A 57,205-nucleotide genomic window follows, 5' to 3' on the forward strand; every position below is an offset into this window, starting at 1 on the left:
GCGGGAGCCGCTAATGCCAAAGACTAGATGGCGCGGCGATAGAATACCGGGATATTAGGTGTAGCGCCGCGGACATAGAGCGGATGCGAGGCTACATAGAGCGGGTAACTTGGAACTATGAGCCGTTGTGGATCGCGATTGAGCGGATAACGCTACGCATAGAGCGCTTACCGCGGCATATAGAGCGGATTGCGGGATTCATTGAGCGGAAACCGCTAATGCCAAAGACTAGATGGCGCGGCGATAGAATACCGGGATATTAGGTGTAGCGCCGCGGACATAGAGCGGATGCGAGGCTACATAGAGCGGGCAACGTGGAACTATGAGCGGTTGCGGATCGCGATTGAGCGGATAACGCTACGCATAGAGCGCTTGCCGCGGCATATAGAGCGGATTGCGGGATTCATTGAGCGGAAGTCGCTAATGCCAGAGATTGGATGGCGCGGCGATAGAATGCCAGGATATTAGGTGTAGCACCGCGGACATAGAGCGGATGCGAGGCTATATAGAGCGGATTGCGTGGAACTATGAGCCGTTGCGGATCGCGATTGAGCGGATAACGCTACACATAGAGCGCTTACCGCGACATATAGAGCGGATTGCGGGATTCATTGAGCGGAAGCCGCTAATGCCAAAAACTAGATGGCGCGGCGATAGAATACCGGGATACCAGGTGTAGCGCCGCGGGCATAGAGCGGATGCGAAGCTACATAGAGCGGACAACGTGGAACTATGAGCGGTTGCGGATCGCGATTGAGCGAATAACGCTACGCATAGTGCGCTTGCCGCGGCATATAGAGCGGATTGCGGGATTCATTGAGCGGAAGCTGCTAATGCCAAAGACTAAATCGTGTCGCGGGCAAAAAGCCGATGCGTAACTCCATTACACCACAAAAAAAGTGACGATAACTCACCAATCGAGTCATCGTCACTTTCTGCGAAACAAGCTATTACCAACTTCGTCCTGCTCCGCCACCACCACCGGAACCACCGCCTCCGAAGCCACCAAAGCCTCCGCCGCCGCTACTTCCACCTCCGAAGCCGCCACCGCCGGAACCAGGGAAGAATATCGGTCCGACGCTAGATCGACCACGTGGACCGCCTCCACCGCCTCTTCCTCCGCCGCCGAAAAAGACGCGGAAGATAATGTAGAGAACGATGATCACAATAACAAACGATGGAATGCCGACGTCTTCTTCACCTTGTTCGGGGTATACGACTGGCAACTCATCGCCTTCGAGTCCGTATTCCGCGGCTATTTCATTATAGAATGCTTTGTACGCTTCCATAATCGCGAGGTCTGGTTGTTGTTGCCTTAAATATGGCATCGCGAGTTCATCAATATAACGTCCTACTTTGCCGTCAGGAAGTGCTCCTTCCAAACCGTAGCCAGTTGTTAAATAGAACTTACGCTCAATACCTGCCGCTTCATTTTTTTCTGTGGACACGACAAGCAATGCACCATTATTCATTTCTTTATCGCCTAATTGCAATTCACGAAGCAAGCGCAGTGCATACTCCTCAACGGGCTCGCCTTCGAGGGAATACACTGTACGAACAGCAAGTTCTGCTTTCGTGGCCGCTTGCAAGCGCATGCCATACTCTTCTATTTCCGCTTCTTGAGCGGGTGTTAAAATATCTGCATCATCCACTACCACATCTGTAATCGCATGAACGGTCGTCGTACCAGTTAGGGCTACTAGTAGCGCTACGAAGAACATGCAGACGCGGTGCATCACTTCACGTCATCCCCAAAATCGACTGATGGCGGTTGTTGCGCCCCTTCGACCGCTTTGAAGTATTCTTTTTCATCGAATCCAAAGATCGAAGCTACGATTTTACCAGGGAATCGTTTAACGGTTCTATTGAAGATAGATACGACGTCGTTATAATCTTTACGTGCAACTGCGATACGATTTTCTGTCCCAGCTAATTCATCCATTAGTTGTTGGAAGTTTTGGTTTGCTTTTAAATCCGGATAATTTTCTACCACTACTAATAAACGACTCAATGCGCTCGATAGTTCTGAATCTGCTGCTGCTTGTTCTTCAGGACCTTGTGCACCGGCCATTTTACTTCGTGCGTTCGCAATGTTTTCAAGCACCTCTTTTTCATGTGAGGCATATCCTTTCACGGTATTGACTAAGTTCGGGATTAAATCTACTCTACGTTGTAATTGCGTTTCAATCTGTGCATACGACTGGTTGACGTCTTCATCCAAGTTCACTAACTTGTTGTAGGAAGGAACGATCATAATCGCTGCGATGATTACTAACACTATAATGGCTATAAGCGGGCCAGCTAATTTCTTCATACATCACTACTCCTCTCATCATTTCATTAGTATGTACTTACCCTACTTCTTTCACTCGCCAAACTTCCTGAAGCAATATTTTAAAAGTGAATGGTTGGGTCTATCCCCCATTTACTTCCTATGTATAAGCATAAACTACATACAATATGATGCATTTATTCAATTACAGGTGCTCGTAGATAAAATTTACAGGATTTTTTCAAGAACTACTTTACAGATAATTTTGAGTACGCTATACTGATAAAAGTTGCACGAAGGAAACAATATAGTACCAATCATGCATTAGAGTTGCATAAGGGAAACTATTGTTTTATATTATTACTTATAAAAAACTATACTGCTTCTTGACTAAAATAAAAGTTGTATTCCTTTTATCTGAAAGTTGCACTAGGGAAAGAAAAGAGGAGGAAACTAGATGATAGATCCGATATCAGTCAATAATATAACGGTTTCGTATGACGGCCATGAAGTGGTAAAAGATGTTTCTTTTTCATTTGGGGCTGGTAGTTTGATTGGTGTTCTCGGGCCCAATGGTGCGGGTAAATCTACATTAATGAAAGCGATGCTTGGCTTAATCCATAAAGATCATGGAGATGTAAAAATCGGTAGCAAGACGGTGGATTCCATGCGTAAGCAAATTGCTTATGTTCCGCAACGTTCCAATATCGACTGGAACTTCCCTATCATCGTAAAAGATACGGTTTTGCTTGGAACCTATCCGAAAATTGGCTTGCTAAGACGTCCGCGTAAAGCAGATAAAGAATGGGCAATGGAGTGTTTAAAGCAAGTAGGAATGGAAAGCTTTGCAAATCGCCAAATCGGTGAGTTATCAGGCGGCCAGCAGCAGCGAGTATTCCTCGCACGTGCATTAGCGCAAAAGGCGGATTACTTCTTCCTTGATGAGCCATTTGTAGGAATTGACGTATCTAGTGAAGAAATCATTATTGGGATATTGCGTGAAATGCAAGCTACTGGCAAAGTGATTTTCGTTGTTCACCATGACTTATCAAAAGTGAAAAAATATTTTGACGGGCTAATCCTTATTAATAAAGAGTTAATTGATGCAGGTCCCACGAATAAAGTATTCCAGTCAAGCAATATGGCAAAAGCATATAACCGTGAATTTATGATCGACGGCTTGGAGGTTTCTATGTAATGGAATTCATTCAAGACTTAATGACGTACAACTTCTTACAGAAAGCATTGATTACGTCGATCATGGTCGGCATCATTTGTGGAGTGATTGGAAGTTTCATTGTCCTTCGGGGTATGGCTTTGATGGGCGATGCGATTTCCCACGCGGTTCTACCAGGTGTTGCCATTTCTTATATGCTTGGAATTAGTTATTTCTATGGCGCAGTGTTTACGGGTGTTCTTACAGCATTCAGTATCGGTGCCATATCTCAAAATAGTCGAATCAAAAATGACTCCTCTATCGGCATTGTCTTCTCAGCGTTTTTCGCTCTCGGTATTATTTTAATCACACAAGCGAAAAGTGCGACAGATTTGACGCAGATTTTATTCGGTAACGTGTTGTCTGTTCGCAGTTCCGACATGTGGCTGACATTGATCATCGGTGCCATTGTGATTTTAGTAGTCGTTTTGTTCTTTAAAGAACTACTCGTTTCCAGTTTCGATGAGACGATGGCTGCGGCATACGGTTTGAAAACACGTTTGATTCACTACACGATTATGTTCTTACTGACATTGGTGACAGTCGCTTCACTACAGACTGTCGGTGTGATTCTTGTTGTATCTTTATTGATTACACCCGCTTCGACAGCGTATCTGTTAACGAATCGACTATCGGTCATGGTCGCACTGGCAGCATTTTTCGGTGCTGTGTCTTCCATCACTGGACTGTATTTCAGTTTCTTGTACAATATGCCTTCGGGACCCGTGATCGCCTTGGCAGCAACAGCCATTTTCGTCTTGGCATTTTTATTCTCACCTAAGCAAGGTGTTATTGTGGGGATGTTCCGTAAAAAGTTCAAACGTAAATCGATTACAGGCGCAACCAATTAAACGTTTAACCGCCTCGGCAAAAATAAAAATTTAGTATTCGTAAAGGAGTAGAATGTATTACATGAAGAACATAGCAAAATGGCTTACACTATCATTGCTCGCTGTATTGATGTTAGCAGCATGTGGTAATGATGAAGGTAAGAAGACAGAAAGTACGGATGATGATAAAACGGCGGAAACAGGCGACAAGCTGAAAGTCGTTACATCATTTACCATCATTGCGGATATGGCACGCGAAATCGGTGGGGACTATGTGGATGTATATAACTTAGTACCAACTGGAACGGACCCTCATGAATATGAGCCTTTGCCAAATGATATTAAAGCCGCAACCGATGCAGATGTATTATTCTACAACGGTTTAAACCTTGAAGGCGGAGAAAAAGGCTGGTTCTTCAAAATGATGGATTCGGTTGGTCAGAAAGATGAAAACATATATAGCTTGACTGAAGAAGTAGAACCAAAGTATATCGGCGGAGAAGACGGCAGTGATGAGGAAATCAACCCACACGCGTTTATCGATCCAGCTGTTGGTGTGAAGATGGCAGAAGCTATGCGCGATGCATTGATCGAAAGACACCCGACAGAGAGTGAAAAGATTCAACAACAAGGTGACGAGTACGTACAACGTCTACAAGAATTAGACGATGAATTCGCAGAACGCATATCAACGATACCTGAAGAAAACCGTGTGCTCGTCACAAGTGAACGTGCATTCCAATACTTGAATGACCACTATGGTTTGAAAGAAGCGTTTATCTGGGAAATCGATACCGAAGAGAATGGTTCCCCAAAACAAATCAAAGAACTCATTCACTATATCCAAGAACACAAAGTTCCTGTTTTATTCGTAGAATCTAATGTAGATACTCGCCCAATGGAAACTGTTTCCGCAGAGACCGGTGTTCCAATTGCTGAAAAACCCATCTACTCTGATGAAATTGGTAACCCTGGTGACGCGATCGATACGTATATAAAATACTTGAACTACAATATGAATCTCATCCATGATGAGTTAAGCAAAGAACGATAATCCGCTCGATCAACCAACTTGAGACAAAAAGGAAGCCACACTCCCCTGTGGCTTCTTTTTTGTTTGTCTACATGTATTGAATATATAAGTCTGAACTTATATGATATAGATACTAAAAATAAAGGAGAATTTTATGAACCCTAAGCAAATGGAACGTTACTTAAAAACAATTGGGGATCAATCACGATTACAATTGTTGAAAGCATTGGAGCAAAAGCCTTTATGCATTTGTGATTTAAATACTCTACTAGATGTATCACAACCTGCAATTAGTCAGCATATGTACAGACTAAAAAGTGATGAAATCGTACTGAATGAACGACGCGGACGCTGGGTATATTGGTCACTTAATAGCTCCCATCCCCACTATTTGTTATTACTGGAATTATTGAAACTATTACCGGTTCCTACTATTGAATGTAGCAAGGAGGAGAACCCATGCAAATAATACTAGCTTCTCTTATATTTCTACTCACACTAGTCTTTGTTATTTGGCAGCCACGCAACCTATCGATCGGCTGGTCTGCCATCGCTGGGGCAGTTCTCGCTCTACTTGCGGGCGTTGTCAGTTTTACTGATGTCATCGACGTAACATCTATCGTATGGAATGCTACATTGACATTCGTCGCGCTGATCATCATTTCATTGATCCTCGATGAAATTGGATTTTTCGAGTGGTCTGCATTACATATGGCGCGCTTTGCAAAAGGAAGCGGCGTGCGAATGTTTTTACTAGTCATCCTACTTGGCGCCGGTGTGTCGGCTTTCTTTGCTAATGATGGGGCCGCATTAATACTCACTCCCATTGTCCTCGCAATGGTGCGTGCACTTGATTTCAAAGAAAAGATGATCTTACCCTTTGTCATGGCGTCGGGATTCATTGCGGATACTACTTCCCTGCCACTTGTCGTTAGTAATCTCGTGAACATCGTCTCTGCCGATTTCTTCGGTATCGGTTTCGCTGAATACGCAAGCCGGATGATTGTCCCGAACTTCTTCAGTCTCGGCGCAAGTATTCTCGTATTGTATATGTATTTTCGTAAATCTATACCGAAACGTTTTGATGAAAAGTTGTTGCGAACACCCGCCAGCGCGATACGGGATCATAAAATGTTCCGCATTTCCTGGGTAGTACTCGGCGTATTACTGTTCGGTTACTTCATAAGCGAATCACTAGGTTTACCCGTCTCCTTCATCGCGGGTTCCATTGCGATCGTATTCTTGCTGATCGCGAGGACGAGCGAAGCGGTGCAGACTAAAACGGTCATCAAAGGAGCACCATGGGCTATTGTGTTCTTTTCCATCGGGATGTACGTAGTCGTCTATGGATTGCGCAATGCAGGATTGACGTCTATATTGACAGGCTTGATCGAGTGGACATCAAGTCATGGCTTGTATGTTGCAACGATTAGCATGGGCTTTATCGCAGCCATCCTGTCGTCGATCATGAATAACATGCCGACTGTGATGATTGATGCGTTAGCGATCCAGGATGCCTCGGTTCCGCCTAATGTTCGGGAAGCTTTGATTTATGCGAATGTGATCGGGTCTGATTTAGGTCCGAAGATGACACCGATCGGCTCGCTTGCGACGTTGCTTTGGTTGCATGTGCTATCGTTAAAAGGTGTGCGCATTTCATGGGGGTATTATTTTAAAGTAGGTGTTGTATTGACCGTGCCTACACTTCTCATTACGCTGACGGGGTTATGGTGGTGGCTTTCGGTTTCTTAAAATGATTGTCAGTTAGACAAAGAAAGCCTGTTTGTCTCCCCTCATTTTACGCAAGAGAAAGAACATTTTCTGACTGTGGAATACCCATACGAGACTAAAGACTGCCAAGAGATATTAAACAATGAAGTTTAAAAGAAGGTCTATGCGGGGAAAATGTAGAATAGAAAGTCGTGAGCAATAGAAATCCGAACATAAAAAAGCGTTTGAACATGATCGCAAAATGCGAACTGTTCAAACGCTTCACTATGATGCCCTCGGCGGGAGTCGAACCCACATTTCAAGCTTCGGAGGCTTGCGTGCTATCCATTGCACCACGAGGACTAAACGTGTAGTATCAAGCTTTAACTATAATTTACTCGACTACAGAAAAAAGCTTTTCTTCTGTAAGAGACATCTTCCATTATATCGTAGAATATAATGAAAAGCAATGTGTATTTTTAAGGCAAATGATTTGACCTTTGTTGACCTTAATAGGTAAAATACAGTTATAGTTGAAATACGAAATGATTTCAACGGAACGAATATTATGAAGTGATTAAAGGAGGAAGTCTAATTGAATCTAATTCCTACAGTTATTGAACAAACAAACCGTGGTGAGCGAGCGTACGACATCTACTCTCGTCTATTGAAAGATCGTATTATCATGCTCGGGAGCGGCATTGACGACAACGTGGCAAACTCCATCGTTGCACAACTGCTATTCTTGGAAGCTGAAGATCCAGAAAAAGATATCTCCATTTACATTAACAGCCCAGGTGGAAGTATCACAGCAGGTATGGCAATCTACGATACAATGCAATATATCAAACCAGACATCCGCACAATCTGTGTAGGGATGGCAGCATCTATGGGTGCATTTTTGCTGACAGCTGGTACAGAAGGTAAACGTTACGCTTTGCCAAACGCAGAAGTAATGATTCACCAACCACTAGGTGGCGCACAAGGTCAGGCAACTGAGATCGAAATTGCTGCAAAACGCATCTTGCACCTACGTGAAAAACTAAACCAAATCCTTTCAGATCGCACAGGTCAGCCAATCGACGTCATCGCAAAAGATACAGACCGCGATAACTTCATGACTGCCGAACGCGCTAAAGAATACGGCCTAATCGACCACGTTCTAGAACGCAACGAAATCGAAAAGAAATAATAACCATAGGTTGTCCGGAATGCCAAACGGCCTTCCGTGACAACCTTTTTATTTTGTATTCTTATATGGATTTGGGTTTAGGATTAATCTTTACCAAACAAATGTACCGGCTTTCTAACTCCAGAAAGAAACGTAAACTAGGTGATCTGTGTTTTAGGCGGCGACTCCCGCGGGAAAAGCATGAGCCTTGAGACCCCGCAGGAACGCAGTGACGAGGAGGCTCAAGCCATGCCCGCAGGAAAGCGTCCGCCTAAAACACAGATCAACGGCTTCTCCACGTCTCCCCCTCACTAAGCCAAAAACAAAAAAAGATGACGAAACCCCACAAGGTCATCGCCACCCCTATTCAACTTACTGCTCATCTTCCACAATCTCAGCCAAATTCTGAAGAGCCAAATCTTCATCAATCCCGTCTGTAATCAACGTGATCTCCGTCCCCTTCGCAATCGCCAAACTCATAATCCCCATGATACTCTTCGCATTCACCTGACGATTATCCTTCTTCAAATAAATATCAGCCGTATACTTATTGGCCTCCTGTACAAATAATGCCGCCTGCCTCGCTTGCAAACCAGGTTTAATTCCTACTTTCACTGTTTTTTCTACCATATTGTGTGCTCCTTTTCTTCCTCTTCTTAAGAAGGATCTACTAATAATTTACCGTAATCGATCTGCGATTTCTTCAATCTTACGCAAACGATGATTGACACCCGATTTACTAACCGGAGTACCCGTTACCAGCTCGCCTAGCTCTTTTAGCGTCACATCTTGATGAGTAACACGTAATTGAGCAATCTCTTGCAGACGTTCCGGTAATTGATCTAACCCAATCGTGCGCTCAATCAACTTAATATTTTCTACTTGCCTTTGTGCCGCACCGATCGTTTTATTCAGATTCGCGGTTTCACAATTCACTAACCGATTCACACTGTTGCGCATATCCCGCATGATCCGCACATCCTCAAACTTCATAAGGGATACATGTGCACCGATGATGCCTAAGAAATCGGATATTTTTTCTGCTTCTTTCAGATACGCGATAAATCCTTTTTTACGTTCAATAGATTTTGCGTTCAAATGAAAATGGTTCATCAACTCAACAAGTGATTGACTATGTTCTTGATAGCTCGAGAAGACTTCCAAGTGATAAGAAGACGTCTCCGGGTTATTAACGGAACCTCCTGCCAGGAAAGCTCCCCGTAAGTATGCGCGTGCACAGCAGTCTTTTTCAATGAGCTGTGGATCGATCGTATTAATCATTTGGAAGTCATGCGTCATGATGGATAGTTCTTCCAACAAGTGCTTGGCTCCATCACGAATCCGGCAAATATAGACATTATTTTTCTTTAAACGCATTTTTTTGCGTACAAGCAATTCCACTTTATATGGATATAACGCCTTCACATTTGAATACAGACGACGCGCAATAGAGGCATTTTCCGTTTGAACATCAAGACTAAGTTGTTTATTTGAAAAAGACATAACACCATTCATCCGTATGAATGCCGCAATTTCTGCTTTCGTACAGCAATCATCCGTCTCAATCTGCGTCAGTTCTTTTTTCGTTTTAGATGCAAAAGACATGATATTCCCCCTCTTCGGCGATTTTCATATCTATCCGCCTTCTACGTTCTCTCTATATAACGCATCAACATATCTGACACTTCCATCGTTTTATGCATAATCGTCCCATCGTTAATGGTCGCGATCTCTTGTACAAATACCTCAGGCACTAGTGCTTGTAGCATCTCCAAATCATTCTCCACAAGCCAAGGCTCTTCATTTTCACTGAGGTTATGCACACGTCTGAACGCTTCTGCATTATTCACTAGAACTGCATCGAGAAATGGTTCTCCCGCATGATCATAGAGCGCCTGAACATGCTCAGAAGCAGTATAGCGATACGTTTCGCCACGTTGTGTAGTTAAATTTCCGACATAAACCTTTTTTGCAGCACTTTCAAGGATTGCTTCGCGGATATCCTGCACTAAAAGTGTTGGCAAAGTACTAGTATACAAGCTTCCCGGTCCAAATACGATTAAATCTGCATTTTTTATCGTATCGGCTGTTTCCGGTAATGGTTTTACATCTTGAGGCGTGATGAAAACGTTACGGATTTTCCTTCCATAGAGAGGAATTTTCGATTCGCCTGTAATGATTGAACCATCTTCAAGCTCGGCATGCAAGGTAATTCGCTGATTTGCTGCAGGTAATACTGTTCCTTTAATATTCAGAACAACGCCCATCTGCTCGACTGCACGAGCGAAATCGCCTGTAATAGTTGTTAAGGCCGTAAGCATCAAATTCCCAAGAGAATGTCCCTTCAATCCATCAGATCCTTCAAAGCGATGCTGAAACATCTTCTCGATCATTGGCTCAACATCTGAAAGCGCTGCCATAACCTGTCTTATATCTCCAGGCGGCGGGACGTTATACTGATCGAATAAACGACCTGAACTTCCTCCATCATCCGCCACCGTCACAATAGCTGTCAATTCGATCGGATACCGTTTTAACCCCCGAAGGATATTAGATAACCCTGTGCCGCCTCCAAATACAACAACACTTTTCATCGTAGTGGATTGCATATTCATGTCAACCCTTTCTTTTTTCAACATCCCGGTGCGATACATGTGTTGGATAATCGCCTTTAAAAACGCCTGTAAAGTACTCAGCCAGTGTAACAGAACGATGTTGCCCACCTGTACACCCGAACGCTATAACTGCCTGACCTTTTCCCTCTTGTTTATATTGTGGAATTAAGAATTTGAATAAGTCCGTTAGTTTTTCAATTAATTCTTTCGTATCCGCCCATTTCAATACGTAATCCGATACTTCATGATTCAAACCTGTCAACGGGCGCAATTCTTCCAGATAAAACGGATTTGGTAAAAACCGAACGTCAAATACTACATCTGCATCAATCGGCATACCATGCTTGAATCCAAATGATACAAAGTTCAAAGTGAAGTTCGGTTCACCTGCTTCAGAAAACTCACGTGTGATTTTTTCCCGTAATTGCTTGGGCTTTAATTTCGATGTATCAATAATAGAACGTGAAAGTCCTTTTATTTCAGTCAGCAAATGACGTTCTTTTCGAATCCCTTCGAGTAACACGCCACCTTCAGATAACGGGTGTGATCTACGTGTTTCTTTATAACGTTTCACTAGTGCTTCGTCATCTGAATCTAGGAATAACAAACTTGTTTTGACATCTTCCATCTTGAATAATCCTTCGAGTGCGGTAATCATAGAATCAAATAAACTTCCTCCGCGCGTATCCATCACTGCGGCAATACGTCTCATTTGATTATCCGACTTCATCATCAAATCGAGGAATGTTACAAATAGTTCGGGCGGCAAGTTGTCGATGCAATAGAATCCCATGTCTTCAAAGCATTGCATAGCGACGGTCTTGCCTGCACCTGACATCCCCGTAATAATTACCACTTCATATTCATTTACCACTTGTGGTTGATCCATAAATGTTATTCACCTTCCATTGATTGTTGAAGTGATTCCCGCAAGAAGCGGAATTGCTCTGTATAATAGAATGTTCCATACTGCATACCTTTCTGACTCACCGCAAAGAGCAGATTCTTGCGATCACCTTCCGCCATGGGTAGTGTATGCAAACTTTCTAGCGGATGCCATTCTAGTTCACCTTCAATGGTGGTCTTCATCAATTCTCCGGAATAATCATGTGCGACAAATGTGAAGAGTAACCATTCGTCTACTAATTCTTTTCCCTCATCATCCATAATCATCATCGTATATATGCCTTTTATATGTGGCGCAATCGCCTGCGCACCGGTTTCTTCGAGAAATTCACGAGTAGCCGCTTCATAGACTGACTCACCTTCGTCGATTTTTCCTCCCGGCGCCACATACCATCCACGCCTCGGCTTTTTTAGTAATAGGACTTGACCGTCTTTCACCATGAGCAAGTTAGCAATTTTTTGCATATGTTGTTCCCCACTTTTCAAGTATGTATGTATAGTATACAATGCTTTCATTGAAAACGAAAAAAAAAGACGGCTATTCACGGAAGTTTATACCGTAAATAGCCACAAAGTTGCTATATTATGAAAGGGGTGTCTTTCTTCTACCTATTATCCCCCTTTTATATTGCAGAACGTTTACAGACACATTACAAGTTCATCACCTGTTTACGCCTTTGCTTCTACTTCTTCCATCAACTCTTCGATATACTTCTGAGCTGCTTGAGCTGCAATACTTCCGTCTCCTGTAGCCGTCACGACTTGGCGTAATAATTTCTCACGCACATCGCCCGCAGCAAAAATACCCGGAATTTTTGTTTCCATAATATCATTCGTTTCAATATAGCCGTTTTCATCCAAAATGCCAAGATCTTTGAAAGGCTCTGTTATAGGATCTAGTCCGATATAAACGAACATACCTTCCGTTTCCATTTCGCGTTCTGAACCGTCTTCAGTAGAGACTAGCGTTATAGAACCGATCTTGCCGTCTTTTTCATTCACTTGCTTAACTGTTGAATTCCAAATGAAATCAATCTTCTCATTTGCGAATGCACGCTCTTGTACGATTTTTTGCGCACGCAATGTATCGCGACGGTGGATGATTGTCACTTTGTTAGCAAAACGTGTTAAGTATGAACCTTCTTCTACTGCAGAGTCACCGCCGCCAATTACGACGATCTCTTTATTACGGAAGAATGCGCCGTCACATACCGCACAATAACTCACGCCACGACCAGTCAATTCTTCCTCACCTGGCACGCCCATCTTGCGGTATTCTGCACCCGTTGCCAAGATGATTGCACGTGCTTTATATTGTTTCTCGCCTACATAAATTGTTTTGAATTCGCGGCCGTCTTCGATTTTCGTTACGTCACCGTAAGCATATTCAGCTCCGAAACGTTTCGCATGATCGAACATTTTTGTCGAGATGTCCGGACCTAAAATACTTTCAAATCCAGGATAGTTCTCTATTTCTTCTGTGTTGGCCATTTGACCGCCTGGTACGCCTCTTTCTAACATCAGTGTAGACATATTTCCACGTGATGTATAAACAGCCGCTGTCATCCCTGCCGGCCCTGCTCCAACGATGATTACATCATAAACCTTTTCTTCCGTCGTCATTGTAGTTTTCCTCCTTCAAAATATGCACCCTTTGGTGTCATTCACTTCACCAAAGATTTCATCTGACTGGCAGATAAAACTATCGCTATATAAAATCGTACGAGAATTACACTCGAATTTCAACTTAAATGCAACATCTACAAGTAGTTATTCTTTTGTATAAGGCAGAAATTGAAGCAGTTCCTGAATATACTTGGATAGCGTTGTAACGGATACACTATAGTTTTCAGCTATAGACTTCTTTGTCACTTTTTCGTCATGTGAAGATTGGAACATATAATCTGCAGCAGCAGCAATTGCTTGCACATTACTGAACATATATTTCTGTTCAAGCGCATTTTCACATAGCGTGAACCACATTTGAAAGAATTGTACACTTCGCTCATCAAGCGGTTTATATTCTTCATACAATAGATCACAAATAGCCAGCGCTTTTTTCAAAGCTTTTTCAAATGGATTAGTCACTTTGAATGAATAGTTCAGGCTGTGTGCTAAAAACAATTGTTCCGCAGCAGTCAATTTTTCAACATCTATATAGCCGGGATGTGAAAGGATTTCCTGTAAGTGTGACGACTTTCCTACTAAATACAAACCGAACATTCGCTCACTGCGATAAGGGTTCGAAATCTTTTCGATCAAGAACGGAACATCCTCTTCGTAAGAATCTATGTCCAATTCTTCATCCAATGACTTCCAAGGTTCGAATCCTTCTTTGGTAGGGTCCAATTTCAACAAGGCTTCATTTGCCTGTTCCGCGACTTTTCGGTGACCCGTAAAATATGCAGCATTAGCTAGCCAGAAGTAGTATCCGACATCTCCTTCAAATCCGCGTTTTTGCAGACTACGAAGCCAGTGGTACGCTTCTTCATAACGACCTGTCAACGCAAATGTCGCACCTAATTTATAGCGCTGTTCGAATTGATAGGGTTTGATCTTCGACAACAGCTCCATCATACTATTCAGACGCTTTTCATCCCGATTGTAATAAAAGAACACCGCCAAGTTACACAGCGCATGGATATTGCCTTTTTCTTCACGTAAGACATTGTACAGAATATCTTCCGCATGTTTCTCTTTACCAATATAAAAATACGCAAGAGCCAAATTATTATGAACCGCCCACGTTTTTGGATAATCCACTAATAAATCCTCAAGCACTTCAATGGCGTCTTCAAAATCCCCTTGCTCCATCATGCGACGCGCTTTTTCTTGCCGAAATATGACTTCCCCATCGAGCTGTTCGCCTTCTTCAACGAACATTTCTTCTTGATCCGCGAATTCAGAGATTTCATGGGCTTCTTCCACAAATACGCCATCTGGTGCTATAGCAACATATTTCAATGCATACTGCTTCGCTTCACGCAGTAGACCGAGATGTGCATGAACTTCCGCTAAATAGAAAGTCGTCTCTTCATTGTTTGGATCCAGGTCATCAGCTGTTTGTAGAAGTTCATAGGCATCTTCAAAGCGGCCGACTTCCATTATAAACACACCGTATTCCATATGTGTCAGTGCGTCATCTGGATTCAAATCCAATGCACGTTTATAATATTTTTCCGCATCCGAAAATTGTTCACGCTGCATAGCTTGCATCGCGCGTTTACGATAAAAATCACCGTCAGGAAGGAATGATATAATTTTATCTTTTATAAAACGTTGGTTGTTTTTCAATCGAACTCCTCCGAAAAAGTAAGAGGAACGTACTTGACGTCCCCCTGCAATGTATCCTCTAGTATATCACAACTACATGATCCGTCATTCATTTGCTTTCACGTGCTGCACGTTCCACCATTTGTTCGGCTGTATATATGATACGCACTGGATTACCGCCAGCAAATGTACCTGCCGGAATATCCTTATTGACGAGTGATGCAGCAGAAACAATGGCACCATCACCAATTTTAACACCCGGTAAAATTGTTGTATTGGCTCCAATCAGTACATTATTACCTATATCCACGTCTCCAATACGGTATTCATCTATCAAATATTCATGCGCTAAAATCGTCGTATTAAACCCAATTATGGAGTTTTCACCAACGGAGATTCGTTCCGGAAACATGACATCCGGTACAACCATCAGCGCAAAAGCGGTATGTTTTCCGACTTTCATCCGCAAGAACGTTCGATAAAGAACGTTTTTCCATGAAACAAACGGCGTATATCGCGCAATTTGGATGACGATAAAATTCTTAGCTACTTTAAAAATCGAGACCGTACGGTAAATATGCCAAAGTGAATTTGCATCTCCTTTGGAAGGATGCCGCTCTGTGCGTCTCATAGCTTAATTCCCGCAGTGATTTTAAGTAAGTCGGACATATGTTGCAACATGAAGTCAGGTTTGAATGTCTGCAAATATTCTTCCCCTTTTAACGCCCATGCAACTGCCGCAGTTCGTGTTCCCGCATTTTGTCCACCGAGTATATCGTGGAAGTTATCCCCGATCATGAGTGACTCTTCAGCTGTCCGATCAAGACGGCTCAATGCTAGTAAAATCGGCTCTGGATCCGGTTTAGGATTCGTTATATCATCCAGTCCAATCACCGTCTCAAAATAAGGTGCGATACCTAGAAGGTTGATCCCTCTTTCTACCATATCGCGCTTCTTTGTAGAAACGACTGCCATCTTCAAACCTAGATCATATAATTTACGAAGCGTATCTGTCACACCTTCGAATTCAGTTACATAATCGTCGTGATGAGCCAAATTCCATTCACGGTATTCTTCTACCAATTGGTCTGTCATATCAGGTGCAATCGAAGAAAATGTATCATGTAATGTAGGTCCGATAAACGGTAGCATCTCTTCTCGTTGGAAACGTCCAGGGAAATGTTTTTCCAATACATACTCGAAAGAAGAGAGTATTAACTCATTTGTATCTGCAAGCGTTCCGTCAAAATCAAATAGTAGTGTAGTAATCGGTTGATTAGTCAATAACGGCTTCCCCCTTCTCTCTCGGCTGCTTCCATAAAATACTCACTGTAATCGTCAGTACAATGGCGGTCACAAGCCGTATTATCAATAATGGCCAAATCGGTATACCGAGTGGCAGAAATAACAGTGTATCCTCAATCACCGCATGACATGCCATCAAGAAAATAAAGGCTAATGTAATATCTCGTTTTGACACACCATCTTCTCGCACTGCCTGAATCATGACGCCTGCACCGTATGCCAAACCAATTAATAATCCCGCAACGAGTGTCATCGACGCATTGGGTTTCACACCAATCATTTTTGTGAACGGTGCCAAGCCAGTAGAAAAACGCTCTAAATAATTACGGTCTTTCACATACTGCACAAACAACATTAATGGAATGACGATCAATGCCAGCTGCAAGACACCAAATGCTGCCTTTTCAAGTCCAAGCAAGAAAATCTGCACAAAGCCTTCCGGTACCACTTCCGCTTGTGGCGTTAGACCATATTGCGCGATTTCATTGCCGCCCGTCCAGAATAAATTGATCAGCACTCCAGCCAACACAGCCAATCCAAGTCGCACGACAAGTACTGTCCATAGTTTGACGCCTACTTTTATAGCGACGGCCGTTTCAATGAACAGATTATGCGCAAAACTGATCATAACAGCAATGATGAACACTTCTTTAACCGTTAATTCTAATGAAATGATACCGGCAATTCCAGCGTATAAGTTTAATGCATTGCCAAGCACGATGGGCACAGCTGCTTCACCACGCAAGCCAAAAAGATGCATAATCGGTTCAACCAATTGCACAAGCCAAGGCAAGATAGGCGTAAACTGCAAAATGGTTACAAGCAAAGTAATAGGAAAGATGATCTTACCGAGTGACCATGTCGTTTTGAATCCAACTTGCAAACCATTTTTCAACGTATTGGATAATGCGATTTTATTTTGATTTGTCATCATAGTTCTCTTTCACTTTCATTACATATCTACGATACAACAAGATGATAATACCTACGATAATTCCCGTTACAGATACTAACTGTGCTGCACGCAAACTTCCGATGACATAGAGACTATCCGTCCGCATCCCTTCGATGAAGAATCTGCCGATCGAATACCAGATGATGTAAAACAAGAATACTTCACCGCGTTTTATCTTCACCATTCTTCGGATAATTAAAATCAAAATGAGTCCGACCACATTCCATAACGACTCATATAAGAATGTCGGGTGATACGTTATACCCTCAATCGTCATTTGATTCATAATCCAATCAGGAATCACCGTATTTTCTTTGAACGCTTCTGAAACTGGTCCTCCATGAGCTTCCTGATTCATGAAGTTCCCCCAACGTCCGATAATTTGCCCAATCAATAAACCAGGTGCTGTAATATCTGCAACTTTCCAGAAAGATACCCCACGCTTCCTACAGAAAATCACTGCTGTAATGACCGCACCGATCAACGCACCGTGGATGGCAATTCCACCATTCCAAATTTGAATGATTTGTTCTGGATGATCACGATAATAATCCCATGTGAAAATAACATAGTAAATTCGTGCACTGATAATTGAAATGGGAATCGCCCAAATAAGCATGTCCGTTAGTAAGTCAGGGTGCATTCCCCGCTTCAGCATTTCTCGTTGAACTACCATAAACCCTAAAATAATTCCAAGCGCGATCAAAATACCGTACCAGCGAACTTCTAAGCTGCCAATACTGATCGCGACTGGGTTAATCGCTAGCATAGATACATTCACTTAGTCGCGCTCCTCTTCTTCTAATAGTTCCGCATTGTCTGCGATTGCTTGATCCAAACGCTTGGTAAATTCCTCTGCCGCATTAATTCCAAGACGTTTCATTCGATAATCCATCGCCGCTACTTCAATGATAACCGCGATATTCCGCCCTGGTCTAACGGGAACGGATAGTTTCGTAATTTGCGAATCCAGTATTTCTACCTTCTCTTCATCGATACCAAGACGATCATAATGCTTATTATCGTCCCAAATCTCTAAGTCGACCGCTAACAGTACACGCTTATCGTCTTTCACGGAACTCGCACCAAACAACGTCATCAAATCGATAATACCGACACCGCGAATTTCTAGCATATGCTTCAACAGTTTCGGTGACGTTCCGATTAAGATGTTATCGGATACTTGACGAATCTCAACAGAGTCATCCGCTACTAGTCTATGCCCTTTTTTAATAAGCTCTAACGCCGTTTCACTTTTTCCTACTCCACTACCTCCTGTTATTAAAACACCTACACCATACACATCGACTAGCACACCATGAACCGTCGTCATCGGAGCGAGTTGTCCGACCAAGTAATTCGTCAGCATTCCGGAAAACTGTGTAGTCTTATAATCCGTCCGGAGAACAGGAATGTTTTTCTCTTCTGCTAATTGGCTCAATTCTTTTGGACCTTCTTCGCCATGAGCAATAATGAATGCCGGCGTATCACCCGAACAAAGTCGCTCTAAACGCTTTCTTCGCGTAATGGCTGACAATGTTTCAAGGAAGGACATCTCCTTACGCCCGATCAACTGCACACGTTCGGCAGGATAATAATCAAAATAGCCAGCCATCTCAAGCCCCGGCCGTGAAATATCACTCATTAGGATCTGCTTATGAATGCCCGCGTGTCCAGCGATCAATTCCAATCCAAATCGGTTCATAATATCTTCTACTGTTAATTCACCCATGAAGTTCCTCACTTTCTGCTACGATGTACGTATACCGGCAGTCTTTTGCCGAATCATCGTTTCTTGCGCTTATGTACACATCATTCAAACCTATTTTACCATGAAGGAATTGAAAAGAAATGGATTACTTCTTGATCTACATTCTCTTTTTGTATCCTTTTCAAAAGTCTTCTCTATATAGAGGATAAAGGAGAGTGGACAGAATTGACACTAATCATTCTTGATGCGGGTCACGGACCAGATACACCCGGCAAAAGAACGCCTGATGGAAAACTTCGTGAATACGATTTTAATGCAGCTGTAGCTGTACTTGTCGGAGAGTTTTTAACGAAAGAGGGCATAACAGTAAAATATACACATGCGTCTACACGCGACGTACCACTAGGCGAACGAACGGCTTCAGCTAACCGTATGAGAGCGAATGCGTTTGTCTCGATTCACGCAAATGCTTTCGGCAATGGTTGGAATACGGCACAAGGGATTGAAACGTATATTTATCCGCAAGCAAGCAAAAGTTCCGCAGTGCTTGCCTCTGCAGTGCAAAAAGCTTTAATATCTGCTTGCCAGCGTCCCGACCGCGGCGTGAAGAAAGCAGATTTCGCGGTCCTGCGTGACACAAATATGCCGGCGATTTTAGTAGAGTGTGGTTTCATGTCGAACCAGACAGAGGCTACTCTATTGCAAAGTAAAACGTATCAACTCCAATGCGCACGAGCTATAGCTTTTGGGGTGTTGTGTTGGGAGTATGGGAGATGAATTGTGGGGGTGAGGGTGACGTGGGGCAATGAGCGGATATGGGGTATGATAGAGCGGTTACCGCGTAAGTATGAGCGGGTACGGATCAGGATTGAGCGGGTAGCTGTCTTGATAGAGCGCTTACGCAAGAACAATGAGCACTTAGACCAATATAATGAGCGCACGAGCGATTGTCTTCTCGACGAGGGGCAATGAGCGGATATGGGGTATGATAGAGCGGATATCGCGTAAGTATGAGCGGGTACAGAACAGGATTGAGCGGGTAGCTGTCTTCATAGAGCGCTTAGACCAATATAATGAGCGCACGAGCTATTGTCTTCTCTATGAGGAGGCAATGAGCGGATAGGAGTTATGATAGAGCGGTTATCGCGTAAGTATGAGCGGGTAAAGAACAGGATTGAGCGGGTAGTTGTCTTCATAGAGCGCTTACGCAAGAACAATGAGCGCTTAGACCAATATAATGAGCGCACGAGCTATTGCCTTCTCGATGAGGGGGCCATGAGCGGATATGGGGTATGATAGAGCGGTTATCGCGTAAGTATGAGCGAGTACAGAACAGGATTGAGCGAGTAGTTGTCTTCATAGAGCGCTTACGCAAGAACATAGAGCGCTTAGACCAATATAATGAGCGCACGAGCTATTATCCACTTTACATGCAAACCAAACACACAAAAACACCTGCACCGCCAAAAATGGCAATGCAGGTGTTTCATTAAGCTATCAATCCATATCGACCGTGTTATAGCGAACCATCACAGTTCCCGTCTTGGACTCACCAGTAACGTGCAACGGTTCTTTCATTGCATCCTCAACATTCTTGCTGAAGCGGATCGTACGGTGCAAGAATTGTTCCTGTTCTTCCACACGTGATACGTCCTTCAACTGTAAGTCTAGCTTACCCATGTTGGATGAAATCTCTCCCTTTAGACCTACAGTGGATGGGAAGTAAATTTCAACCGTACCGCTGATAGACTTGGCTTCTAATCTTCTTGCATCAGCAGATGACGTCGTCAATGTCACGTTTCCGTTTAGAGATTTTGCATCTACATCATTTACCGCGCCATCTACATAAACTCGACCATTTAATGTTTCGGCTTCTAGCTTTTCGCCAGTAACTTTTAACAAACGTACCAGACCGTTTGCGGTTTCTAGCTCTGCTTCATCGAATTTGATATCTGCACATTCAATTTTGCCATTTGCCGTTCTAATACGTAGATCTTTAAAATCCACGCCTTCTACTGAACATCCACCGTTCAACAAACGTACAGAGAGTTTACTATACGGTGTTGAAGTCGGTACGTATAGATCGACATTCACTTGTAACATCTTCAAGTCGCTTCCGATGCGCAACTTATTACCGTCTTTTACGAACAATAACTTTTCAAGGAACTGGCTAAGTGCACCTTCTTCAGAATCATGATTAAAATGCTTTACAGAGAACTTCGCCATGATCTCATCATTGTCTGAAGGATGAACTTCTACAGTACCATGATCGATATGGATGATGATTTCTTCAACATCTTCTACCGATTTACTTTCAGTATGTGTAAAGGAGACAGATTTGCTGAATGGTGCTTCGAAATCGAATTCTTTCACGCGGTGTACTGCCGTATCCATAAATCGCATGAAACGGTCACCTGCCGTGACGAATTCTTTGCGGATATCTTCGAAGAAAGCATCAGCTGATGAGCTCTCTTCTGCTGTTGCTTTTTCAGATTCTTTACCCATGGCTTCCAGTAACTTCAATGCTTCATCTGCTGTGATTTTACCTTCTTCAAGCATCGTTAGTATTCGTATGCGTTCATTTTGCATTTCCTGATTCCTCCTCGTTTTGACCAATCTTTTCAGTAGCTATCTATTTATACGGTTCTGCGGAACAAAAGTTTCATTTTCTATTTCTTTACTACTTTTTTTATTTGTTCTTTCATCCGATTTCGATCTCTTTCTAAGATGGTCTTCAAATATTTACCCGTGTAGGACTCTTTGACTTCTGCTATCGCTTCGGGTGTCCCCGTTGCCACAATTTCTCCGCCTTTGTCTCCGCCTTCCGGACCGATATCAATTATATAATCGACTGTCTTAATGACATCTAAATTATGTTCAATAACGAGAACTGTGTTCCCCCCATCAACTAGACGTTGAAGAACTTCAAGTAACTTGGCAATGTCATGTACATGCAAACCTGTTGTCGGCTCGTCCAAAATATAAAACGATTTACCTGTGGAACGTTTATGCAGTTCGGAAGCCAATTTCACACGTTGGGCTTCCCCACCCGACAATGTCGTTGCAGGTTGACCTAATTGAACATAACCTAAACCTACATCAACAATCGTCTGCAATTTACGATGAATTTTCGGGATATTCTCGAAAAACACCACTGCATATTCCACTGTCATCGCCAATACATCCGCAATATTCTTTCCTTTATACTTTACTTCCAGTGTTTCCCGGTTATATCGTTTGCCGTGACATACTTCGCACGGTACATATACATCCGGAAGGAAATGCATTTCGATTTTGATGATTCCATCTCCGCGGCATGCTTCACACCGTCCACCCTTGACATTGAAACTAAAGCGACCTTTTTTATAGCCACGGACTTTCGCTTCATTCGTCATTGCAAAAACATCACGTATATCGTCAAAGACGCCTGTATACGTAGCGGGATTGGACCGTGGTGTACGACCGATTGGTGATTGATCGATATCGATAATCTTCTCCAAATGTTCCACACCACTGATACTATCGAATTTTCCAGGTCGTTGTTTGGATCGATTCAATTTCTGAGCCAAAGTTTTATGCAAAATATCATTGACCAACGTACTCTTACCTGAACCGGATACTCCAGTGACTGCGATAAATTGGCCGAGAGGAAATTCTGCATCAATATGCTTCAAGTTGTTCTCTGAAGCACCTTTGACGATAATGCTTCGCTCATCACGTGATCTTCGTTCAATCGGAAGTGGAATAAATTTCTTTCCGCTTAAATATTGTCCAGTCAGCGATTTCTTGTTTTTCATAACTTTCGCGGGAGTACCTGCAGCTACCACTTCTCCTCCTGCTACACCAGCGCCAGGACCGATATCAATTAAATAGTCTGCAGCCATCATCGTGTCTTCATCATGTTCTACGACAATCAACGTATTTCCGATATCTCGCATACTTTGGAGCGTGCCAATCAATCTGTCATTATCACGCTGGTGAAGCCCAATGGAAGGTTCATCCAGTATATATAGAACACCCGTCAAACGTGATCCAATTTGTGTAGCTAAACGAATTCGTTGTGCCTCTCCGCCAGATAATGTTCCCGCTGAACGAGATAGATTCAGATAGTCAAGACCGACGTTTACCAAGAAACCTAAACGCTCTTGGATTTCTTTTAGGATCATATCTGCGATTTGCGTGTCTTTTTCAGAAAGAATTAGTTCCTCGAAAAATTTGGTTGTTTCAACAATCGAGCGTTCTGTTATTTTCCCGATATGCTGTCCATTCACTAACACCGATAGTGATTCAGGCTTTAAGCGGTAGCCTGTACAAGTAGGACATGACTTTTCCGTCATATATTTACCCATCTGCTCGCGGATATAGTCTGATGATGTCTCATGATAACGACGTTCAACGTTGCGCAAAACACCTTCGAAATAAATATCACTATCGCGGGTATTACCGAATTCATTTGTATAGCGGAAGCGAATCTTCTCTTTTTTCGATCCTAACATCAGTTTTTCAATGTCCGAGTCAGCTAATTCACTAACCGGTACATCCATCGGGATTTTGTAGTGCTTCGCAATCGTCTTAAGAAGTTCTGGATAATATTGTGAACTCGTTGGCTCCCATGGTGCAATAGCATGTTCTTTTAGCGTTAGGTCACTATTTGGGATGACTAAGTCTGGATCGACTTCAAGTTTCATACCAAGTCCGTCACATTCGGGACAAGCGCCAAATGGACTGTTGAATGAAAACATGCGCGGCTCCAGTTCGCCAATAGAGAATCCACAAATAGGACACGCGTGGTGTTCACTGAAAAACAGTTCTTCTTCACCGATTACATCGACCAGAACATTACCGTCGGCTAATCGCAAGGCAGATTCCAATGAGTCACTTAAACGTGTTTCAACGCCTTCTTTCATGACAATTCGATCGATGACGATTTCAATCGTATGTTTTTTATTTTTATCTAGCTCTATATTATCATCTAAATCAATCGTTTCACCGTTGACCCGAACACGCACATACCCTTGTCTTTTGATATCTTCAAATAATTTAGCATGCGTCCCTTTACGTTCTGAAATAATAGGAGCCAAAATTTGAATTCGCGTACGCTCAGGCAACTGAACTACACGATCCACCATCTGTTGAATCGTCTGCGTAGAAATTTCAATGCCATGGTACGGACAATGTGGCTTCCCAACTCTCGCATATAATAAACGCAAGTAGTCATAGATTTCTGTCACCGTTCCTACAGTAGACCGCGGATTTTTACTCGTTGTCTTTTGATCAATGGAAATAGCGGGCGACAGTCCTTCTATTGAATCCACGTCTGGTTTATCCATTTGTCCAAGGAACTGACGCGCATATGCGGATAATGATTCCACATAGCGGCGCTGTCCTTCCGCGTAGATCGTATCAAAAGCCAATGAGGATTTTCCAGACCCCGATAGACCCGTAAGCACTACTAGTTTATCGCGTGGTATCTTCACGGTAATGTCCCTCAGGTTGTTTGCTCTCGCTCCCTGTATTACAAGTTCTTTATTTTTCATGCGGACTCTACCTTTCTGCTTTCAGTTCTAGTACGGTATCGCGTAACTCTGCAGCTCTTTCGAAGTCCAAAGCTTTTGCTGCATCTTTCATTTCCTTTTCCAATTTGGTTAGCAATAAGCCTTTCTCGTCTTTCGATAACTTCTTGCCGTTCGTCACCTTTTGCAAATACGATTCCGTTTCTTCAGCCACTTGAGTGGCACGAATCAATTCACGTATCGGTTTGACAATTGTCGTTGGCGTTATACCATGTTTTTCATTATAAGCTATCTGAATTTCACGACGACGTTCCGTTTCATCAATAGCTTTCCTCATAGAATCTGTTATTTTATCCGCGTACATAATGACGCGTCCTTCTGAGTTACGTGCTGCACGACCAATTGTCTGGATCAACGCACGTTCCGAACGCAAGAATCCTTCTTTATCCGCATCCAAAATCGTGACTAATGAAACTTCTGGGATATCGATGCCTTCACGCAGCAAGTTGATTCCGATCAGTACGTCATACGTTCCGACACGCAACTCACGAATAATTTCTGTCCGTTCCAATGTCTTGACGTCCGAATGGAGATACTGCACTTTAATCCCAATATCTTTTAAATAATCCGTCAAATCTTCTGACATTTTTTTCGTGAGAGTTGTAATCAAGACACGTTCATTTCGCTCGATTCGAAGATGTATTTCATCCAATAAGTTATCAATTTGTCCCTCAATTGGACGCACTTCAATGATTGGATCGAGTAATCCTGTAGGACGTATAATCTGTTCTACCATCACGTCTGTATGCTCAATTTCATAAGGGCCTGGAGTGGCTGAAATATACATCGCCTGTCGAATATGTTTTTCAAATTCTTCGAACATTAATGGACGGTTGTCCAATGCGGACGGCAAGCGGAAACCATGCTCCACCAATACCTTTTTACGCGCTTGGTCTCCATTGTACATACCGCGAATCTGTGGCAACGATACGTGACTCTCATCTACGACAATCAAAAAGTCGTCAGGGAAATAATCCAGCAACGTATAGGGAGTTGCACCTGCTTCACGCAACGTCAAATGCCTAGAATAGTTCTCAATACCGGAACAGAAGCCCATCTCCCGCATCATTTCTAAATCATAGCGCGTCCGTTGTTCCAAGCGTTGCGCTTCCAATAACTTATCGTTATCACGTAAATATTTCAGCTGTTCTTCCAATTCTATTTCAATATTCTCAATCGCTTTTAATAGCTTTTCTTCGCGTGTAACGAAGTGAGATCCAGGGAAAATAGCTACGTGATCACGATCACCGATGACTTCACCCGTTAAGGCATCCACTTCACGGATTCGTTCAATTTCATCTCCGAAAAACTCGAGACGTATACAACGCTCGTCACGTGCCACCGGGAAGACTTCGACTACATCGCCTCTCACACGGAACGTCCCACGTGTGAAATTAATATCATTGCGTTCGTACTGAATATCCACTAGCGTACGCAAAAGTTGATTACGCGGTATTTCCATTCCCTTGCGCAATGAAAAAACCATGTCATTATATTCTTCTGGTGAACCCAGACCGTAAATACACGAAACGGATGCCACAATTAATACATCATTTCGTTCGAATAAAGCACTCGTTGCGGAGTGGCGAAGTTTATCGATTTCATCATTGATCGATGAATCTTTTTCAATGAAAGTATCGGTTTGCGGTACATACGCTTCCGGTTGATAAAAGTCATAGAAGCTGACAAAGTATTCTACTGCATTATCTGGGAAAAACTCTTTGAACTCGCTATATAATTGACCAGCCAACGTTTTATTGTGGGCGATGACCAGTGTAGGTTTATTGATCTCCGTCAGTACATTAGAAACAGTAAATGTTTTACCCGTTCCCGTTGCACCAAGTAATGTTTGATGTTTCTTGCCTTCTTTTATGCCGTTAACAAGGCTGTTGATCGCTTTTGGCTGATCTCCTTGCGGCGTATATGGTGCTTGCAATTGAAATGTTTCGTTCAAATGGTTCCACTCCTCTTCTTAAACACCTGTCCTTCTATTTTACCACAACTACTGTTTTTTCTAAAGAAATAACGAACGTACGTTTTAAGCTAACTCTCTATGTACTTTATTGTACCCTTGTACTTTGGGAAAGAAACTTACAGCTAGGACATTCTATACAATAAAAAACACTGCCAGGATTTTTCCCTAGCAGTGTCTATGAATAAATTAAATTAGTTGGTTTTAAGTTCATATCCATGTTCTTGTGACATGTCGAGTAATTGTTGTGTATACAGGTCGAATGCTTCTTTGTCATTTTGATCTAGCGCATCGTCAATCAATAGCATGATTCGCGATTGTGTTTGTTCCCAATGAATGTGTTGTAGAAACAGATCCCAATAGATTTCGTTCAGCAGCTTTTCTGCTTGGAGAGAAGTGCTATTACTACCTACCGCTTTCAAAAATTCAGCATATGAGTTGTTATTATTCATCTCTCTCACCCCTGATACCTTTTAGTAATTATATATGCAATGGAATACAAATTGCAACCATCAATCTAACTATTCGAACTTTTGAATTATCTTAAAGTAGTTAGAAGAATATTTACTAGGTACATATATTCAGCCAACATGGAGACAAAAATTAAATTACTGACTTAAGTACAACTTCACTATTGCGTATTATCATATTTCTTTCATTTGCTCTTTGGTCAATCGAATCGTCGCTTCACCTACAATGAGTGCTATAGCCGCGATTAGGAGTGGTGTGACACTTAGTCCATACAACGGTAATGCCGCCAGTAATAGAATAATTGCTTGTAGCCAAATTAACTTTCGGACTAATGAACGGACTGCTTTGATTTGAGATTTTTCATGTTCTTCAGGATACAGCTGATCCATAGTGAACTCGTCGCCACCTTCAAGTGCCAATATTAACTGAACAGCAGTCGCAAACGCCAATGCCCCTACAAAGATGAACGATACAATCGGTAACGGTATTAAGAACGCACCCAATGCAGCCAACGCCGTTAATCTAACCCACAACCAAAACGTATCATCTGTACGAATGAATGTCCTGACGATTAAGTATTTTTGTACATCTTTGCGCTTGAACGTAGAACGTTTCATAGCCATCTTTAACCAGCTACGCTTACTCACTGATCCAACCAGATGCGGAACTTCCGTGAAGTAATTCGCAAATCGATAGAAACGCATCATACGATTTTGTTCCAATTCAATAAACTGCTCATACGGAAACGGATAATGTGTAGCTTGTTTTTCCCAAAACTTCGCATAGAGCATGGCGATAAGAATTCCGATAAAGATTGTCACTGTACTCCATGTAAGCGCAAATTGAATCGTGAGAAATGTTAAAACCAGTCGCAGAACACGATCCGGCCAAACGAAAGCATGATTCGCAATACGGACGTTGTATTCAGTCCCTACAAACAAGCCTTTAAAGGCAACGATCATCAACATAATGAGTATATAATCAGTGCCCGTCCCCACTTCTGTTGCCTTCAACAATGGCAATGCAATGACCATAGCAATCAACGGCAAAGGGAGTTGTGAAAACGACGACCAAGTGATGGAGCGTCTCATATAGCTCGGCAATTGATTTTCTAATGGTAGAAAAAAAACAATATCTGCCGGCTTTAGTAACGTGGTCGGTGCAGCTTTCATTAACAAGAGCGCAATAACTACGGATACGATGAAGACAGAAGGGAACGAAACAGGCACTTCTTTCAACCACTCACTATATGCATAGCCCCCGGCTCCAATAGCGAACATGAAAACGATAGCCAAATGTCCAGTGAATACATAGCGCATATACTTCTGTAGTTCATTGATGTAATGGAAGAACCGCTGTCCCCAGATTTCATGCATGTTGTTCATAGTCAGTTTCCTCAGTCATTGCAATATATAAGTCATCAAGTGTTGCATCTGGTCGTCCGAACGCTTTGCGCAAGTCGTCCATCGTCCCATTCGCACGTACTCGCCCTTCGTGCAATAAAATAATACGATCACAATACTTCTCAGCCGTCGCCAATACGTGAGTCGACATCAAAATAGAAGCACCCGCATTTTTTCGTTCAATGATTTGATCAAGCAAAGCGCGAATCGCCAACGGATCTAATCCGACGAATGGCTCATCGATAATATATAATTTCGGTTCAACCAAAAAAGCACACATGATCATCACTTTCTGCCGCATACCTTTAGAAAAGTGAGCCGGAAACCACTTTAAACGCTTTTCCATACGGAACTCTTTTAGTAATTGTTCGGTACGTATTTCAAATTGCTGCTTGTCCAGTCCATATGCCATCGCAGTCAGTTCCAAATGTTCTTGTAATGTAAGTTCTTCGTATAATACCGGTGTCTCTGGAATATAACTGAATGATTGGCGGTAATGTTCTTTATCACTAAACGTCGCCCCGTCAATTTTGATTATTCCTTCAAGTGGATTCATCACACCGATAATATGTTTAATTGTCGTACTTTTTCCTGCGCCATTTAGACCGATTAATCCGACCAGTTCCCCCTCTTCTAGCTGAAATGAAAGGTCATGTAAAACAGGCTTGCGCGTATAACCACCCGTAACGTGTTCAAGTTCTAGGATTGCCATTATATTTCCCCCTATCTTCTGTTATTATTTTAGCAAAGAAATTGTAAAATTGCTTTATCCGCCTTCGTTAACTATCTGAAAATATGCTACAATACATCCAAACATGAAAGGATGTGTAGAAATGACCTCATGTATTTTCTGCAAGATTGTAGAAGGAACGATTCCAGGAGAAAAAATCTACGAAGATGATCACGTTATCGCCTTTATGGATATTATGCCTGTCACGAAAGGACACGTACTCCTAATTCCAAAAACACATCGTGAAAATGTGTATGAATTAACTGAAGATGAAGCTGCGAATCTATTTAAAGTGGCGCCAAAAATCGCTAATGCACTAAAAGAAGAATTTCAACCGTGCGGGATGAACTTATTACAAAACAACGGATCTTTCGCAGGTCAATCAGTCTATCATTTCCATATGCATTTAATTCCACGCTATGATAAATCAGATGGCCTGAAAGTAGAATTCGATACAAAAGTAGAGCAGTTCCCAATGGACGTAGTATCTGAATTGGCTACGAATATTTCAAGACATCTGCAAGAATAACACGCGGAAGTTGTAGGCAGAAGAGTATAGTGTTTTTCTTCATCACCCGAAATGAGACCTACTTTTCTGTCCACTTCTCCAAACCATTAGAATAAAACTTTCGACAGTATAATATTTCATTCATTTTCTTGCTCAATTACGTACTAACATGCTTTAATAAAATAATAACTATACAAAAGGAGTGTTCTCTATTATGAAAGCGTCCACATTCTTTATTGGTCTGGCGGCAGGTGCTGTCACTTCTGCGGTAACTGTTCTATATTCTACACCAAAAGCGGGAAGTGAACTGCGTGACAGCGTCAAAAATGCATCACTTGAATTGAAGGATAAGTTGAAAGACGTCAAAGGGCAAGTTGCCGATCTGAAAGATTCTGTAACCGACCTAACAAAAGAAGCAAAAGAGCTTGTACCAGAGACTGTTGAAGAAATGAAAGTTTCGGTAGCGGACTGGAAACGCTCGACCGAACATAATAAGAAGCGATTAGAGAAAGAAATTTCTGCTATTCAAACCGCATTGGATGATCTTGAAAAATCAATTGGTGCCCGCTAACGCGTTTTCATTTAGGCATCAGTTGTTCACTTGCTAATCTTTGAGTGCGTACCCATAGTAAAACAGCTCAGAAATAGTTGTATTCTATGGGCATATACACTCAAACTGATTTATTTTACTATTCCGTCTTTTTTATTTGTTGTTTTTTTGGTATAATAAATAAAATGACTGAAAGAAAGCAGGTGTCTCGATGGCCGATCAACATATTTCACGTAAAGACGCCATGATCTTCAACCAGCGTGTAGCCCAAATGTCCAAGGCATTATGGAAAGCTGTAGAGAAGGATTGGCAACAATGGATTAAACCGTATGAACTCAATATTAATGAACATCATATTTTATGGATCGCCTACCATTTGGAAGGCGCCACAATTTCAGACATCGCGAAGTTTGGCGTAATGCATGTCTCAACCGCCTTTAACTTCTCAAAAAAGTTGGAACAGCGCCAACTTTTGTATTTCTCAAAAAAAGAAGATGACCGACGCAATACATATGTGACGGTTTCAGAAGAAGGCAAAGCATTACTTATCCAGATGAATGAAAATTACCATAATGAAGATTACAGCGTACTTCAGGGTTCTCTTCCCATTCGTGATATTTATGGAAAATTCCCTGAATTCCTAGAAGTCATGTCAGTATTGCGCAACATTTATGGAGATGATTTTATGGACATTTTCGAACGTGGTTTTCAGAACATTGAGAAGACATATGTCGATTCAAGTGATTACCTTATAAAATCTAAAGTAGAGTCATAATTACCTGCTCTTTACACGGTTTAGTTTTTTCCTTTTGATCACAAATTCTGCTATGATAGAAAAGAAGCAGAAAGAGGAGGTCTAAAATGGTTATTGCGATTACCATTCTATTTTCATTGTTCTACTTATATCAAATTAATAAAATGACATTTGCTCTTTGCCAATCTAGAGAGATTCCAGAAGAAAAGCAGCCAAAGATTTATCGCACTGTAAATATTCTGATCACAATCCTTATTTTATCCTTATATGTAGAAGTGTTCTTTAGCGCCTGACACTATGTATGCCCGCCCCCATTGCTGGAGGCAGGGCTTTTTTTAATACAAGTATGCCGCGCCGACGATGATCAACAAAATGAACAAAACAACAATTAAAGCAAAGCCTGATGAACCTGATCCGCCCTGTGTGTAACCGCTCATGAAGGCACCCCCTTTCACATTGTATCTTATGCGAATGTAGAAAAAAGCGGTTGGGCAGTTTCAAATGAATGGAACCTTTTTGTTTTTTATACGTTATATGATATAGTGTTTACTTGAAGAATATACAGAATCTATACTTAGATTAGGGGAGTTAATTACATGAAAAAGAAGATGTTAGCATTTACACTTGCAGCTTCGGTTGCAGCTTTATCCGCTTGTTCTGGCGGCGATGAAAAGGTTATGACGTCCAAAGCAGGAGATGTAACGAAAGATGAGTTTTATCAAGAAATGAAAACATCTGTCGGTGAACAAGCTCTACAAATGATCATCTTAGAAAAGGTTCTGGATGATAAGTATAATGTAGACGATAAGCAAGTAGATGCAGAATTTGATAAAAACAAAGAACAACTCGGTGAAAACTTCGAAGCTTTCTTAGCTCAACAAGGTCAAACACCTGAGAGCTTCAAGAAAATGATTCGTTTGAATAAATTGCAGGAAGCTGCATTGACTGACGGCATTGAAGTTTCTGACGAAGAGTTGAACAAGCGCCTTGAGGAATCACAATCAGAAATCAACGCTCGTCATATCTTAGTTGAAGATGAAAAGACAGCTAAGGAAGTAAAAGAAAAGTTGGATAAAGGAGAAGACTTTGCGAAAGTAGCAAAAGAATACTCTACTGATCCAGGTTCTAAAGATGAAGGCGGAGATCTTGATTGGTTCGCTTACGGTGTCATGGTTCCTGAATTCTGGAACGCTGCATACGACTTAGAGCCAGGTAAAATCAGTGAGCCTGTTCAATCAGATAACGGTTTCCATATCATCGAAGTAAAAGAAAAGCGTAAAACTGACGATAAAGAGATCACTGATGAAAAGAAAGACGAAATCCGTCATGAACTATTGATGGAAAAAGCTGACGAAAACGAGCTATTAGCTAAAGTTTCGAAGTTAGTAAAAGATGCAGATGTTAAGATCAAAGATGAAGATTTGAAAGCTTCACTTGATTTGTTCAAGATGGAAGAGCAACCAGCTGAAGAAGCACCTGCAGAAGACGCTCCAGCTGATGATACTGAAGTGGAAGTAGAAGAAGGTAAGTAATATATGAAAAGGTCTGCCCTGGAAGTTATATCTTCCACTGGCAGACCTTTTTTGTGATTTTATAATCGTAGTGATTGGTTGTTTTGCTAGCCCAATCAAAACCAAGACTTAACAATATTCTTTACTTCACAACGAGTCGTGTCCTGTCCCACATTAATTTATTCAAACGTAGGCTTGTAGAACGAACGGTTATCCAGCGGGAATACGCGCTCAGAGAACTCGCCTGGCGTCGTTTTCGACATCACACGGTTCAGCATATTCATCTTCGCATCGATATTATCGATATAGTGAAGAATCTCTGCCTCTTTTAACATCGGACGCTTCGGACTGCCCCACTCTTCTTTACCATGGTGAGACAACACCATATGCTGAAGCAACATCACTTCTTCGCCTTCGATCTCCAGTTCTTCTGCCGCCTTGGAAATTTCATTGACCATGATCGTAATATGTCCTAGCAAGTTCCCTTCAATCGTATACTGCGTACCGACGGGACCTGACAACTCGATGACCTTTCCGATATCATGCAAAATAATCCCTGCATACAGCAAGTCTTTGTTCAACGTCGGATACAACTCCGCAATCGCCTTGCCAAGTTTTAACATCGAAACTACGTGATCTAGCAAGCCTGACACGTAGTCATGATGATTTCTCGTAGCTGCCGGATATAACACGAAGTCTTGCTGGTGCTTCTTCAATAAATGACGAGTGACACGCTGGATTTGTGGATTTTTCATTTCAAAGAAATACTGCATTAATTCATCAAGCAATACTTCCTTACTCTTTTCAGCAGACGGTACTAAATCTGCAATCGTCACGCCTTCATCTTCTTTTACAGGACGAATTGCTTTAAGACGAAGTTGATTTTTTCCGCGGTATTCGTGGATTTCTCCACCTACTTTTACGATAGTCGCCCCCTGATACATCTGGGCTTGTTCTTCACCCGCATCCCAAAGTTTAGCTTCAAGATCCCCACTTTTATCTTGCAGAATCAACGTCATGAACGGACTCCCCTGCTGTGTGACACCTTTTGTTGCCTGTTTAATCAATAAATACATGTCGATCGTTTCGCCGACTTGATAGTCAAGTAGTTTTTTCATCAGTGAATCTCCCCTTTTACTTTTCGTCCAATCTCAATTGTATGAGGCTCACTTGGCCATTTCGATTTCATCTCTTGATGACAAGTAAAGTACAGAAATTGATGAGATGGCTGTAACCCAGTAAGTATTTCTATCATACGCGAAAGTCGCTCATTATCAAAGTGAACAAATGGATCATCCATAATGATTGGGAACGGTGCACGCTCTGATAATTCAAATGCTAACGCTAGTCGCAATGAAAGATAAGCTTGCTCTTTTGTAGCTTGACTGAGTTCATTGATCATGAAAGTTTGTCCTTCGTCAGTGACTGCCTCAAAATAACCTTCCATCGTTAAACCGAGCGTCGCGTATCGATTTCCTGTTAAATAGCTAAACCATTTATTCGCCTGAATGAGAACGGCTGGTAATTGATGTTCTTTCCACTCACTCATCGTCTGTCGAATCGACTCACGGACAGCTTTGCGGATTACCCATTGTTCTGTCATTTCTTCCAACTCGGCTTTTCGCACTTCTACTAACTGCTGTAGTTCACTGTACGTTTGACTGGCACCCATTTGTGATATTTCATGACCTACCTTGACTTGCTCATCTACAAGCGCCTCTACTTCTTGACGAATCATTTGAAGACGGTTCGACGTTTCACTGCGTTGTCGTTCCAGTTCGGGTAGGGTCCATTCTTTTACTAATGGTTCTTTACTATATAAAGAAAGCTGGGCTTCTACTTCTTTTAGCTGTCGTTTCAGCAATTGTGCATCTTGATTTTGCTGATACGCAGTGTAAAATTGTTCTTTTTCCGATACGCCAACGCTATCGAACAATTTTTGAATTTCTGCTCTTGTCGTTTCCAACAGCTCCTGTGTTTCTTGTAACTGTTCTTTGATTTCAACTACTGTTTGTTGTTTGCTTAAATGCTTTTCTTGCAGGCTATTCTGACGAAGTAGTTCTTGGCGAATTCTTTCGAATAAACCTTCTTCCGCAACAGGTCCGAGCACTTCTTCCACTTCTTTGATTAGCGATTGTATGTGCTGTGTCGTTGTTAGCAGACGTTGCCGCCATGTTCTCAAATCTATTTCCGTGTCCTGGAACTCGCGCAGTAACCGAAAGCTTTCCTGAATATTGAATGTCAAATCGAATGGTTCATCTTGCAACAGTTCTTGCAACGTCTTCACCGCTTGTTGTTGCTGATAATAAAGTTGTTCCATTTCTTCCGCGTATTTCTGCAATTTATGATCCAGTCTTTCAATCTCGGTTATAACTTGTTGCTCATCGCGCTGTTGCAGAACATCACGCTCAGCCAGTCTTTCGAGTTCTGCTGCTAACGCTTCATGATCTCGAATGAACGATTGCTGGTCTGATACAGAATCAGGTCGTTGTTTCCATAACCAAGCACCGACCGCCACAACGACTAGACCGAGGCCCGCAAACAACCATTGCTGCTGCAAGATACTATATGCCCCGATCGCTAGTCCAATGAGCAAAATAACTGCCGGAACGATCTGATTCGATACGTGCTTATCTCCCGCAGATACAATGAATTTAGCCTCAGCTAGTTGACGTTGCAATTCTGGCAAAGTCGCCAGTTTCTCTCGTTCAGATTCAGTCAATCGCAAACGTTCCGTACGTTCTTTTCGTTGCTCTGCTCCCTGACGCTCACTTTCTGCTTCTGCCAATAGACGTTGCAATGCTTTTAGTTGCTGATCCAATTCTTTCTGCTCTTCAACGATAGGCTCAAGTTGACGTTCACGTTGTATGGAGACATCTATGTTCCCTATTGATAACTGCTGCTCGTCAGTTAACCCTAAGCGATTGCTGAACTGCTGTTGTTTCTTTTCTAGCATACGAATTTCCTGTTCAGCAGAAAGTCGATCGGTACGTAACCGATGCCATTCCGCTTCCTGTGCCACCCACCGCTCCAACTGTTGCCGTTCACTGTCAGGTCGTAAATCGATTAATTCCGACTGCCACTCCGCCTGTTCTTTCTCTAGACGTGTTTTCTTTAATTGCCATTCTGATTGTTTACTGGCCAGTTCTTCATAACGACGAATTCCCGCTGCCGGAAACTCATCCGATAAGTGAGTAAGTTGTTCATGTAATTGATTGCGCTGTTGCTGGAGCGGAACAATTTGCATGGCGATTCGTTGTTCTTCAGACTGCTTATAAAGATGTTGCTCTTCCAAGCGTAAAGTCGCCACTTGCTCATCGAGTTCTTGCTTGCGAATAGTAAGCGGTTCATACGTCGAGAGCTTCTGCTGCTCTTTTTGCATGGCTTGTTCAAGTTCACGTATTTCGATTAGTTTTTTATTCATCGGCGGTATTTTTCCAGATTTTTTGAAGAGGCCACCCATTTCTTTCTCCATCTTCTTTTCAACTTTCCAAAGTGTATCTAAACCAGTCGTACCTGAAGCAAGTAATGTACGGCTTAAATCATTTTCATCCATTTTCTCGAGATCTTGTAACTGGAATAAGGAGAAAGAGAAAATGGATTCAAAAGCTTGTCGATCGTAACCTCTCAATAACCTCTTCAGTTCTGCTTCCCCTGCAATACCCCCATCTTCAAAACGGATTAAGACGTCACCTGAAGACTTCCCACGCACCCGCTCAATCATCCAATTACCATACTCTTGATCTTCTATATATAGACAGCCGCCATATTTACCACCTGTTTTCGGCTCATAGCGCAGCTCTTGTTGATTTTTTTGTGGAAATCCAAATAAAATATGAAGGATGGCTTGCTGAATGGTCGTCTTCCCTGCTTCATTCGGTCCATACAAAAGATTCATACCGGGGCGCAAATCAATTTCTAGATTCTCATGCTGACCGAATCCATAAAGAAGTATTTTCTGGATTTTCATTTCAGCTCTCCTTCAACATTTCATTCTCAAGCAATGCGGTTGCCTGCTGTTTTAACCGCTCAAAATCTGCAGGCGTCAGTGCTTCTAAATAGCGACCGGCTTTATGGTTGTACACTTCTTTCACTAAGTCATTCCAGTCATTCACTTCCCAAGAGGACATGGTTCTTTCCACTGGTTCCAATAATGAATTAGGGACTACTGAATCATGGATTGGCGGCCATTCAATTGCTGAAATCCACACAAAAGGTTCCATTGCTTCATACTGTTCACGCAAAATGTTGAGCCATTCTGTCTCAGCCCTAGCTACGTCTTTTGTCAAACCTTCCGTATGTTTCATCACTAACTCCACGACGATACTACCAGCTTCAGCTGTTAGTTGATCAATCGCTTCCTGACAAGCAGAAATCCAGTCATCTGCGTAGTCAATTCCTTCGCACGAAACCGTCAAGGTAGTGAATACAATATCTGATGTGCCCACAAATTTAAGGGTAGTGTTAGTAGACGTCAACAAGACGTCATAAAAACCTTTACGTCCTTGTTCATTGCGATGCCGGCCTTGAATATTGCCAGGGTAAACAATCGGTGGTTCTGACGACAATACTTGGCGCTTATGGATATGGCCAAGCGCCCAGTAGTTATAATGCTTATCTTGTAATTCACGGATTGTAAACGGCGCATATACAGCATGCTCTGCATCTCCTGCCACACTTCCATGTAATAGACCAATATGTATTCCGTCAGTAGCTTTCGAATATTGCCTACTCATTGGTTCTTTAACATGGCGCTGCGGATAGCTGAAGCCATGTAAATAAATGATGTTGTCACGGATCAGCAGTTGTTTTTGCTCTACTCGTTCAGAAAACACGTGAACATTTTCGGGCAATGAAACTCTAGTCCATCTACCTTCCAGGTGGTCGTGATTTCCATAGGACAGGTAGACAGGAATATTCACTTTTTGAAGTTGTTGCATACCTTGCTGAAAACGAATTTGCGCACGCAAACTACGGTCTTCACCGTCGTAAATATCGCCCACAATGACAATGAAATCCGGGCGTTCTTTAACTGCGTAGGCTATGAATCGGTCGAATGCGGCGAATGTGGACTGCTGCAGTCTGGCAAGTTCGTCCGGACCTGCTGCCGCCATGCCTTTAAAAGGGCTGTCCAAGTGCAGGTCGGCTGTATGTAAAAAACGTATAGGTTCCATAGGTCGCACCCCTTCCACGAATACTCGTTCCTATTTTACCATATTCAATCGATTGTAGGGAAGATGGTTACATAAATGTAAATAGAGTGCATCGTTAATTAACTTTGTGGGTGGAACTTCAATCGTATTGTACTCACTAATTACCTAGTTCCACCATTTCCGCTTTGTCTTTGAGCTATCACCACGTAAAAAAAGCCCCAAGAAGCACCGTGACTTCTTGGGACGCCCTTCACATAAACCTATTCCTTTCCAAGCTGAACAGCCTTTTTCAAATCTTTCAGTGAACGTGATGGGCCATACATTAAGACACCGCCACGATACACTTTCGATCCGAACCAGCCGAGGATCAAGATGGTCACAACCATAATGCCTATTGAAAGCAAAGGCTCCCATAAAGGTAAGTCGAGCATGCCAACTCGAAGGAACATGACAAGTGGAGCGAAGAATGGGATGAACGATGCGATTTTTAAATAGCCTAATTCTGGATTCCCAAGACCAGTTGCTGCGATTATGAAGGCTGCAACGATCAGCAACGACATCGGCATAATCATTTGCTGTACGTCTTCTGTACGGCTCACTAATGAACCAAGCAAGGCTGCAAGTGTGGCGTATAAGAAATAGCCCAGTAAGAAGAATATCACTGCGTAAACAAGTGTGCTTACTTCTAAGTTTTCTAAACTAAAGAATGCGGATAACTCATTTTCTTCTCCTGTGGAAGAAAGTCTATAAGCTAAAAATCCGGACACTGCATAAATTAGTATCTGTACAATTCCGAGTGATCCGATTCCAAGCACTTTCGCAAACATATGCTTAACAGGTGATACGCTCGAGATAAGAATTTCCATCACGCGTGATGATTTTTCTGTTGCTACTTCCGTTGCAATCATCGATGAATAAATAATTACGGCAAAATAAATGACGAACATCAATACATATACCAAGATGCGAGCCTGGTTTAGTTCTTCTTCTGATTTTGCTGTTTCTGAAATATTATGTTTCTCAAATTGAATGGGTGCAAATAACTCAGAAACTTGTTCACCCGATAATGAGAGCTGTTCAGCTTTCACCTCAGTTTGAATGCTCTGTAATGCATCTTGCAGAGCTGAAGGCAAAAATTGGTCTACTAAGCTGCTTGTAGTGTAATTCGCTTGAATCGTTTGATCAGCATCGAAACTCAATTCCATGAACGCGGCAATTTCTTCCGATTTTACTTGCTCTGATAACTGACTTGGCGAGTCTTCTGTCAGCTCTAATGAAATTCCTTGCTCATTTTGCTGAAGTTTTTCAAGCAGACGGTCAAATAACACGCCACTTTCATCAACGACCACTACACGATCCTCTTCTTCATTCCCCATCATCTTACCGACCTTTTCCATAATGCTCGGCAAATTCGCGAAGAGGAAAATACCCGCTACCATAATAAGTGTCGTAATGAAAAATGATTTGGTTTTAGCTTTAGTTAAGAAACTTTGTTTGAAAATAATCCAAAATTCACGCATGCTCTTTCCCCACTTTCGCAATAAATATGTCTTGCAAAGATGGTTCTTCTATTTCAAACTGACGAATCGGTCCTTTAAGCAATACTGCCTGCAACAGCGTATGCGCCACTTGTTCATCCTCAACTTGAAAGACTGCACCTTCCAATGAATGATGGGCGGTCGTTACTCCTTCGATGCTCTCTAGTTCTATTAAAGGAAAGTCTGCACGGATTCGGACATTTTGTTTGCCGAACGAACGTTTTACGTCACGCAAATTTCCACTTACCAATTGTTTGCCATGGTGAATAATACTGAGTTGTTCACATAACTCTTCTACATGATCCATACGGTGGCTTGAAAACAGAATCGTTGCTCCGTTATTACGGAAGTCTACGATCGCTTTTTTTAGCATCTCGACGTTAACCGGATCAAGTCCTGAGAACGGTTCATCCAGGATCAACAATTGCGGATCATGCAATAATGCGGCAATGACTTGTATCTTTTGCTGATTCCCTTTGGATAACTCCTCTACCTTTTTATTCGTATTTTGTGGTACTTCGAAACGATCCAACCAATGCAGTGCGGAGCTTTTCGCTGCTGACTTTTTCATTCCACGTAGCTGTCCAAGAAAGATTAACTGATCCAGTACTTTCATTTTTGGATAAAGCCCCCGTTCCTCCGGTAGATACCCAATTAGCGGACTTGTCTCATACGATATCGTACGGCCGTTCCATGAAATATTTCCTTCTGTCGGAGTTAGTAATCCCAAAATCATTCGAAATGTAGTGGTCTTTCCGGCGCCGTTTGCTCCAAGAAATCCATACATCGTCCCTTCTTCCACCGTCAATGACAGCTGATCCACTGCTGTAAAATCACCAAATCGTTTAGTCACTCGTTCCAATTCTAAGGCCATGTACATCATCTCCTTCAATACTCTCTATCTCGTTCTACGTTTCAAGAGACAATATGTTTCATAATTGTAAATATTCTTCTTAGACATTCTAACATTCACTATCTTTTTTCACTTTAATTCACTGAATCATTATTCATTTCGTTCAATTCATAGTATACTAAGTAAAAGATGATGGAGGCGATACAATGAAAACGTACAAACTTACAGCTTACGAAAAAGATGGTTCATTGATTACAGAAGAAACTTTCACTGCTGAATCTGATGACGTAGCAAAAGAACAAGGTCATCAGTTGCTGACAGAAAAAGATTTGCTCGAGCGAACGCACCGCCTGGCTTCCCCTCTTGGTAAATTATTATTATTCCATACGTAAACAAATGACAAAATCTCCGTTTGTAGGGGATTTTGTTTTTTATACGATGAATATGAACAACAGGAAATTGTATTGCGCACAGTTTTCAAATCTTTATACAAATAGCACAAGATTTTTTCAGAATTTTGTGATACGCTATGGTCGTCAAGAAATCGTAGAAGGAAGTGACTCGTTTGAACATTGCTTTAATTGCGCATGATGAAAAAAAGGCTGAATTAGTCAATTTCACAATTGCTTACGAGCAGATTTTTGCTAAACATACTCTTTACGCAACGGGCACAACAGGCTTACGCATCATGGAAGAAACCGATCTATCTGTCACACGACTCATGTCGGGTCCTCTTGGCGGAGATCAGCAGATGGGAGCCATGATCGCGATGGGTGAGCTAGATTTAATTTTATTTTTCCGTGATCCGTTGACTGCACAGCCACATGAACCGGATGTGAGTGCGTTACTTCGATTATGTGATGTCTATGGTATACCTCTCGCTACGAATTTAGCTTCAGCGGAGTTACTATTGCGTGCTATAGAAAAAGGCTATTTCTCATGGAGAGAAACAGCCGCCAAGTATCAATAATTCTTCAAAGATGATAATAGATGTAAACGAGATGCGCAGTTTCCATAGCGCGTCTTTTTATCTGCCATTTATTGACCCGTGAAGCTCGGTTTTCTTTTCTCAATAAACGCCTGTACGCCTTCGCGGTGATCAGTTGTTGAGCGCATGGCTGTTTGTGCTTCACTTTCGAGTCTCACTATTTGTTCAAGTTCTGCGATGCCCGCCGCATGGAGTATTTTCTTTGTTGCCGCCATAGAAGCTGTCGGGGAGTGCAAGATCAATTGAGCGCGTTGTTGTGCCGTGTTCCACGCTTCACCATCTGCTACCGCTTCGTCAACGAGTCCAATATGCATTGCACTTTTTCCATCAAGTACTTTCCCAGACCAAATGAGTTGTTTAGCTTTGGCTGTGCCTACGCGTTCTTTCAGGAAGAAGTGACCGCCACCATCTGGAACGAGTCCGATGCCAATGAAGTTCATTGCAATTTTACTTGATTCTTCCGCGATGACAACATCGCATGCAATAGCGATACTGCATCCTAATCCCGCCGCTGCGCCATGTACGGACGCAATGGTGATTTGTGGCATGCTATACATAGACAAAGCCAATCTCGATAAGTCGACCATGATGTCTTCCATTTTCATTGGCCCATTCGGGTTTAGCATCGCCTTGACGTTTCCACCAGCAGAAAATGCTCGACCAGCACCCCGGAACAGTACGACATGTACTGAGGAATTCACCTTTAGTTGATCTACAATATCCGCCAATTCTTTCATCATGACGCCGTCCATTGCGTTCATTACATCAGGTTGGTTAAAGGTTATTGTCGCTAATCGTCCTTCAATTTCCACTTCGATCTGTTTTGTCAAAATCAATTCCCCCTTTATGTGAATGGTTGTTCATTCATTACATTATACACAATTACCAGATCATTTGCATAACTTTAACAAAAAAATCCCCTCGCCATTTTTACGACGGGGGAATTTCAATATTACTTTATAGTCTCTGAAGAAGGAAATAACTTTTCCAAATACGCTATTTTCTTATCGATGGCTTCTTCAAAGCCCAATATATAGGCGCCAGGTTCTTTCGGATTATGGAATTGCGTCAACTTGCCAGTTGCTGGTTCCATGAACTTACTCGAAGCTCCGCAACCTAAGCCAATAATGGTTTGCGCTTCTTCCATGATCAAAATGTTATAAAGACTTTCTTCACCGGGTTTTGAATACCCTACGTTTTCAAGATTTCCTAATATGTTTTTCTGGCGGTAAAGATAATACGGTATATAGCCATTATCACGAGACCATTCTTCACCGCGCGTCATCATTTTCCCTACAGTTTCGCGGTCCGCCACTTGATACTTATCTTTGTTGCGCGTCATTTCAGAAGCGCGCTTGAATGACAACGTGTGGATCGTCAAAGATTCCGGCTGCATCTTTTCTGTTTCAGCTAATGAATGTTCAAATTCTTCCAGACCTTCATTCGGCAAACCAATGATTAAGTCCATATTTATATTGCGCATTCCTTGCTCTCTTGACAACCAATATTTATCGATTGTTTCCTGTACCGTGTGATGACGGCCGATTGCTTTCAACGTTTCGTCCGTATATGATTGCGGATTGACACTGATTCGATCTATGCCCCACTTCTTCAGCACTTCGAGTTTTGGTACCGTAATTGTATCTGGACGCCCGGCTTCTACCGTTACTTCACGAACATGTTCCATATAAGGGAATGAGTCCGTCATCGTTTGATAGAGTGCATCCATTTCATCTGCTTCAATAGATGTGGGTGTTCCGCCACCGAAATAAATTGTCGTAATGCGAATATCATGTTCTTTTAACCATTTACCCATCGCGCGCATTTCTTCATGCAAGCCGTCGAGGAATGTCTCCACTCGCCCACTTTTTCGATGAATCGCATAAGCTGGGAACGTGCAATACGCACATTTTGTCGGACAAAACGGAATACCGATATATATACTCACTTCTTCTTTCAATGAATATAAATCGGGCAATGCATTTAGCTGAACGTCTGCAATTTTCGCAATCAAATCACTTTTTCGTACAGAAACACGATGACGTTGCTGAAGTAATTGCTTTGCTTCATCGACCGAATGGCCGTCTTGAATATACATATGATACAACTTGGTAGGTCGGATTCCCGTTAGAATTCCCCACTCTTGATCCATTCCAGTTGCTTGTTCCAGTGCATCTAGCAATACATGGGAATACATTCTTTTGCGCTGACGTATTTGCTCGCGTTCTTCTGTTTCTTTTACCTCTTCGGCAAAACGCGACGTATAATGCTTGTCTTGCCATTGAATATCTACCGTTACACTTGGCGATTCTTCGTATTCTTCTCTAAATTGTAACGCAATCGCTGTTTCATCCGTTCGATCTGTCACTATTTTAGACTGTTCGAAAAATAAATTGGCTAAGTGTGTAAACATTCGGATCCAATCTTGAGGGAACTGTTGATTCACATATAATTGTTGCATTATTTTCTCCTACTCTCCATCTGTTGAAAAAAACCGGCCTAGGCCGGTTTCGATATATCTATTAATTGAATCCTTCATATAAATCTTGAACCGGTTTCAATACTACACGGTTTACTTCTTCAATCAATTCGCTGAGTTTCATTTCAGCAGTCAGCATAGCCAAGATTTTCGGATTTTCTTGAGCGAGTAATGCTGTTTTTTGCGCGTGCTCAAGCTCGTCTCCTTCAATCTCTTCGCCAGCCATTTGTTTCTGTTGTAATTTCATTTGGATTTCGCGAAAGCTTTCGAACAATGCAAGTGCTTGCTCGTCACCTTTCACATCGGCCATTGCTGTTTTCACCGCTACATACTCATCTGTTTTACGCAAAGTTGATTCCAATTTGTTCATATCATCATAAATATTTACTGACATACTAACTCCTCCTACTATCCATTTAGTGTAATTGCTATGATTCCTTGCACAATACCAATAATTCCACCTAAAAACGCGCCCAGAACCGTAATCATTTTAAACTCTCTACGTGAAATGCCGAGAACTAGATCTTCCAGAACAGCCACAGGGAATGTGTCAACCTGTTCTTTCACCATTTCATCTAGTTTTAGTTTCTTCAACGATTGTTCAAGTTGCACTTCTGCTTGGGTGAATAAAAAGCTGACAATCTGTGGTGTCACCTTCTCAGCCGTCCAGGTGGATCCTTGTGGCCAATAATGGGACAAGCTGTGATCGAGTCTTTCACGTAGCGCCAATTGTTCCAGTGCATATTTTCTCACTGAAGCAAACACACTATCAAAATCGAATCCAGACGTCAATTGTTCCATCGGTTGTTGCTGAACATTTTGCCACTCTTTCCAAATCAATTTATCCAGTAACTCTTTTGTTCCAGGTGCTTCTATAAATCGCAATGCTTCCCGCTGAACCTTGCCGACAAGCGATTCCGATTCTCCAAAAAACATATTGAGCATGCCGCCAAATGTGCCTTTTGAAGCCAAGAAATCATCGATCAACTTTTGGAATGTCTGTCTTCCTTCTGCTGAATCAACAAATTGACTTGCACGTAATAGTACAAAATCAGAAGCTAGAGGAATTCTTTCTTCTATTTGTTGTTGCCACCGAAGAGGCATGACGTCTTCCACTGTACCTGTTGTTACTTTTTCTTTCATCCCGTATAGTTGCTGATCAATCAATGTAACCAACTTATCTTCCACTTGTTCAGGAAGTCCGTCTGCACCCGCAAGCTTGAGCCAGTCGTTCAATGTCTTATCTGATTGCAGGATGTATTGATCCATTTTACTTTGGACAAACGTCTGTACACGCTTTTCCATTCCAGGCGTCAACATCTTTTTCCGGAACAGGTCAGGTGTCAGCAAATAATTTGTCACCGTTTTACCAAGCTGTGTCGCCAATTCATTTCGGCGCTTCGGAATCAAGCCGGGTGTAAACGGCAAACGAGTTTTTCCAATGTATTTTGCTTCATGTGGCCTAAACAGCATCTTGATCGCCAGATGATTCGTTACTCCACCAATCAATGCGCCAATAAACGCCATGAACAAAATAGTTAGTACTATTTTCAATCGCTTCACCTTATTCCACTTGGTCTTCGTTCCAATTATAACAAAAACCAGCTGAATGAAAAGCAATTAGAGGCGGAGATTTCTGACTTTACATTTGATAGCAGTTCAGGTACGTTGCAAGTAGAGTATTACTTATCATGATCCTACGTTTTCACATATCGACAAAGGAGGTATTCATTTCATTGAAGAAAGAAATTATCGACCACTTGGGAAGAACCGTTGTGTATAATTTCCCACCCAAACGAATTGTTACATTATGTCCTGGTATTACAGAAACATTATTCGGAATTGGACTTGAGGAAGAAATTGTTGGACGCACACGATATTGTATATATCCCGAACAAGCTAAGAATGTTCCCGCAGTCGCAGGAACGAAAGATTTGAAGTTGGAAAAGATACATGAAGTACAACCTGACTTGATTATTATGGAAAAAGAAGAAAACACAAAAGAGATGGTTGAAATTCTTTCCGAGTTCTATCCGGTTTATGTAGCAGAAGTACAGACGATCGAAGAAGCTTATAGAATGATTACAGATATGGGTTCGTTGACTGATCATGAGCAACAATCGAAATCTCTTGTATCAGAAATCAAGCAAGCATTTACGGCGCTCCCCACTCTACCTGCTGCACGAGTTGCCTATGTCATTTGGCAAAAGCCGTATATGGTTGTCGGAAAAGACACTTATATCAACTCGCTGTTACAAGAACTCGGTTTCATCACACCGTTTGCTGAATCATCTGATCGCTATCCGGCTTTAACGGAAGAACAATTCAAGGAAGCGGATCTTGATTTAGTCTTACTGTCATCTGAACCCTATCCATTTAAAGAAAAACAACAAGTTCAATTCCAAGAAATGCTACCCGATTCAGCGATCCAGCTCATTGATGGTGAAATGTTTTGGTATGGAGTTCGGATGCTTGAAGGCGCCAAGTATTTTCAAAAATTCTCTTTCGACGTCTGATTTAGTTTGCTCCATTGAATATGGTAGACATTCGAATCGCATGCTCCATATCATCATGTAATGCAATGAAAATTGGATCATATGCTTCTTCAAAAGGAATCGTCAAAAACATTTCCTTACATTGTTCTACTGCTTCAAGTTCATAAACTAGCGCATTTTTGGCTGACTCTTTTAAATTTGTACAAGGCGCTGGCTTTTTGGGATTCGGCACAAACTCATTTGTCATTATATAATGCAACTGCTGAAACATCTCGTAATGACTTTTTTCATCCTCATACGCATGGCGAATGAATTCTTGCCATAACAAATCATTCGTTAGCTGATACATGGACTTATAATAAAAATACGATTTATACTTTTCCTCGACTGCATTACGTAGTTGAGTAACAAACACACACTCATCCTTTCGTCCTTTTGGTCAGTTTATGAAATGAACGAACAGGATATCACTACTGGAACAATAAAGGAGAAAACATAATGCTACAACATTTCAGTTATAAAAAAATGTTCGAAGACTCTGATCTGCCAGGCTGGACCATCTCATTTTATTACCATAACAAACAATACAAAGGCGACTACCATAAAGATGGCACAATCAACTGGAAAAACGGCACACCTCCGGACGAAGAACAAGTCTTACGAATGGTGCATGACCTTATGACTTTCCACGTCTATGAATGAGAACCATCTAAATCGACCATCCTCTAACTAGAGGAGGTGCTTTTATGGGCAAAGAACAATCAAAAGGCAAGCAACAGTTAGAAAAAGAGCGGTTGAAGGTACAAAACCAAAAAACTGAAAACGTCTTTGAAGACAAAAGTCGCGTCCCCAACGAACAAAACGCCTTTAAAGAAACCCAACCACAATACGGTGAGTAAAAATATTGCCTAAGACTGAAGACACTTTCCTTGTGCAAAGGATTTGGTCTTCAGTCTTTTTTAAAAGATTTTTACATATTTGAAAAACAAGCGTAAATGGATGGTATTTTCGCCATGTAGCGGTGTTATCACATCGCCATTCGCTCTATATATCGACACATTACATACGACTAATACGATTTTTTCCATTCTGTAAGCAAATCGAATTGTAATTTCTCTATAAATAAATTATTATAAAAGATAACTAACTTTACTTTACAGGAGGTGTACGCTTTGTTCTTTTCCCTCATCTGGGTTAAGCGCGAAGCTATTATTTGGATATTGCCATACGATTGGCAGCATTTGCTGCCTTGATCGCAATCACCGCTTTTTTTGTCGCGTGTGAATTCGCAATCGTGAAAGTCCGTTCATCACGTCTCGACCAATTAATCGTCGAAGGTAATCAACGTGCGGTTCTTTCAAAAAAAATTGCCGATAATTTAGATGAATATTTATCCGCTTGTCAGCTCGGAATTACGATTTCGGCACTCGGCTTAGGTATGCTCGGGGAACCAACAGTCCGTATGATGTTAGCTCCTGTTTTTGAAATGTTTATACTTGATGCCCATGTCGAAACTATTCTTTCATTCACTATCGCTTTAGCGATCGTCACCTATTTGCATGTCGTGGTAGGAGAACTAGCTCCAAAGACCATCGCTTTGCATAAGGCGGAAGAATTATCCTTATCCCTTGCCGTCCCACTGAATCTATTTTACCGTCTTATGTACCCGATCATTAAAGGAATGAACGGATCGGCACGTCTCGTTACACGATTGCTAGGCTTCAAATCCATTTCCGAATTAGAAGTAGGTCATACAGAGGAAGAATTGCGTATTATTTTATCTGATAGTTTGCGAAGCGGTGAAATTAATCAAGCAGAGTACAAGTACGTCAATCGTATTTTTGAGTTTGATGATCGAGTCGCAAAGGAAATTATGCTACCAAGAACAGAAATGATGACAGTCGATAAAGAAATGACATTATCCGAAGTGTTCGAATTACTAGGTGTAGAACAGTTTACCCGTTATCCAATTATTGACGGGGACAAAGATCACGTCATCGGACTTATCAACATGAAACACTTACTGACGGCCTATATTAAAGATCCGTCAAATGGTAGTAAATCGGTCATTAATTATATGCAACCAATTATCCGAGTCATCGAAACGATCCCAATTGGAGAATTACTCTTGAAGATCCAGCGGGAACGTATTCACATGGCCGTTCTATTGGATGAATATGGAGGGACTTCAGGTTTGGTCACTATTGAAGACATCTTAGAAGAAATTGTTGGTGAGATCCGCGATGAATTCGATATGGATGAACTACCTGAACTCCAGATCGTTGGGACAGACCATTATATTCTGGATGCTAAAATGCTGATTGAAAATGTCAATCATGCATTGAACATTGAAATACTTGAAGAGGATATTGATACAATCGGCGGTTGGTTCATGGATCAACGCTTTGAAGCTATACAAGGCGAAAAGATTATTGAACAAGGATATGAGTTTACTGTCAAGGAAGTAGACGGCAACCATATTCTTTACCTAGAAGCAAAAAAACAACCTTCCGAAGTCGCAACCAATGAAGCTACCGATTCGTCTAAATAAAGCTTTCCCGTCTAAACGGGAAAGCTTTTATCTATGATCCAATGGTAAGGAGATGCTCAATGAATAAAAAACAGGAAAACTGGCTCCTCTCCATGTGGGCCGTCGCGCTAATCGCTACACTTGGCTCTTTGTATTTCTCAGAAATCAAAGGCTATATACCTTGCACGTTGTGTTGGTACCAACGAATTTTCATGTATCCTATTGTATTAATCGGTTTGATTGCACTTATTCAAAAAAACATTTCGATTGCCTGGACTACAGCTTCATTCGCTTTCATAGGAGGGTGTATCTCCCTCTACCACTACGGTCTTCAGAAACTGGCTTTCTTACAATACAGCGCTCCTGAATGCAGCGGGGCTTCTTGTACAGGTGCATACATCAATTATCTCGGCTTTATTACGATTCCTTTTCTTGCATTGATAGCATTTGCTTTTATTTTCATCGCAAGTCTTGTAATCTTGAAACAAACAAAGGAGTGAAACACATTGAAAAAATTACTAGCTATTGGTGGAATTATTGTCGCACTCTTCATTCTGATCATTGTCCTCAATAATAAATCCAATGAAACGAAGCTGGCTGACAATCCGTACGGTACAAATAATCTACAACAATCCACAATCGATTTATTAGACAATGAAAGTTATCAGAACGTCGAACTTCCTGAAGAAATCTTCAAAAAAATTGAAAGCGGCGAACCGACAACTGTTTATTACTTCAGCCCGGAATGCCCGCACTGCATAGATATGACACCGCGTTTGATGCCGATTGCAGATGAATATGGTGCACATGTCTATCAGTATAATCTGCTCGAGTACCAAGATCAGTTAAAACAGGAATACAATATTACATCATGGCCTACACTAGTCCATTATAAAGATGGAAAAGAACAAGGCAGAACAGTCGGCTCACAGCCTGATGATCAAATTAGAGCATTCTTTGATGAATTCGAAAGCAATTAAGGAGACTACGTAGATGACAAGTTTTCATTATACGACTGAACGACCCGGCGAGACGATCGAAAAATTACTAAGAGAACAATGGCAAGGTGGGAAGAAATCTGTTCACCAAATGCGCATGGATAAAAGTGTAACGGATACAGATGGACAACCAGTAGATTGGAAAGAACCCCTTCCTGAAGGCACGGAACTGATCTTCGGTTTCTCTGAAGCACAGTCTGCATACAAACCAGAACCGTCAAACTCCCTGCGTGTATTATGGGAAGACGAACATTTACTTGCGGTGCACAAACCTGCTGGAGTATCCGTACACCCGGAACACTTACCTGGTACTGGCACATTGATGAACGAAGTCATGGGCTATATTGAAGCAAAAAGCGGCACCTATGCAGAGCATATCCACCGATTGGATCAACATACGGCAGGTGTTTTACTTATCGCAAAGCATCCGCTAGCGAAAACAATGTTCGACCGGATGTTGGAACAGAATCAAATCGAACGATATTATACGGCTGAACTAGAAGGTCAGCTAAGAAAACCGCGCGGTACGATTAATATGCCAATCGGTAAAGATCGCTATCATGCAACAAAGCGTAGAGTATCACCATCAGGCCAATCTGCGGTCACGCATTTTAAAGTACTTGAACGTAAACCGGATACGACACTTGTTGAAGCACAGTTGGAAACAGGACGAACACATCAGATTCGTGTCCACTTCTCCCATATGGGTCATCCCGTAGTCGGAGATCAACTGTATGGAAGCGAGACGATGTCAAGAGGACCTTATAAGCTAGTCGCTACAAAGGTCACTTTCACGCATCCCATTACGTCAGAGATGATTGTAGTAGAAACTGAATAAAATAAAACAGAGCTGTTCAAGAGGTCGTAAAGACCACTTGGACAGCTCTATTTTACTACTTAGAATGTCAACCGTGAAATATGGCAATGGTGTTGAATATACCTTTAAAATGAATCTGGATCCGTACCTGTCCGTTCATCACGGTTCAACGCATCGATAATCGCCATATCTGAAAGTGTTAATTCAAAATCAGCCACTTCACTATTTTCTTGAATACGATCAAATGACACAGACTTTGGAATAACGATCAATCCATTTTGGAGATGCCATCTGATGATGACTTGAGCGACAGTCTTCCCGTGTTGCGCAGCGATTGCAGTGAGTGTTGCATCTTCAAGAATCTGCCCTCTCGCTAAAGGACTCCAAGACGTGACTGCAATTTGATGTTCACGACAAAACAGCCGCAACGGTTCTTGAGTTAAACGTGGATGGAGTTCTATTTGATTCACCATAGGACGAATATTAGCAATCGTAAATATTTCTTGTAAATGTGACTCGTGATGATTGGAAACACCTGTTGATCGAATCAATCTTTCATCATACAGTCTTTCAATCGCGCGATATGTATCTACGTAACTGCTAGCAACAGGCCAATGTGTCAAATATAAGTCTAGATAATTCATATCCAATCTAGTTAATGTACGCTCGAATGCACGCAGCGTTTCATCATATCCTTGGTGATCATTCCACACTTTCGATGTCACAAAGAAGTCTTCACGCGCTAGACCGGTGTGACGGATCGCTTCCCCCACTGCTTGTTCATTATCATAAATAGATGCTGTATCAATTGCACGATAGCCTAGTGAAACCGCTTTCTCAACAGCTTGCATGGTTTGCTCAGGTTCTGTCATTTTATACGTTCCTAAACCGAACTGTGGCATTTGCACACCGTTGCTCAGTATAATCATCTGATCAAAAATCGTTGACATGAAAAATCCTCCTCTATAAACTCATAGTGCAATTGTACATTATTTAACAGAACTTATGAATGTTTTTTAAATATAACAGGTTGATTTCTTCTAAAAAAACGAATATTATTGTCTATGGACTTTATTATGTTCGTAATATAAGGAGAGAATACACAGTGTTCCAATTAGAGAAAAATCAAACGACAGTCAAAACAGAATTACTTGCAGGCATGACCACTTTCCTGACGATGGTCTATATCGTCATCGTCAATCCAATTATTTTATCTGAAGCCGGTGTTCCATTCGATCAAGTCTTTTTAGCCACCATTATAGCTACTGTGATCGGTACGCTTTGGATGGCCTTATTCGCAAACTATCCAATTGCTATTGCACCAGGAATGGGTTTGAATGCGTACTTTGCTTCCGTCGTCATCGGGTCTGACGGTCAACTCGACTACTTGACAGCTTTTTCTGCCGTCTTTATAGCAGGTCTGATCTTTGTATTATTATCGATGACTTCTTTCCGAGAAAAGCTAATTGAAGAAATTCCTGAAAATCTTAAACACGGTATCACGGCCGGAATTGGATTATTTATCGCATTCATCGGTCTACGTTTATCAGGATTAGTAGTTCCCCATGAATCCAACATCGTTCAGCTAGGTGAACTTACCTCGCCTGCTGTATTACTGACATTGTTCGGATTGCTCATGACCATTATTCTAATGAATCGCAATGTCTATGGTGCTATTTTTATTGGAATGATTGCAACAGGTGTTGTCGCATTCTTCACGAAGCAATTACAATTCGATGGTATTGTGAAAATGCCCCACTTGCCTGAAGGAGTTCTTGTATGGAATCCGGTACAGGCGATGCAAGATGTTATTTCTTACGGTTTATATGGTGTCGTGCTATCTTTTCTACTCGTCACTTTATTTGATACAACTGGAACGATGATTGGAGTAGCCAAGCAAGCTGGCCTCATGAAAGGTAATTCTTTACCTCGTGCACGCCATGCACTTCTAGCTGACTCAGTAGCCGCCACAGTCGGCTCAATGGTTGGAACTAGCCCAACATCCGCTTATGTCGAATCATCCTCTGGCGTAGCTGTAGGTGGGCGTACAGGGTTGACTACATTGACAGTTGCAGTACTATTCATAGCAGCAGCATTTTTCAGTCCTATCGTCAGTGCCTTATCCGGCGTCGCAGCCATTACAGCACCTGCTTTGATTATTGTGGGCAGTTTGATGATCGGTGCGGTGAAAAATATCAATTGGGATTCATTCGACGAATCATTCCCAGCGTTTCTAGTTATTTTGACGATGCCGCTGACTTCAAGTATTGCGACAGGTATCGCACTGGGATTCATCACATACCCGTTACTGAAGATTACAAAAGGGCAAGGTAAGCAAGTTCCTATGCTGATGTATATCTTCGCTGTTCTATTCACCTATCAGCTGCTATTCCTGCCTCACTAAGATTTGTTAGTAACCTGTCACATAAAACGACGAAGATTATTTCATTTATATAATTTTTACGGTATACTGTTAGAAGGACTATTGATTTTTTAGGAGGTACAAACAATGAGACTAATTCTAATTATGGCTGTTTGTTTTGCATTCTTGTCTGCAATCTTTACTGGCGGATATGAAAATAAGCCAGGCGAATCAAAAACGAATCAAATGAAGTAAATAGAAAAGGGATTGGCCATGAGCCAATCCCCTTTTTTTTATACATTACGTTAAGTGTGCAAAACCTTGTTGACGAAGTGCTTCATAAATAAGAATGGCAGCAGTATTCGACAAGTTTAATGAACGGATATGCTCATCGTTCATCGGGATGCGCAAACAACTCTCTTTATACTTATCCGTTATTTCATTTGGCAGCCCAGTAGTTTCTTTGCCAAACACAAAGAAAATATCCTTATCGGGATCTGAATAATCAAACGTGTCATAGCTCGTCTCTCCGAATTTTGTAATGAAATAAAACTCGCCTTCCGGATAGCTGTCTAGAAACTCTTGGATTCCTTCATGATACGTAATATCAACATGCTCCCAGTAATCCAGTCCAGCTCGTTTCAACATTTTATCTTCAGTAGAAAAACCAAGCGGCTTTATTAAATGGAGAGCTGTATCCGTACCCGCACAAGTACGTGAAATATTTCCGGTATTTGCGGGAATTTGCGGTTCAAATAATGCAACGTGAATCGTCATCTTACTACCTTCTTTCAATTAATATGCAGCAGTTGCATAGCCTGTGTAATTTCACTTACTACAAACACATCTTCTTCTATGAGCAAGGCTTCTTTAAGCACCTCATGCCCTTCTGTCGTGCCGATTTCCCCAAGTGCCCATGCCGCTGTTCCTCTGATCATGGGTCGTGGGTCTTCTTTTATTAATCTAGTTAGTTCCGGTATCGCTGATTCATCCTTAAAATGAGCCAATGCAATCAATGCATTTCGTTGAATTGGATTCTTTCCACGCCAAGAGCCTGACATATGGCCATACTGTTCTTTAAATTGCCGGTTTGATAATGATAATAGTGACAGCAACAAAGGTTTAACGAGCTCAGGCTCAGGCGTGAATGCCAGTTGGTGCGTGTGATTCAATCCTTTGTTTTTCGGACAAACCGTTTGGCATGTATCACACCCATACAATCGATTTCCAATCTTGTGCCGGAATTCTTCAGGTACAGGTTTTTTTGTTTGTGTTAAGAATGCAATACAACGCTGAGCATCTAATTGCCCCGGCTGTATAATCGCACCCGTTGGACAAACATCCAAGCATAAATTACAGTCTAGACATTGATCTTCCATCGGCTCATCTGGTATAAACGGCAGATTCGTAATCATCTCGCCCAGATAGACATAAGACCCGAACTCCGGTGTAATAATTGAGCAGTTCTTAGCCGACCAACCAATCCCTGCACGTTCTGCTACTGCACGATCTACAAGCTCTCCTGTATCCACCATAGAACGAAGTCGTGCATCCGGTACTTTAGTAAGAATGAATAATTCTAGCTGTGCTAGTTTGTCACGCAATACCGTATGGTAGTCTTCGCCCCAAGAAGCCCTACAAAACATACCCCGGCGCTCCCCTTTTTTTCCACGGGGACTATCCGACATTTTCGAGGGGTATGCAACTGCAATGGCAATGATACTTTCTGCTTGATCCAGTAATAATAAAGGCTCCGTTCTTTTCTCTATATCGGGTTCCTCAAAGCCGGATTGATAATTCAATCGTTGCTGTTGTTTCAGACGATCCTTCAATTTCACAAACGGGGCCGCTGTCGTAAAACCAATTTTGTCTATTCCAATGGACGCCGCAAACGTTTGTATTTCCTGTTGTAACTGAGCGACATTCACCATTCCCCGCCTCCCTTATGATAAGATGAAGTAAAATTACAAGCAGGTGATACTGATGCAACTTACTATTGATTCCTCTATATTCACGAAAATCCCAGATTTTAAATTAGGCATAATCTATTATAACAAAACAATCGTCTCCGCATCACCTCAGATGCTAAAAGGACGACTACAATTATTTCAAGAACAACTGTATTTCGAACTACTGGACAAAGATTTCGCGGATTTCAATGGTCTAGCGGAATGGCAATCCATCTGGGCGACTCTCGGAGCAGACCCATCGACTAAGCCACCAGCCCTTCAATCACTCTTACAACAGATTCAAGATCGTCACTATACCCCTTCCTTCCATAGTGCAGAAGATCTGAATACTTTCTTTTCCTTGCAATACGAAATCCCGACAGTTATTTATGATGCAGATAAAATAGCCGGTGATATTATGTTGTCTATCGGCACCAATCGCGATGGCTACGAAGGGTTGAATAATCGATTTAATACCTTTGAAAACATCTTACTTCTAAGCGACGGATATAGTGCGTTTGGTAGCCCATATATTGATTCTATACGAACAGCCGTAACCGAGGAAACAGAAAACATCATTCAATTACTTTTCATTCGTCCTTCATTGGATTCCGACAAAGCTCGACAATTAGCTGAAGCTTGCGGTAAAATGTTCACTAGCATAAACGGTGGAGACTATATAAGTTCTGTATTGGATAGTAGGAATTCTAACTTTATTCTAACAAACGAGGTGGAATCATGAATATTACATTAGCTGAAGGAATTAAATTAAAAAGTATTCTATCGAAGCAAATCCGTGAATTAGAAACAGAAGCTCAACGTGTCGCTTTCATAACAGTTGAAAAAGGTGCACCACGTCCCATAATCAGCCGGAAATTAGAAGACGTAGAAGCCGAGATGGAACAAGTCAGAACAGATCAACGCAAACTGGACTATCTCATATATGTAGCAAACAGCACCAATACAGTGGAATTCGAAAACAAACAAATACCATTAGTTGAAGCGATTGAACTCGCTATCCAATTACGTGCAAAGTCTTCTTACTATAAACAGTTCTCTTTAGCGAGCAAAGAAGAAATACAATATGGCTTTGCCGAATCCACTACGATTTATCGTGTAGCATTGTTTGATCCTGAACAATATCGTCTAAGAGCACAACAAGCAGAAAAAGCCGCACACCAACTATCGAATCGTATCAACATGAAAAACTACACTATCGTTCTTGACTTTGATGGTGCTAATTACTTTTAACCTCAAAAAGGTGAGACTCCTTTTTGAGGCATAGAGTGGGGAATATGAACACAAACTTGCTAAAACCAATTACTCGTTACCCTTTACACATTGACCAATGACCTATTACCAACCATGTCCATGGCAATGTCCCCTTACTGAGTAACACCCTTTCATATTTCTCCTCTATGGCCTGCTGCCTGTCATTTCGACAGGCAGCAGGTATTTTTTATATTTTTTCAATAAAAAAGAACACAGCATATGCTGTGTTCTTTTGGTGATACCCGAGGCCGGACTTGAACCGGCACGCCTCGCGGCATCGCATTTTGAGTGCGACGTGTCTGCCATTCCACCACTCGGGCACGTGTAAAGTAATTATATAAAATTATAAGGCGGCAACCGGAATCGAACCGGTGGTAAGGGTGTTGCAGACCCGTGCCTTACCGCTTGGCTATGCCGCCAACATAGTGGAGCGGAAGACGGGATTCGAACCCGCGACCCCGACCTTGGCAAGGTCGTATTCTACCACTGAACTACTTCCGCAAAACTGACTGGGGTAGCTGGATTCGAACCAACGAGTGACGGAGTCAAAGTCCGTTGCCTTACCGCTTGGCTATACCCCACTAATGGGGCGGACGAGGGGAATTGAACCCCCGAGTGTCGGAATCACAATCCGATGCGTTAACCACTTCGCCACGACCGCCATGTTATGATTACTTACAATATAGTAATGAGTGTTAATTCTTTTAAATATATGGGGCGGACGAGGGGTATCGAACCCCCGAATGTCGGAATCACAATCCGATGCGTTAACCACTTCGCCACGACCGCCACAATAATTATTTATTTAAAAATACAGGGGCAGTAGGAATCGAACCCACACCAAAGGTTTTGGAGACCTCTATTCTACCGTTGAACTATGCCCCTAAATGGTGGTGGGGGACGGATTCGAACCGCCGAACCCGGAGGGAGCGGATTTACAGTCCGCCGCGTTTAGCCACTTCGCTACCCCACCAGTAAGGATGCCGGCGAAAGGACTTGAACCCTCAACCTACTGATTACAAGTCAGTTGCTCTACCAATTGAGCTACACCGGCATATAAATGGTGGCTCAGGACGGAATCGAACCGCCGACACAAGGATTTTCAGTCCTTTGCTCTACCAACTGAGCTACTGAGCCACATTTTTTATTTTTAGAAAGACGCTTTTCGAAGCGTATGTATAAAATGGCGGTCCCGACGGGAATCGAACCCGCGATCTCCTGCGTGACAGGCAGGCATGTTAACCGCTACACCACGGGACCTTGGTTGCGGGGACAGGATTTGAACCTGTGACCTTTGGGTTA

At 42.0% G+C, this 57,205-nt stretch carries 59 protein-coding genes and 12 tRNA genes; 25 read left to right on the forward strand and 46 right to left on the reverse strand.

The features are described 5' to 3' along the window. The first annotated feature begins 288 nt into the window (after positions 1-288). Positions 289-468 carry a hypothetical protein gene (locus CSV73_RS16370; protein WP_143560963.1) on the forward strand — a complete coding sequence of 60 codons (180 nt, stop codon included), beginning with the start codon at positions 289-291 and terminating at the stop codon, positions 466-468. Between the two features lie 482 nt (positions 469-950). Here CSV73_RS16370 and CSV73_RS16915 read toward each other — a convergent pair whose 3' ends face one another. Together CSV73_RS16915 and CSV73_RS13545 are read right to left on the reverse strand one after the other, a co-directional pair. Continuing rightward, on the reverse strand, positions 951-1,736 hold the full coding sequence (locus CSV73_RS16915) for a TPM domain-containing protein (RefSeq protein ID WP_099627862.1): 786 nt from the start codon (positions 1,734-1,736) through the stop codon (positions 951-953). Beyond that, complete coding sequence (locus tag CSV73_RS13545) at positions 1,736-2,314, reverse strand: LemA family protein (protein ID WP_099627863.1); 579 nt, start codon at positions 2,312-2,314, stop codon at positions 1,736-1,738. Before CSV73_RS13545 ends, CSV73_RS16915 begins: the two co-directional genes overlap by 1 nt. 415 nt (positions 2,315-2,729) lie before the next feature. Between CSV73_RS13545 and CSV73_RS13550 the strand changes: the two genes are divergently transcribed. The 5 genes from CSV73_RS13550 to CSV73_RS13570 all read left to right on the forward strand — a co-directional run bounded on the left by CSV73_RS13550 (position 2,730) and on the right by CSV73_RS13570 (position 7,103). After that, a complete protein-coding gene (locus tag CSV73_RS13550; RefSeq protein WP_099627864.1) occupies positions 2,730-3,470 on the forward strand; it encodes a metal ABC transporter ATP-binding protein in 741 nt (246 codons plus the stop codon). Continuing rightward, positions 3,470-4,339 carry a metal ABC transporter permease gene (locus tag CSV73_RS13555; protein WP_085131577.1) on the forward strand — a complete coding sequence of 290 codons (870 nt, stop codon included), beginning with the start codon at positions 3,470-3,472 and terminating at the stop codon, positions 4,337-4,339. The genes CSV73_RS13550 and CSV73_RS13555 overlap by 1 nt, the downstream gene beginning before the upstream one ends. Positions 4,340-4,400: 61 nt before the next feature. Further along, complete coding sequence (locus tag CSV73_RS13560; protein ID WP_199093123.1) at positions 4,401-5,372, forward strand: metal ABC transporter solute-binding protein, Zn/Mn family; 972 nt, start codon at positions 4,401-4,403, stop codon at positions 5,370-5,372. 133 nt (positions 5,373-5,505) lie between these two features. Further along, positions 5,506-5,820 (forward strand): ArsR/SmtB family transcription factor, encoded by a 315-nt coding sequence (locus tag CSV73_RS13565; RefSeq protein WP_099627866.1) that lies wholly within the window; start codon positions 5,506-5,508, stop codon positions 5,818-5,820. Continuing rightward, positions 5,811-7,103, forward strand: a complete 1,293-nt coding sequence (locus tag CSV73_RS13570) for an arsenic transporter (protein WP_099627867.1) — start codon at positions 5,811-5,813, stop codon at positions 7,101-7,103. The genes CSV73_RS13565 and CSV73_RS13570 overlap by 10 nt, the downstream gene beginning before the upstream one ends. Positions 7,104-7,352: 249 nt before the next feature. On the opposite strand, the gene CSV73_RS13575 is transcribed toward CSV73_RS13570, so the two are convergent. Further along, a tRNA-Arg gene (locus CSV73_RS13575) sits at positions 7,353-7,424 on the reverse strand. A gap of 232 nt (positions 7,425-7,656) precedes the next feature. On the opposite strand from CSV73_RS13575, the gene clpP reads away from it, so the two are divergent. Beyond that, the gene (clpP, locus tag CSV73_RS13580) at positions 7,657-8,253 is read left to right on the forward strand and encodes an ATP-dependent Clp endopeptidase proteolytic subunit ClpP (RefSeq protein WP_085131581.1); all 597 of its coding nucleotides are present in this window, start codon (positions 7,657-7,659) and stop codon (positions 8,251-8,253) included. A gap of 351 nt (positions 8,254-8,604) precedes the next feature. Here the strand turns inward: clpP and CSV73_RS13585 are convergent, their stop codons facing one another. The 12 genes from CSV73_RS13585 to hprK form a co-directional block, all read right to left on the reverse strand. Then, positions 8,605-8,862, reverse strand: a complete 258-nt coding sequence (locus tag CSV73_RS13585; protein WP_085131582.1) for an HPr family phosphocarrier protein — start codon at positions 8,860-8,862, stop codon at positions 8,605-8,607. A 48-nt stretch (positions 8,863-8,910) separates the two neighbouring features. Then, positions 8,911-9,837 carry a DNA-binding protein WhiA gene (gene whiA, locus CSV73_RS13590; RefSeq protein ID WP_085131583.1) on the reverse strand — a complete coding sequence of 309 codons (927 nt, stop codon included), beginning with the start codon at positions 9,835-9,837 and terminating at the stop codon, positions 8,911-8,913. A 41-nt stretch (positions 9,838-9,878) separates the two neighbouring features. Next, entirely contained in the window at positions 9,879-10,841 is a 963-nt protein-coding gene (locus tag CSV73_RS13595; RefSeq protein ID WP_085133564.1) for a gluconeogenesis factor YvcK family protein, read from the reverse strand. Positions 10,842-10,848: 7 nt separating this feature from the next. After that, positions 10,849-11,736, reverse strand: coding sequence for an RNase adapter RapZ (rapZ, locus tag CSV73_RS13600; protein ID WP_085131584.1), 888 nt, complete (start codon positions 11,734-11,736; stop codon positions 10,849-10,851). Positions 11,737-11,741: 5 nt separating this feature from the next. Continuing rightward, positions 11,742-12,218, reverse strand: a complete 477-nt coding sequence (locus CSV73_RS13605) for an 8-oxo-dGTP diphosphatase (RefSeq protein ID WP_085131585.1) — start codon at positions 12,216-12,218, stop codon at positions 11,742-11,744. A gap of 204 nt (positions 12,219-12,422) precedes the next feature. Continuing rightward, complete coding sequence (gene trxB / locus CSV73_RS13610) at positions 12,423-13,376, reverse strand: thioredoxin-disulfide reductase (RefSeq protein WP_085131586.1); 954 nt, start codon at positions 13,374-13,376, stop codon at positions 12,423-12,425. 147 nt (positions 13,377-13,523) lie between these two features. Then, complete coding sequence (locus CSV73_RS13615) at positions 13,524-15,047, reverse strand: tetratricopeptide repeat protein (RefSeq protein ID WP_085131587.1); 1,524 nt, start codon at positions 15,045-15,047, stop codon at positions 13,524-13,526. A gap of 88 nt (positions 15,048-15,135) precedes the next feature. Continuing rightward, the gene (locus CSV73_RS13620) at positions 15,136-15,657 is read right to left on the reverse strand and encodes an acyltransferase (protein ID WP_085131588.1); all 522 of its coding nucleotides are present in this window, start codon (positions 15,655-15,657) and stop codon (positions 15,136-15,138) included. Continuing rightward, entirely contained in the window at positions 15,654-16,310 is a 657-nt protein-coding gene (ppaX, locus tag CSV73_RS13625; protein ID WP_085131589.1) for a pyrophosphatase PpaX, read from the reverse strand. Before ppaX ends, CSV73_RS13620 begins: the two co-directional genes overlap by 4 nt. Next, on the reverse strand, positions 16,303-17,262 hold the full coding sequence (locus CSV73_RS13630; RefSeq protein WP_085131590.1) for a nucleoside recognition domain-containing protein: 960 nt from the start codon (positions 17,260-17,262) through the stop codon (positions 16,303-16,305). The genes ppaX and CSV73_RS13630 overlap by 8 nt, the downstream gene beginning before the upstream one ends. Next, on the reverse strand, positions 17,246-18,067 hold the full coding sequence (lgt, locus tag CSV73_RS13635) for a prolipoprotein diacylglyceryl transferase (RefSeq protein ID WP_232319220.1): 822 nt from the start codon (positions 18,065-18,067) through the stop codon (positions 17,246-17,248). The genes CSV73_RS13630 and lgt overlap by 17 nt, the downstream gene beginning before the upstream one ends. After that, a complete protein-coding gene (gene hprK / locus CSV73_RS13640; protein WP_085131591.1) occupies positions 18,068-19,018 on the reverse strand; it encodes an HPr(Ser) kinase/phosphatase in 951 nt (316 codons plus the stop codon). Between the two features lie 204 nt (positions 19,019-19,222). On the opposite strand from hprK, the gene CSV73_RS13645 reads away from it, so the two are divergent. Further along, positions 19,223-19,774: an N-acetylmuramoyl-L-alanine amidase gene (locus CSV73_RS13645; RefSeq protein ID WP_099627868.1), complete on the forward strand. Its 552-nt coding sequence runs from the start codon at positions 19,223-19,225 to the stop codon at positions 19,772-19,774. Between the two features lie 720 nt (positions 19,775-20,494). Here CSV73_RS13645 and CSV73_RS13655 read toward each other — a convergent pair. The 6 genes from CSV73_RS13655 to CSV73_RS13680 form a co-directional block, all read right to left on the reverse strand. Then, a complete protein-coding gene (locus CSV73_RS13655) occupies positions 20,495-21,586 on the reverse strand; it encodes a DUF4097 family beta strand repeat-containing protein (protein ID WP_099627870.1) in 1,092 nt (363 codons plus the stop codon). A gap of 80 nt (positions 21,587-21,666) precedes the next feature. Next, a complete protein-coding gene (uvrA, locus tag CSV73_RS13660; protein WP_085131593.1) occupies positions 21,667-24,534 on the reverse strand; it encodes an excinuclease ABC subunit UvrA in 2,868 nt (955 codons plus the stop codon). Between the two features lie 7 nt (positions 24,535-24,541). Beyond that, the gene (gene uvrB, locus CSV73_RS13665; RefSeq protein WP_085131594.1) at positions 24,542-26,524 is read right to left on the reverse strand and encodes an excinuclease ABC subunit UvrB; all 1,983 of its coding nucleotides are present in this window, start codon (positions 26,522-26,524) and stop codon (positions 24,542-24,544) included. A 212-nt stretch (positions 26,525-26,736) separates the two neighbouring features. Beyond that, on the reverse strand, positions 26,737-26,994 hold the full coding sequence (locus CSV73_RS13670; protein ID WP_085131595.1) for an IDEAL domain-containing protein: 258 nt from the start codon (positions 26,992-26,994) through the stop codon (positions 26,737-26,739). A gap of 192 nt (positions 26,995-27,186) precedes the next feature. Further along, positions 27,187-28,398, reverse strand: coding sequence for an ABC transporter permease (locus tag CSV73_RS13675; protein ID WP_085131596.1), 1,212 nt, complete (start codon positions 28,396-28,398; stop codon positions 27,187-27,189). After that, on the reverse strand, positions 28,382-29,128 hold the full coding sequence (locus tag CSV73_RS13680) for an ABC transporter ATP-binding protein (RefSeq protein WP_085131597.1): 747 nt from the start codon (positions 29,126-29,128) through the stop codon (positions 28,382-28,384). The genes CSV73_RS13675 and CSV73_RS13680 overlap by 17 nt, the downstream gene beginning before the upstream one ends. Positions 29,129-29,249: 121 nt before the next feature. Here CSV73_RS13680 and CSV73_RS13685 point away from each other — a divergent pair, with 121 nt between their 5' ends. The 4 genes from CSV73_RS13685 (at position 29,250) to CSV73_RS13700 (ending at position 31,251) form a co-directional block, all read left to right on the forward strand. Further along, positions 29,250-29,675 (forward strand): HIT family protein, encoded by a 426-nt coding sequence (locus CSV73_RS13685; RefSeq protein ID WP_085131598.1) that lies wholly within the window; start codon positions 29,250-29,252, stop codon positions 29,673-29,675. Between the two features lie 193 nt (positions 29,676-29,868). Then, on the forward strand, positions 29,869-30,225 hold the full coding sequence (locus tag CSV73_RS13690) for a YtxH domain-containing protein (RefSeq protein ID WP_085131599.1): 357 nt from the start codon (positions 29,869-29,871) through the stop codon (positions 30,223-30,225). A 190-nt stretch (positions 30,226-30,415) separates the two neighbouring features. Beyond that, positions 30,416-30,979, forward strand: coding sequence for an HTH-type transcriptional regulator Hpr (locus CSV73_RS13695; RefSeq protein WP_099627871.1), 564 nt, complete (start codon positions 30,416-30,418; stop codon positions 30,977-30,979). 86 nt (positions 30,980-31,065) lie between these two features. Next, positions 31,066-31,251, forward strand: a complete 186-nt coding sequence (locus tag CSV73_RS13700; protein WP_029054118.1) for a hypothetical protein — start codon at positions 31,066-31,068, stop codon at positions 31,249-31,251. A 42-nt stretch (positions 31,252-31,293) separates the two neighbouring features. Here CSV73_RS13700 and CSV73_RS13705 read toward each other — a convergent pair whose 3' ends face one another. Beyond that, entirely contained in the window at positions 31,294-31,395 is a 102-nt protein-coding gene (locus CSV73_RS13705; protein WP_081242714.1) for a YjcZ family sporulation protein, read from the reverse strand. A gap of 159 nt (positions 31,396-31,554) precedes the next feature. Between CSV73_RS13705 and CSV73_RS13710 the strand changes: the two genes are divergently transcribed. After that, positions 31,555-32,490 carry a peptidylprolyl isomerase gene (locus CSV73_RS13710; protein WP_085131601.1) on the forward strand — a complete coding sequence of 312 codons (936 nt, stop codon included), beginning with the start codon at positions 31,555-31,557 and terminating at the stop codon, positions 32,488-32,490. 158 nt (positions 32,491-32,648) lie between these two features. On the opposite strand, the gene yhaM is transcribed toward CSV73_RS13710, so the two are convergent. The 5 genes from yhaM to CSV73_RS13735 form a co-directional block, all read right to left on the reverse strand. Continuing rightward, positions 32,649-33,587 carry a 3'-5' exoribonuclease YhaM gene (gene yhaM, locus CSV73_RS13715; RefSeq protein ID WP_085131602.1) on the reverse strand — a complete coding sequence of 313 codons (939 nt, stop codon included), beginning with the start codon at positions 33,585-33,587 and terminating at the stop codon, positions 32,649-32,651. Next, positions 33,587-36,439: an ATP-binding protein gene (locus CSV73_RS13720; RefSeq protein ID WP_099627872.1), complete on the reverse strand. Its 2,853-nt coding sequence runs from the start codon at positions 36,437-36,439 to the stop codon at positions 33,587-33,589. Before CSV73_RS13720 ends, yhaM begins: the two co-directional genes overlap by 1 nt. A 1-nt stretch (position 36,440) precedes the next feature. Beyond that, complete coding sequence (locus tag CSV73_RS13725) at positions 36,441-37,643, reverse strand: metallophosphoesterase family protein (RefSeq protein WP_085131604.1); 1,203 nt, start codon at positions 37,641-37,643, stop codon at positions 36,441-36,443. A gap of 239 nt (positions 37,644-37,882) precedes the next feature. Continuing rightward, positions 37,883-39,142: an ABC transporter permease gene (locus CSV73_RS13730; protein ID WP_085131605.1), complete on the reverse strand. Its 1,260-nt coding sequence runs from the start codon at positions 39,140-39,142 to the stop codon at positions 37,883-37,885. Then, positions 39,135-40,034, reverse strand: coding sequence for an ABC transporter ATP-binding protein (locus CSV73_RS13735; protein ID WP_085131606.1), 900 nt, complete (start codon positions 40,032-40,034; stop codon positions 39,135-39,137). The genes CSV73_RS13730 and CSV73_RS13735 overlap by 8 nt, the downstream gene beginning before the upstream one ends. Before the next feature lie 185 nt (positions 40,035-40,219). On the opposite strand from CSV73_RS13735, the gene CSV73_RS13740 reads away from it, so the two are divergent. After that, a complete protein-coding gene (locus tag CSV73_RS13740; protein ID WP_085131607.1) occupies positions 40,220-40,405 on the forward strand; it encodes a YhzD family protein in 186 nt (61 codons plus the stop codon). 173 nt (positions 40,406-40,578) lie between these two features. Then, the gene (mgsA, locus tag CSV73_RS13745; protein ID WP_198166080.1) at positions 40,579-40,983 is read left to right on the forward strand and encodes a methylglyoxal synthase; all 405 of its coding nucleotides are present in this window, start codon (positions 40,579-40,581) and stop codon (positions 40,981-40,983) included. Positions 40,984-41,051: 68 nt separating this feature from the next. Here mgsA and CSV73_RS13750 read toward each other — a convergent pair whose 3' ends face one another. The 4 genes from CSV73_RS13750 to CSV73_RS13765 form a co-directional block, all read right to left on the reverse strand. Then, positions 41,052-41,837: an enoyl-CoA hydratase gene (locus tag CSV73_RS13750; protein WP_085131609.1), complete on the reverse strand. Its 786-nt coding sequence runs from the start codon at positions 41,835-41,837 to the stop codon at positions 41,052-41,054. 116 nt (positions 41,838-41,953) lie between these two features. After that, on the reverse strand, positions 41,954-43,462 hold the full coding sequence (locus CSV73_RS13755) for a coproporphyrinogen III oxidase (RefSeq protein WP_085131610.1): 1,509 nt from the start codon (positions 43,460-43,462) through the stop codon (positions 41,954-41,956). A 61-nt stretch (positions 43,463-43,523) separates the two neighbouring features. Next, on the reverse strand, positions 43,524-43,874 hold the full coding sequence (locus tag CSV73_RS13760) for a YlbF/YmcA family competence regulator (protein WP_085131611.1): 351 nt from the start codon (positions 43,872-43,874) through the stop codon (positions 43,524-43,526). A gap of 14 nt (positions 43,875-43,888) precedes the next feature. Further along, on the reverse strand, positions 43,889-45,043 hold the full coding sequence (locus CSV73_RS13765) for a DUF445 domain-containing protein (protein WP_085131612.1): 1,155 nt from the start codon (positions 45,041-45,043) through the stop codon (positions 43,889-43,891). Positions 45,044-45,216: 173 nt separating this feature from the next. Here CSV73_RS13765 and CSV73_RS13770 point away from each other — a divergent pair, with 173 nt between their 5' ends. Further along, positions 45,217-45,996 (forward strand): helical backbone metal receptor, encoded by a 780-nt coding sequence (locus CSV73_RS13770; protein ID WP_085131613.1) that lies wholly within the window; start codon positions 45,217-45,219, stop codon positions 45,994-45,996. Between the two features lies 1 nt (position 45,997). Here the strand turns inward: CSV73_RS13770 and CSV73_RS13775 are convergent, their stop codons facing one another. Next, positions 45,998-46,390 (reverse strand): ferritin family protein, encoded by a 393-nt coding sequence (locus CSV73_RS13775; protein WP_085131614.1) that lies wholly within the window; start codon positions 46,388-46,390, stop codon positions 45,998-46,000. Between the two features lie 83 nt (positions 46,391-46,473). Here CSV73_RS13775 and CSV73_RS13780 point away from each other — a divergent pair, with 83 nt between their 5' ends. The 6 genes from CSV73_RS13780 (at position 46,474) to CSV73_RS13800 (ending at position 50,341) form a co-directional block, all read left to right on the forward strand. Then, positions 46,474-46,677: a YheE family protein gene (locus tag CSV73_RS13780; RefSeq protein WP_085131615.1), complete on the forward strand. Its 204-nt coding sequence runs from the start codon at positions 46,474-46,476 to the stop codon at positions 46,675-46,677. Positions 46,678-46,721: 44 nt separating this feature from the next. Continuing rightward, positions 46,722-46,874, forward strand: a complete 153-nt coding sequence (locus tag CSV73_RS16540) for a hypothetical protein (protein WP_157111228.1) — start codon at positions 46,722-46,724, stop codon at positions 46,872-46,874. 314 nt (positions 46,875-47,188) lie between these two features. Next, positions 47,189-48,526, forward strand: a complete 1,338-nt coding sequence (locus tag CSV73_RS13785; protein WP_099627873.1) for a hemolysin family protein — start codon at positions 47,189-47,191, stop codon at positions 48,524-48,526. 59 nt (positions 48,527-48,585) lie between these two features. Further along, positions 48,586-49,005: a disulfide oxidoreductase gene (locus tag CSV73_RS13790; RefSeq protein ID WP_099627874.1), complete on the forward strand. Its 420-nt coding sequence runs from the start codon at positions 48,586-48,588 to the stop codon at positions 49,003-49,005. Positions 49,006-49,011: 6 nt separating this feature from the next. After that, positions 49,012-49,485, forward strand: a complete 474-nt coding sequence (locus tag CSV73_RS13795; RefSeq protein WP_085131618.1) for a thioredoxin family protein — start codon at positions 49,012-49,014, stop codon at positions 49,483-49,485. A gap of 13 nt (positions 49,486-49,498) precedes the next feature. Beyond that, complete coding sequence (locus CSV73_RS13800; RefSeq protein ID WP_085131619.1) at positions 49,499-50,341, forward strand: RluA family pseudouridine synthase; 843 nt, start codon at positions 49,499-49,501, stop codon at positions 50,339-50,341. A gap of 104 nt (positions 50,342-50,445) precedes the next feature. Here CSV73_RS13800 and CSV73_RS13805 read toward each other — a convergent pair whose 3' ends face one another. Then, a complete protein-coding gene (locus CSV73_RS13805) occupies positions 50,446-51,270 on the reverse strand; it encodes an aldo/keto reductase (RefSeq protein WP_099627875.1) in 825 nt (274 codons plus the stop codon). Between the two features lie 155 nt (positions 51,271-51,425). Here CSV73_RS13805 and CSV73_RS13810 point away from each other — a divergent pair, with 155 nt between their 5' ends. Beyond that, a complete protein-coding gene (locus tag CSV73_RS13810; protein ID WP_099627876.1) occupies positions 51,426-52,724 on the forward strand; it encodes an NCS2 family permease in 1,299 nt (432 codons plus the stop codon). A 258-nt stretch (positions 52,725-52,982) separates the two neighbouring features. On the opposite strand, the gene trmL is transcribed toward CSV73_RS13810, so the two are convergent. Further along, positions 52,983-53,459, reverse strand: coding sequence for a tRNA (uridine(34)/cytosine(34)/5-carboxymethylaminomethyluridine(34)-2'-O)-methyltransferase TrmL (gene trmL / locus CSV73_RS13815; protein ID WP_085131621.1), 477 nt, complete (start codon positions 53,457-53,459; stop codon positions 52,983-52,985). A gap of 14 nt (positions 53,460-53,473) precedes the next feature. Further along, the gene (queG, locus tag CSV73_RS13820; protein WP_099627879.1) at positions 53,474-54,610 is read right to left on the reverse strand and encodes a tRNA epoxyqueuosine(34) reductase QueG; all 1,137 of its coding nucleotides are present in this window, start codon (positions 54,608-54,610) and stop codon (positions 53,474-53,476) included. A gap of 55 nt (positions 54,611-54,665) precedes the next feature. On the opposite strand from queG, the gene CSV73_RS13825 reads away from it, so the two are divergent. Both CSV73_RS13825 and CSV73_RS13830 read left to right on the forward strand, forming a co-directional pair. Then, positions 54,666-55,373, forward strand: a complete 708-nt coding sequence (locus CSV73_RS13825; RefSeq protein ID WP_099627877.1) for a B3/B4 domain-containing protein — start codon at positions 54,666-54,668, stop codon at positions 55,371-55,373. Beyond that, positions 55,367-55,882 carry a hypothetical protein gene (locus CSV73_RS13830; protein ID WP_143560410.1) on the forward strand — a complete coding sequence of 172 codons (516 nt, stop codon included), beginning with the start codon at positions 55,367-55,369 and terminating at the stop codon, positions 55,880-55,882. The genes CSV73_RS13825 and CSV73_RS13830 overlap by 7 nt, the downstream gene beginning before the upstream one ends. Before the next feature lie 260 nt (positions 55,883-56,142). On the opposite strand, the gene CSV73_RS13835 is transcribed toward CSV73_RS13830, so the two are convergent. The 11 genes from CSV73_RS13835 to CSV73_RS13885 all read right to left on the reverse strand — a co-directional run bounded on the left by CSV73_RS13835 (position 56,143) and on the right by CSV73_RS13885 (position 57,163). Next, positions 56,143-56,223 (reverse strand) — tRNA-Leu (locus CSV73_RS13835). Positions 56,224-56,251: 28 nt separating this feature from the next. After that, positions 56,252-56,322, reverse strand: a tRNA-Cys gene (locus CSV73_RS13840). Positions 56,323-56,329: 7 nt separating this feature from the next. Then, a tRNA-Gly gene (locus CSV73_RS13845) sits at positions 56,330-56,404 on the reverse strand. Between the two features lie 8 nt (positions 56,405-56,412). After that, a tRNA-Gln gene (locus CSV73_RS13850) sits at positions 56,413-56,484 on the reverse strand. 4 nt (positions 56,485-56,488) lie between these two features. Beyond that, a tRNA-His gene (locus CSV73_RS13855) sits at positions 56,489-56,564 on the reverse strand. A 52-nt stretch (positions 56,565-56,616) separates the two neighbouring features. Beyond that, positions 56,617-56,692 (reverse strand) — tRNA-His (locus CSV73_RS13860). Between the two features lie 25 nt (positions 56,693-56,717). Then, a tRNA-Trp gene (locus tag CSV73_RS13865) sits at positions 56,718-56,788 on the reverse strand. A gap of 3 nt (positions 56,789-56,791) precedes the next feature. Continuing rightward, a tRNA-Tyr gene (locus tag CSV73_RS13870) sits at positions 56,792-56,876 on the reverse strand. An 8-nt stretch (positions 56,877-56,884) separates the two neighbouring features. Next, positions 56,885-56,957: transfer RNA gene (locus CSV73_RS13875), tRNA-Thr, on the reverse strand. A 7-nt stretch (positions 56,958-56,964) separates the two neighbouring features. Further along, a tRNA-Phe gene (locus CSV73_RS13880) sits at positions 56,965-57,040 on the reverse strand. A gap of 47 nt (positions 57,041-57,087) precedes the next feature. Further along, positions 57,088-57,163: transfer RNA gene (locus CSV73_RS13885), tRNA-Asp, on the reverse strand. Positions 57,164-57,205 lie beyond the last annotated feature (42 nt).

The sequence above is a fragment of the Sporosarcina sp. P1 genome, from assembly GCF_002743155.1.
Taxonomy (GTDB): Bacteria; Bacillota; Bacilli; order Bacillales_A; family Planococcaceae; genus Sporosarcina; species Sporosarcina ureae_B.

What these genes read in the sequence shown, in the direction of transcription:
- CSV73_RS13565 (WP_099627866.1), top strand. Translation starts at nt 5,506, where the DNA reads ATGAACCCTAAGCAAATGGAACGTTACTTAAAAACAATTGGGGATCAA.
- CSV73_RS13675 (WP_085131596.1), bottom strand. Translation starts at nt 28,398, where the DNA reads ATGAACAACATGCATGAAATCTGGGGACAGCGGTTCTTCCATTACATC.
- CSV73_RS13550 (WP_099627864.1), top strand. Translation starts at nt 2,730, where the DNA reads ATGATAGATCCGATATCAGTCAATAATATAACGGTTTCGTATGACGGC.
- CSV73_RS13585 (WP_085131582.1), bottom strand. Translation starts at nt 8,862, where the DNA reads ATGGTAGAAAAAACAGTGAAAGTAGGAATTAAACCTGGTTTGCAAGCG.
- CSV73_RS16540 (WP_157111228.1), top strand. Translation starts at nt 46,722, where the DNA reads ATGGGCAAAGAACAATCAAAAGGCAAGCAACAGTTAGAAAAAGAGCGG.
- CSV73_RS13560 (WP_199093123.1), top strand. Translation starts at nt 4,401, where the DNA reads ATGAAGAACATAGCAAAATGGCTTACACTATCATTGCTCGCTGTATTG.
- CSV73_RS13760 (WP_085131611.1), bottom strand. Translation starts at nt 43,874, where the DNA reads ATGTCAGTAAATATTTATGATGATATGAACAAATTGGAATCAACTTTG.
- trxB (WP_085131586.1), bottom strand. Translation starts at nt 13,376, where the DNA reads ATGACGACGGAAGAAAAGGTTTATGATGTAATCATCGTTGGAGCAGGG.
- CSV73_RS13790 (WP_099627874.1), top strand. Translation starts at nt 48,586, where the DNA reads ATGAATAAAAAACAGGAAAACTGGCTCCTCTCCATGTGGGCCGTCGCG.
- CSV73_RS13595 (WP_085133564.1), bottom strand. Translation starts at nt 10,841, where the DNA reads ATGCAATCCACTACGATGAAAAGTGTTGTTGTATTTGGAGGCGGCACA.
- CSV73_RS13710 (WP_085131601.1), top strand. Translation starts at nt 31,555, where the DNA reads ATGAAAAAGAAGATGTTAGCATTTACACTTGCAGCTTCGGTTGCAGCT.
- trmL (WP_085131621.1), bottom strand. Translation starts at nt 53,459, where the DNA reads ATGACGATTCACGTTGCATTATTTGAACCGCAAATTCCCGCAAATACC.
- CSV73_RS13730 (WP_085131605.1), bottom strand. Translation starts at nt 39,142, where the DNA reads ATGCGTGAATTTTGGATTATTTTCAAACAAAGTTTCTTAACTAAAGCT.
- hprK (WP_085131591.1), bottom strand. Translation starts at nt 19,018, where the DNA reads ATGGGTGAATTAACAGTAGAAGATATTATGAACCGATTTGGATTGGAA.
- CSV73_RS13670 (WP_085131595.1), bottom strand. Translation starts at nt 26,994, where the DNA reads ATGAATAATAACAACTCATATGCTGAATTTTTGAAAGCGGTAGGTAGT.
- CSV73_RS13735 (WP_085131606.1), bottom strand. Translation starts at nt 40,034, where the DNA reads ATGGCCTTAGAATTGGAACGAGTGACTAAACGATTTGGTGATTTTACA.
- CSV73_RS13655 (WP_099627870.1), bottom strand. Translation starts at nt 21,586, where the DNA reads ATGCAAAATGAACGCATACGAATACTAACGATGCTTGAAGAAGGTAAA.
- CSV73_RS13555 (WP_085131577.1), top strand. Translation starts at nt 3,470, where the DNA reads ATGGAATTCATTCAAGACTTAATGACGTACAACTTCTTACAGAAAGCA.
- CSV73_RS13700 (WP_029054118.1), top strand. Translation starts at nt 31,066, where the DNA reads ATGGTTATTGCGATTACCATTCTATTTTCATTGTTCTACTTATATCAA.
- CSV73_RS13705 (WP_081242714.1), bottom strand. Translation starts at nt 31,395, where the DNA reads ATGAGCGGTTACACACAGGGCGGATCAGGTTCATCAGGCTTTGCTTTA.
- CSV73_RS13605 (WP_085131585.1), bottom strand. Translation starts at nt 12,218, where the DNA reads ATGCAAAAAATTGCTAACTTGCTCATGGTGAAAGACGGTCAAGTCCTA.
- CSV73_RS13620 (WP_085131588.1), bottom strand. Translation starts at nt 15,657, where the DNA reads ATGAGACGCACAGAGCGGCATCCTTCCAAAGGAGATGCAAATTCACTT.
- CSV73_RS13725 (WP_085131604.1), bottom strand. Translation starts at nt 37,643, where the DNA reads ATGGAACCTATACGTTTTTTACATACAGCCGACCTGCACTTGGACAGC.
- CSV73_RS13545 (WP_099627863.1), bottom strand. Translation starts at nt 2,314, where the DNA reads ATGAAGAAATTAGCTGGCCCGCTTATAGCCATTATAGTGTTAGTAATC.
- whiA (WP_085131583.1), bottom strand. Translation starts at nt 9,837, where the DNA reads ATGTCTTTTGCATCTAAAACGAAAAAAGAACTGACGCAGATTGAGACG.
- yhaM (WP_085131602.1), bottom strand. Translation starts at nt 33,587, where the DNA reads ATGAAAAAACTACTTGACTATCAAGTCGGCGAAACGATCGACATGTAT.
- CSV73_RS13740 (WP_085131607.1), top strand. Translation starts at nt 40,220, where the DNA reads ATGAAAACGTACAAACTTACAGCTTACGAAAAAGATGGTTCATTGATT.
- CSV73_RS13570 (WP_099627867.1), top strand. Translation starts at nt 5,811, where the DNA reads ATGCAAATAATACTAGCTTCTCTTATATTTCTACTCACACTAGTCTTT.
- uvrA (WP_085131593.1), bottom strand. Translation starts at nt 24,534, where the DNA reads ATGAAAAATAAAGAACTTGTAATACAGGGAGCGAGAGCAAACAACCTG.
- CSV73_RS16370 (WP_143560963.1), top strand. Translation starts at nt 289, where the DNA reads ATGCGAGGCTACATAGAGCGGGCAACGTGGAACTATGAGCGGTTGCGG.
- CSV73_RS13680 (WP_085131597.1), bottom strand. Translation starts at nt 29,128, where the DNA reads ATGGCAATCCTAGAACTTGAACACGTTACGGGTGGTTATACGCGCAAG.
- rapZ (WP_085131584.1), bottom strand. Translation starts at nt 11,736, where the DNA reads ATGGATCAACCACAAGTGGTAAATGAATATGAAGTGGTAATTATTACG.
- CSV73_RS13630 (WP_085131590.1), bottom strand. Translation starts at nt 17,262, where the DNA reads ATGACAAATCAAAATAAAATCGCATTATCCAATACGTTGAAAAATGGT.
- CSV73_RS13685 (WP_085131598.1), top strand. Translation starts at nt 29,250, where the DNA reads ATGACCTCATGTATTTTCTGCAAGATTGTAGAAGGAACGATTCCAGGA.
- CSV73_RS13690 (WP_085131599.1), top strand. Translation starts at nt 29,869, where the DNA reads ATGAAAGCGTCCACATTCTTTATTGGTCTGGCGGCAGGTGCTGTCACT.
- CSV73_RS13805 (WP_099627875.1), bottom strand. Translation starts at nt 51,270, where the DNA reads ATGTCAACGATTTTTGATCAGATGATTATACTGAGCAACGGTGTGCAA.
- CSV73_RS13755 (WP_085131610.1), bottom strand. Translation starts at nt 43,462, where the DNA reads ATGCAACAATTATATGTGAATCAACAGTTCCCTCAAGATTGGATCCGA.
- CSV73_RS13695 (WP_099627871.1), top strand. Translation starts at nt 30,416, where the DNA reads ATGGCCGATCAACATATTTCACGTAAAGACGCCATGATCTTCAACCAG.
- CSV73_RS13825 (WP_099627877.1), top strand. Translation starts at nt 54,666, where the DNA reads ATGCAACTTACTATTGATTCCTCTATATTCACGAAAATCCCAGATTTT.
- CSV73_RS13800 (WP_085131619.1), top strand. Translation starts at nt 49,499, where the DNA reads ATGACAAGTTTTCATTATACGACTGAACGACCCGGCGAGACGATCGAA.
- CSV73_RS13720 (WP_099627872.1), bottom strand. Translation starts at nt 36,439, where the DNA reads ATGAAAATCCAGAAAATACTTCTTTATGGATTCGGTCAGCATGAGAAT.
- CSV73_RS13780 (WP_085131615.1), top strand. Translation starts at nt 46,474, where the DNA reads ATGCTACAACATTTCAGTTATAAAAAAATGTTCGAAGACTCTGATCTG.
- CSV73_RS16915 (WP_099627862.1), bottom strand. Translation starts at nt 1,736, where the DNA reads ATGCACCGCGTCTGCATGTTCTTCGTAGCGCTACTAGTAGCCCTAACT.